This is a genomic window from Lacrimispora xylanisolvens, from assembly GCF_002934545.1.
In the GTDB taxonomy this organism is placed as follows: domain Bacteria; phylum Bacillota; class Clostridia; order Lachnospirales; family Lachnospiraceae; genus Lacrimispora; species Lacrimispora xylanisolvens.
Genome location: NZ_PTJA01000019.1, coordinates 1 through 57,671 on the forward strand (window position 1 = coordinate 1; position 57,671 = coordinate 57,671).

A 57,671-nucleotide genomic window follows, 5' to 3' on the forward strand; every position below is an offset into this window, starting at 1 on the left:
AGGTAGATAGGGCAGAGGTGGAAGCATGGTAACATGTGCAGCTGACTGTCACTAATAGGTCGAGGGCTTAACCAGGTTGGTTTAGGTAAGAGGAAGAACGGATGAAAGATATATAACAATGTGTGGTTTTGAGGGTATATGTATTAACCTTCAAAAAGGTTTGGCCTGGTGGCTCAGTTGGTTAGAGCGCCGCCCTGTCACGGCGGAGGTCGTGGGTTCGAGTCCCATCCGGGTCGTTTTACAACTGAATTTTGCTTATGGGATCTTAGCTCAGCTGGGAGAGCATCTGCCTTACAAGCAGAGGGTCATAGGTTCGAGCCCTATAGGTCCCATTCTGTATGCACAAGCCATACATGAGTAGATTTGTGCCGATGTGGCTCAATTGGCAGAGCAGCTGATTTGTAATCAGCAGGTTATCGGTTCGAGTCCGATCATCGGCTTGCATCAAAATTAAATATGGATGGGTTCCCGAGTGGCCAAAGGGGGCAGACTGTAAATCTGTTATCGACGATTTCGATGGTTCGAATCCATCTCCATCCATTTAGTGATTAAAATTCTAATCACTGCATATAATATAATTGAATAACGCGGGGTGGAGCAGTCTGGAAGCTCGTCGGGCTCATAACCCGAAGGTCGCAGGTTCAAATCCTGCCCCCGCAATTTTTGTTGGTATTTTTTATGAATTATGTGTTTTTTACACATGAGCCCAGATAGCTCAGTTGGTAGAGCAGAGGACTGAAAATCCTCGTGTCGCTGGTTCGATTCCGGCTTTGGGCATATGGGATACTAGCTCAGGTGGTAGAGCACTTGACTTTTAATCAAGTTGTCCGGGGTTCGAATCCCCGGTGTCTCAGGACAAGCCTTGGAACAGAAATGTTTCAGGGCTTTTTTTATACAAAAAAATATTCGATGAAAGTATTACTATTCATCGAATTCTACGATTACATAATATCCCCTGTCATTGTGTTTGATTTCTTTTACAATTCCATGGTCAGATTTAATACGGTCACGGCCCATATAGCATCCGGACATGGCTACCGCAGGGTCGATAATATAGCTATAGCTGCTGGTTCCTTCTCTTTCGATGATCTGAACCTGGTCACCGGCCGCTACAAGTCCGGGGCGTTCCATTTTAAATTCTATCAGTCTCATAATCGGTGTTCTCCTTCTTATTTCCAGGTTATTATAACCCTGTGAGAAAAAATTGTAAAGATAAGATAAGAATGATATACTAAAAGGGCAATTTCAAGTGCTAATAAGAGAGGCGGTTGGCAAAGTGAGTGATAATAGGAATCTATTAGAACGATTAAAGGGGTATGGAAGATCAGATTTTTATCCCTTTCATATGCCTGGGCATAAAAGACAATGGGAAGAATCATTTTGTGAGAAATTTACCAACCCATTTTCTGTTGATATTACGGAAATTGATGGATTTGATAATCTGCATCATCCCCAGGGGATATTAAAGGAGTCTATGGACTGGGCGGCGGACGTATATAAAAGTGACAGGACTTATTATCTGGTGAATGGAAGCAGCTGCGGGATATTAAGTGCCATCAGCGGTACGGTGTCAAGAGGCGGAACTATTTTGATGAGTAGAAATTGTCACAAGTCAGCATTCCATGGAGTTTTCCTCAATAATTTAAGAGCAGAATATATTTATCCACAATTGATTGAGGAATTTGGCCTTCAAGGTGGAATACTTCCTGAAGATATGGAATGGATGTTGAAAAACCATCCGGATGTGGAAGCTGTTCTTGTGGTATCTCCTACTTATGACGGTATTGTTTCGGATGTGAGTAAGCTTGCGGATATTGTTCATAAATATGGTTTACCTTTGATTGTTGATGAGGCACATGGCGCTCATTTTTCTTTTGGAAAGGGACAGGGGTTTCCTGTTTCTGCCATTGAACTGGGAGCGGATGTGGTGATTCAGAGTCTTCATAAGACACTTCCATCCCTTACACAGACTGCTGTTATGCATGTGAAAGACGGGTACGTGGATATGGACAGGCTGGACCGGTATGTGCATATGTATCAGACCAGCAGCCCGTCTTATGTTCTGCTTGCTTCCATAGACAACTGTATCAGATATATGGATGAAAATGGGTCAAAATGCATGAATGAGTTCTATGAGAGGATAATAGAGTTAAGAGCTGGGCTCAAAGATCTTACCTGCCTGAAGATACTTGATGAACAGGTGAAAGGACAGTCAGGAGCGTATGAGGTTGATTTATCAAAGCTTATTATATCTACAAGGGAGTCTAAATACTCGGGAGCTGAACTGGATCATCTATTAAGAGAAGATTATCATTTGGAAATGGAAATGTGCGGAACGGACTATGTAACGGCTATTTTAACCATGGCTGACACAGGAGAAGGATTTAAAAGGCTTTCCCAGGCATTGCTGGAGATTGATTCAACGGCAGGAAAAGGCTCTGAGATATCTTCCGGCGGGAAATATTTAGCAGCGGAATACGACAATTTTAAAGTCAGACCGGAATGCAGGACGACTATTGGGAAGTCCATGGACTCACGTAGAAGAAAAGTTTTTTTAAATGAAGCCACGGATCTTGTCTCAGCGGAATTTGTTTACATTTATCCCCCGGGTATTCCCATTATTGCGCCTGGCGAAGTGCTGAAAAAGGAACTGATTGAATTGATTGCAGCATATAAAGATATGAAACTTCCGGTACAGGGACTGGAAGATGAAAAAATAGAACATATTTATGTTATGGATGAATTAGCTGAATAAATAAATCTGGAGTGGGAAACGATGAGCAGGATATTTTATATTATGGGTAAAAGTGCAACCGGGAAGGATACTATTTATAAGAAACTTCTGGAGAGAATTCCTGGTTTAAAAACCATTACCCCATATACCACAAGACCGATTCGGGATGGGGAAGTTAACGGAGTGGAATATTTTTTCACAACCAGAGAAGAGCTGGAACAATTCCGCAGAGACAAGAAATTAATTGAGGAACGTACTTACGATACAATATATGGGCCATGGACTTATTTTACTGTAGACGATGGGCAGTTTGACCGGTCAGGAGGGGAAGGATATCTTATGATCGGGACCTTGGAATCTTACGAAAAAACCAGATATCATTTTGGAAGTGAGTATTTGATTCCAATTTATGTGGAGGTGGATGACAGAGAGCGCTTACTTCGTTCTATTGAGAGAGAAAGATGTCAGGAAGTTCCTAAATATAAGGAAGTATGCAGAAGGTTTCTTGCGGATGAAGAAGATTTTAAAGAGGAGAATCTGCTTCGATGCGGGATAGATACGCGTTTTCAAAATGATAATTTTGATTACTGCCTGGATGAAATTACAGAGCAGATTAAAAAGAATTTGTAGAATAAAATGCTCTCTGAAACTGGTATATTACCAAATTGTTCAGAGAGCATTTTTATTTTATTTTATTTATTTTATTTTGCTGCCAGTCTTCTGGCTTTTGCTTCCATACGGGATCTTGTTACATCGATGAATACGGCTGCGATGATAACCATACCAATTACGATATATTGAACAGAACTTGAGGTGTTAAGGAGTGTCAGTCCGTTACGAATGGTAGAGATCATCAGTGCACCGATTAACGTTCCCCAGATGGTTCCCTTGCCTCCCATGAAAGAGGCACCTCCTATAATACAGGCTGCAATGGCATCTGTATCATAAGGTGATATGGCTGCAGATGGGTTTGCTACTGCAGAACGCCCTACGATTACCAGGCCAGCTATTGCACACATGAAGCCGGATAAGCTGTAGACAAAGATCAGGACGTTGTCGGAATTGATGCCTGATAGTCGGGCAGCTTCCGGATTTCCGCCTACACAGTAAATCATTCTGCCCAGTGCGGTTTTATTTAAAAAGAAATGATACACACCATATATCAGTAAAAGAACTACAAAGCATAGAGGAATTCCGGAGAATCCGTCCAGTGACTTAAACAGGTTGCTGGAGCCTAAAAATGTAACGCCTGCTGGGAAGTCGGAAATCGTTTTGGTTGATACCACTAAAAGAGCAAGACCGCAAAGTACGTTCTTCATACCCAGAGTTGATACAAAGGGATGAGGGAGATGCATTTTCGTCAACAGAAGTCCATTTAAAAATCCGACACAAAGTCCTGTGATAATGCAGGCCAGTATGAGGATAAATGGATTGGTAATTCCCAGTGAATTCTTGAGCATACCCATTACACAGGCGCATAATATGGCATTTGCGCCTACAGAAAGGTCAATGCCTGCGGTAATCAGTACAACCAGCATTGCTGCGGATATAAGGCCATTAACGGCTGTCTGGCGCAGGATATTCATCATGTTATTCATTGTAAGAAATTTGTCTGTTGCTACTGACAGAATCATAAACAACAGGATCAGAGCCAACAGCGGAGCTGCCTTACTGACTATGTCTTTCATTTTTTTTGTTTTCATTGTATAGCACCTCCCCAGGCAGCTTTCATAATTGTCTCCTGATTTAGTAAGTTACTGTCTCGTGAAAGCTCACCCATGATTTTTCCTTCTCTCATTATAATGACTCTGTCACTCATTCCGATAATTTCTGGCAGCTCAGAGGAAATCATGATTACACATTTTCCTGCTTTAATTAAGTTGTTCATGATGTTATAAACTTCAACTTTTGCGCCTACATCAATGCCTCTGGTGGGTTCATCAAAGATATAGATATCTGCATTGGTGTTAATCCATTTGCCGATTACTACTTTCTGCTGATTTCCTCCAGACAGCTGCCCCACTGCCTCTTTCGAATCTGATATTTTAATTTTTAAACCTTCAACATTATCTCCGGTTAGCTGGTCAATGTGTTTCTCATCCAGAAAGAGTCCTTTTTTGCATTTTTTCATGGAACTGAGAATGAGATTGGTACGTACAGACTGGGTCAGAACAAGGCCCTGGCCTTTCCGGTCCTCTGTTAAAAATGCGATGCCTTGTCGGATTGCATCCTTTGGAGTTTTAATTGTGGCAGGTTTTTCATTGATATAAATAGTTCCAGAATCGTGGCCGTCAGCACCGAATATGGCGCGGAACGTTTCTGTACGACCAGCGCCTACCAGGCCGGCAAAACCAAGTATTTCTCCGTAATTGGCATGAAAACTCACATCTTTTAAAAGTCCGGTTGAATTCAGATGCTCGACTCTTAAGGCCTCTTTCCCTCTGGTGGTTTCTATCTTTGGATACTGGTTATCCAGAGTTCTTCCTACCATGGCAGAGATCAGAGAGTCATTGTCCATCTCAGAAATGTCTTTTGTCAGAATATGTTCTCCATCTCTCATAACCGTTACACGATCGCATAATTCGAAGAGTTCTTCCAGTTTGTGGGATACAAACAGGATGGAGATTCCTTTTTCCTTTAGAGAACGGACTGTTTTCATTAATTGGGCAACCTCTTTTTCTCCAAGACTGGAAGTCGGCTCATCCATAATGATCAGCTTCGCATCAATTAAAACGGCTTTTGCTATCTCAACCATCTGCTGTATTCCCATGCCATAGGTACCACATTCTTTCTTTACATCAATATCCTGTCCCAGTGACAGCATTACCTCATGGGCCATCTCATGCATTTTCTCATATTCCAGGAGCGGGCTGTTCTTCTTTTTCAGCGCTTTATTAATAAATATATTATCTGTGACTGACAGAAGGCGTACAATATTAAGTTCCTGGTAAACACAGGCGATTCCATGAGCGGCAGCCTCCCTGGGGTTTTTAAAGGAGACCTCTTTCCCCTCCATGATGAGAGTACCTTCTTCCGGGGTATACACCCCGGTCAGTACTTTAATCAGCGTGGATTTACCGGCACCGTTTTCACCGATCAGTCCATGAATTTCGCCTGGTTTTATTTCCAGTGACATATTGCGCAGAGCCACAACTCCTGGGAAGCGTTTCGTCACATCTTTCAGTTCCATTAAGCTCATAGCAGTTCAACCCTTTCTGTTTCTTACAAGCAGGTTATTTTAAATAGCCTTTCAGTTTTTCTAAGTAGTCTTTTGCATTTTCAGAAGAAATAACTTCACAGCCTGTATCCACAAAGGATTTCACTGTCTCGCCCTTTACAGCTTTCACTGCAGTTTCTACTGATTTATATCCCATGGTGTAAGCTGACTGGGCGCAGGTTGCGGAAATTGTTCCGTCAATAATATTCTGAACACCACTCTGATTTCCATCAAATCCTACGATGACTACATCTTTTAATCCGCTTTGTTTGCAGGCGGTTGCAGCTCCTGCAGCAGTATCATCGTTATGGCATAAGACGATCTGAATGTTACCGCTTTGAGCAGTAATCATGTTTTCCATAACATTGGCAGCCGTGTCAGGATTTGACTGGGCATACTGTACGGAAACCACGTCTATTCCATTTTCTTTCATGGCTCTTTCGTAACCGGCCTGTCTGGCATCGCTGGTCGCGTTTCCTTCAACACCACCTATAATAACTGCTTTTGCTCCCTTGCCTGCTTTTTCTGCAGCATATAATCCGCCCTGATAGGCTGCTTTGTCATTACCAGTACCAACAAAGGCTATTTTACCGGGTATTTCAGCGTCGGTATCTACGGTTATGATTGGTATTTTTACATCACCGATTACGCTGGCAACTGATTCCGACTGGAGAGGGGAGATAACAAATGCATCAATGCCTCCTGACAGCATGGTTTCAATCATATTGTTCTGTTCGTCATAAGCTGTTTCTGAAGCAGGACCCTGAAGGTCAACTTTTACACCTAAATCCTTTGCTGCAGCATTGACTCCGGCAGCTACATAGCTCCAGTATTCGCTGGAAAGCGTTTTTAAGATTACACCGACTTTGATATCTCCCGTAGTGGAAGCAGCGGTGGAAGCGGGAGCAGCAGCGGCAGTGGAAGCTTCACTGCTTGCTGGCGTTGCATCCGCTTTTTTTCCTGCACAACCGGTAGCTGATACCAGTAAGGCAGAAATTAACATCATGGATAAGATTCTTTTTTTCATGTTTAATCTCCTTTCACAACACGTATTATACAAGTTGCATAAAATGATTCAATGTAATTACTATTTTATAGACAAAAACACAATAAGACAATGGTATAATTTGCGCTGTAAGGGGGTGGATGTTTCGATATCTTATTTTATATCGGATGAAAAAAAGCCCGGCAGAGATAGGCTTTTTTCAAAGAGAGGCGGTGGAAAATGGGTGCAGTTAATCGGTAAACAAACAGCCATTTTCCACGGTCAGATGTTTTCCTTTCATGGTATATGCTTCTATTATATGGTTTGTAATGAGTATGACTGCTATTCCGGATTTTAAAGCTTCATCAAGCAGGTTGATGGTCAGAAAACGCAGCTGGAAATCAATGGATGAGAATGGTTTGATACAAACCAGTATTTTCGGACGGAGAAAAATCCATCTGTAATAGATCAGCTTCAGCTTGCACTCATCACTTACTTTATCCGCTTTCTCTTCCAATTCCTTCTCTGTAAAAATCCCTTCCGTTAAGTTTTTAACCAGTTTTCGATAAGACTTTTTAAACTGAATGCCAGATTTTTTTTGCATCAGCATAAAAATAAAGTTATCCATAATCGTCATATCGGTAAATATCATCTCATCTAATGACCTGGCCTCAATGAAAACAATTTCATTTAAAACTGAGCGGAAAATCGTATCTGACCGGTTGGATATAATCGCTTTTCCAGTTATGGAGCGGCAGCCTTCCAGCATTGAGATGGCGTGACTGCATTCTGCGGAATTTGTGTCCAGAATGTTTAACAGTTCTCCTCCCTTTACATAGCGGGTTAAGGAGATTATTGGATTTAGTTTTAAATCCTGAATATCCTGAGTATCAGTAGTGTTTTGCTCATTGACTGACTGAATAAAGTGATGGGGTGTGAAACGGCTTATTGATCTTCCGTTTTTTATAATGGTAATTTCATCAGTATGTTTCCATAAATCAGAATCGCTTCCTGAAACATAGAGAAAGGTCATCCCTTTGCTTTTTAATTTAGCGGATAGTTCAAAAAAACCGTTCATTTCATCCTCTGATAAGAACATCTCCAGATCTGTAATAACTGCCAGCTTCCGGCCGGATACGTAGGCACGGAGAAGTTCGATCTGCTTTTGTCTTCCGTAATCCAGTGTATGGGCTTTGGATGACATGGGGAGTGACAGATCCAGCTCTTTTATAAGATCCGGTGCCATCCGGCAAAGAGAAGCAGCCCGGTTCCACCAGAATACTTTACTGTTAGCTACAAATATATTCTCTTCCACACTTAGCTGGGAAAAAATTCCACGGGTTTTGCCTATGAAAACGGTTTGTTTCTGAATCTGATCCTGGGAACGGTGGGAATTTATTTTTTCTCCATTCCAGTAGATCCAGCCGGAATCTGGTTTTAATGTGCCGTTTAGAAGCCTCAGCAAATTCTGCTTTTCAATTAAATTAGGGATAATGGCGCAGCAAATCTGCCCCTGAAAGGCTCGCAGGCATACACCTTTTAGTAAAGTCTGATTTCCCTCAGAACAGTAGATATTTTCATATCGCAATACTTCCTGTTTCATTGTTCCAGCCTCTCTGCTTCATCAAGTATGTAGGGAATTGTAAGAGACACCTCAGTTCCGGCTCCCGGGGAACTGAACAAATGAATGCCGTATTCCTCTCCCATAAGAAGACGTATTCTGGAGTTCACATTATTCAGTGCGATTCCACCTTTCTTGTCTTCTCTCACGGAACCAGTGCCGCCTGCCATATGAAGAAGTGTATCGTTTAAATGTTCGACTGTTGATTCGTCTATGCCAATACCGTCATCTGAGACGGAAATATAAAGGATGGTATCGCTGTGATCAATGTCTATAATCACCTTTCCTCCTTCCACTTTTGGCTCTAAACCATGCTTAATGGCATTTTCAACGATTGGCTGGAGCGTAAGCTTTGGAATTCTGGCTTTTAAAAGATTTTCTTCCTCTGGCAGCAGGATATCCAGATATAACTTTTCCTCAAACCGGTATTTCTGAATTAAAAAATAGTTTTTTACATTGGAAAGCTCCTCTTCCAGGGTTGTAAGACTTTCCATATTAGAAGTAGTGTAACGGAAAAAGACCGCCAGTGCTTCTGCAATTTTCCCAATCTCAGGAACTCCCGCCATAATGGCATCTGAGCGGATGGACTCCAGTACATTATAGAGAAAATGAGGATTGATCTGATTTTGTAAGGCCAGATAGCGGGCTTGCTGTTTTGCATTTTCGATCATTTTATCCTTATCCAGACTGGTATGGAGTCCTGATAACAATTCATCGAAGCTGGGAGATATGCCTTCCAGACTTTTAAAGAGCTCCGTGAAAATAATGCCGTTGTTAAAGAGCTCTGCCTGCTTTTCCATAAAACGCAGTGGTTCCCATATTTTCGCTTTTCCCCAAAGGAGAATTGAAAATAATCCAAGACCCATAAATAGAATCAGGAGCACTGCAAAGTAGGATTCCTGACTGTGATCCGCCATCAGAATCAGGAAAAGCATAAGGAGTATAAGAATGCTCCAGGATATCAAAGTACCGATCCATATGACAAACCGGTTTTTTAACCATTGCTTTTTCAATTAGATTCCTCCCAGCTATCGGTTGGTAAACAATTTCCTATATTCATTGGGCGAAACGCCAAGGGTCTTTTTAAACTGTCTGGTGAAAAACTTGATGTCATTATATCCGGCCAGTTCAGCAACCTCACTGATACTTCTCTCTTTTTCGGTCAGCAATTTTTTGGCAGTGTCAATCCGCACCATTTGTATATACTCGGTTAAGGTCTTTCCGGTTTCTTTTTTAAAGAGAGAGGAAAAATAGGTGTAGCTGAACCCTGTATTTTTAGCCAGTTCTTCCAGCTTAATGTTAATTCCCTTATTTTCTTCTATAAAATGCTTGGCATAGATGACAGGCTTTATTTCTCTGTTTTTCAAATGATCCAGCACATTCATAAGTGTTTCACAAAGAGTGTCTTCCAATAACCGGAACGTCTGCTCCAGGCTTGTACAGTGTTCGTACATTTCAGAAAACCAGGATACTTTTTCGTGTTCGTCCAAAGAGGAATCCAGCTGTTTAAATCCATTCAGATAATAGTTAAGAAGCAGCAGGAGATTTTTCTTTACCTGTAAACAGGAAGTTATATCTTCTGCCTTCATAATATGTTTTGCAGCTTCCACACATTTCTTAATCTCATCCATATCAAAGGCTTCCGGCCTGTCTTCCAGCAGCTTTAAGATTCTGGCGTCCATGGCGGAGGAGAGACCCGCGTTTATAAACGTTGGTTTTATCTCTGAGACCGTGTTTAAGCCAGTGAGAAAACGGTTACCGATGGCAATACGGCTTTCCTTAATCCGTTTAATCAGCTGGATGCAGCTATCTGCCTGTTCACTGACCACAGCATTAAAATAGAGCCTGGGGAACAAATCCTGAAGACTGAGAACACGCTCCTTTATGTGGTTTATGGATTCCAGCAGCTCTTTCCTGTCAAGAGCATCAGAAAAGAGAAGAAAGAATATTCCTTCTTCTGTTACTTCAGAGATCCAGATCCAGTTGTGGGAGGAAAATTCCACTTCAGCTATTTCAAGGGTTTTTTCTGTCAGCAGCTGGTAGCTTTCTTCCGTAAATTCCCTGTAACTGATATTGGATTTTACTGCAATACATCTTGCTGAATTCTTCATGATATCAGCTGCATTTATTTTTTCAACTTCCTGCAGAATATTCTCTTCCAGTTCGTTCAGCTGCTTTTGTAAAACAGTTTTTAAAAACAGGTGCTTAAATGTTCCGGTATAATTCTTTATGGTTTCCTCAAGATGCAGGCGTGAGGATTGTATGGATATCTGCTCCTGGGTTTCCTTAACCAGTTTTTTTAATGTACGGGTTAAATCTTCCTGGTTGATGGGTTTTAGCAGATAATCTCTTACCCCAAACCGCATTCCCTGCTGGGCATACTGAAAGTCTTTATAACCGCTGATGATGATGCATTTGAGAATTTCATTCTGCATTTTTGCTTCTTCAATCAGACGAAGACCATCCATTCCAGGCATTCGGATATCTGTAAGAAGAATATCCGGTTTTTTTTCATTAATCAGCTGCAGAGCAGTTAAACCGTCGTATGCGGTTCCAAGCAGCCGGATGCCAATTTCATCCCAATTAACTAAATATTCGATGAGCTTACAGATCTTTTTTTCATCGTCTGCAATTACCATTCCTAAAATTGCAATCATCTCCCGTTTTGTCATTTTTAACAGTATTGCCTTTCAGGTTAAGTATACTTCACTGGTGAGAGATTCTCAACATAAATAGTGTTGAAAATTGTTGGAAATTGTAAAAAACACCATAATATTTTTAAAAATGATGAAAATATTAAGTAATAATGCTTTCGAATACCAGTTAATTTGTTAAATTTATATCAAAAGTGCATAAAAGCAATTCAAATCATAGGCAGTAACTATGAGTACAGATGAATTTTCTTGCTATCAATGAGTGGGTTTGGTATATTATTAATAAGATTTTGTACCGTAAGAAAACATAGGGAATGTAAGAGGTATAATAAGGTGATTAAAATATGAATGCGATGGAAGCCCGTAAGAGCAGATTCTTTAAAAATATGTTTTTGTCCTACTGTCTGATCATTATATTAAGCTTTCTCATTTACTCGGTTACAGTCATTTATGAGGCTGCAAAGGTGAAAGAAAATCAGGCAGTTAAATATTATGAAACAAAGGCACAGGCATTTGCCAATGGGATGGATCAGCAGATTTACAGCGCCCAGAATATAATAACAAATCTTAATAATTCCTCGTTGATTAATAAATTGTATATGACTGTTCAGATGCAAAGTCCGGTTGATTCCTATCTTTTGTATCAGGTGTTAAATGACATCCGCTATCAGAAAACAGCTGGAGATGATTTTAATATCACAGATGTTGTCCTGATGATGAATAATTACAATAAGGTATATACCAGTGATGAAGTGGTTCATTTATCCGATCGCATTGATTTATCAGAATGGAAAACCGACCGTCTGGCAATTACAGATTTGAATACCAGTTTAAATATGAATAACAGCCAGCTGACATTTTTTAAAAAATATCTTATATACAGTGGTGCCTATCAATATGGATCTGGTTCACAGAGAGGTATTATCTGCGTTCTGTTTGAAAATCAGAAGATAGGAGAGATGCTTAAGGCTGCATCTGGTGAGGCCCGGGGATATGCAGTTTACTATAATGGAAAACCGGTTATAAAAGAGGGGATTGAAGATGGAAGAAGTTTTAAACAGACCTCACAGGTAAGCAGTGCCATCTCTTATGAGATTATAGCGGATTATAGTAAGTTTGGCTTTGAGTTCTCTGACTTAGGATCTTTTGCATTGATATTTGGATTTTTGATTTGTATGGGGTATTTAATACTGGCTTATTTTTTTACAAACCGGTATTCGTCCCCATTTGAGAAAATCAGGCTTTTAGTGGGGAAAGACAGGAAAGAGGGAAAAAACGAAGCAGAAAAAATTGTGTCCGGTGTGGTTGATCTTCTTGGAGAGCGTAATGGGTATATGCAGCAGGTTCATAACATGTCACCCTATGCCAGCCAGGGAATCCTTCACAGTCTTATTCTTGGGAGTGACGGGGAATCCGTTAATAAAGAATTTCTGACTGATTTTGTTCAGTTAAAACGAGTATTTTTTCTGGCTGCCATGGTTGATTTATACTATGGAGAAAAATGGAGTAAGGATGAGGCAAAGAAAGGGGTAAAAGCAATTTCCCTGCTGGCGGAACAGGAATCAGATGAAGAATTTAAGATCCTGTCTTATAAAAAGGATTCTACCCATGTCTATCTTATTTTTAACAGTAATAACGGAGAGCGTCTTGAAGATAAACTTTACGAGTTTTTTGATAAAATGAAAAAGACCCTGGATTTCAATTGTATGGTGACCGTTGGAGCAGATGAGGTTAAGGAAGAACTGGAAGAGATATCTGTTTCCTGTGACAATGCAATGCTTGCTTTGGAAAAAATTTTATGGGAGGGAAGAGGGGCAATCTATTTCCATGATCCACAGTCAGACTGTTCTATGAATTATTATTTTCCAAAGGATGGGGTAAAACAGCTGACCAAGGGGATGAAGGACAGAGACAGGGAGTCTATCCGCCATTTCTTTGAGGAGATTGAGAAGAAAAACCAGATGGAGTTTGATAATTCTGTTTATGCTGGAAAGCTGCTGTTAAGTGAGCTTTATGTTACTGTCGCAAAAGCGATGCAGGCAGTATGGGATCAGTGTGGCATTCCTTTAAGAAGAGTGGATGTCTGCCCCTCTTACCGTACCATGGATGAGGTCATTGAATATTACAGTAATCTGATCGAAGGGCTTTTTATTGAAGTGGACCAATCTGAGGAATTAAGAGAGGAATATTTCCAGAATGAGTCGGAATTAATTGAGTATATCAATAAAAATGACAAAAACCCGGATCTATCCCTCACCCAGATAGCGGACCATTTTTCGGTAAGCAGTAAATATGTGACTGCTTTGGTGAAAAAACGGTTTGGCATGACCTATTTAAAATATGTGCAGGAACGAAGAATTTCTTATGCCATTGATCTTTTAAAGAATTCGTCTCTTCCTCTTGAGAAAATAGCGGAGGAATGTGGCTACACCAATATGCTGACATTCAGAAGAAATTTTAAAGCGATTATGGCATGTAACCCAAGTGACTTCCGGGGAGAGAAAACAGCGGAAGAAGAGTCGTGATAAATTAACAAATAAAAGGACTATAAAATCAGGAATGAATCAAAAAAGGATAGTAAATACTGCTTCCTTTTTTGATTCATTCATTTTTTGTGGTCAAAATGCCCTTGGAAAAAGTGAAACTAGCAAAAAAGTAGGGCAAATTATACAATTTACTCATAACTCATCAAATGGAAGGGGACAAAAGAAATGAATGTGCTTGCCAGCAAAAAAGCAAAGCCAGAGATAAAAAAACTCTCGAAAGAAGAAAAAAAACTGCTGTTTCGAAAAAATGTGAAGAGAGATAAATATCTGCTTCTAATGTTTGCACCAGTTTTGATCTATTATCTGATATTCGCCTATTTACCTATGACAGGTCTTGTGATGGCGTTTACACAATTTAAGGCGGGCAGCGGAATGATGGGCCTTTATACAGGTACCTTTGTGGGGCTGAAATGGTTTATTCAGTTTTTTAACTCACCGTATGCGTTCCGATTGATTCGAAATACCTTTTTGCTATCATTTTATTCGTTAATATTTGGGTTTCCGATTCCTATTATTTTTGCACTGTGTATTACCCAGATAAAAAACAAGTATTTACAGAAAGGAACTCAGATCATTACATATCTGCCTTATTTTATCTCTACGGTAGTCATTTGCGGAATGATAACAAACTTTTTATCACCGTCCAGCGGAATTATTAACCAGCTGATCGTTAAGGCAGGGGGGACCGCAATAAACTTTCTGGGTGAGCCTAAATGGTTCCGGGCGATTTATGTAATTTCCGGTTCCTGGCAGAGCTTTGGATTTAATTCCATTATCTTTGTAGCTGCAATTATGGGCGTTGCGCCGGAACTTTATGAAGCAATGAAGGTGGATGGTGCCAGCAAGGTTCAGACCATACGTTATCTGGTGTTGCCAAGTATTAAGCCAACCATCGTGCTTTTACTTATTATGTCACTGGGCAATCTCTTAAATGTGGGATTTGAAAAGGTTTATCTTCTTTATAATTCCGGAATCTATGATACGGCAGATGTAATTTCCACTTATGTTTACAGGCAGGGTATTGGCAGTCAGAATTACAGCTATGCAACAGCAGTGGGACTGTTTAATTCACTGATTGCTTTTGTCATCGTGTTTACGGCAAACAGGCTCAGCAGAAAATTGACAGAAACATCGGTATGGTAAGGAGGAAGAGATGAATCAGAAAAGCACATGGATAGAGTTTAAAAATGAATGTATCACAGATAAGTTGTTTGATATCTGCATCTGGGTACTAATTGCGGCGGCAGTCTGTATTACCCTGTATCCCTTTATATATGTTGTAAGCATTTCCTTAAGCTCTGGTGAAGCGGTGAATAAGGGATTAATTACCCTGTTACCGGTGGATGTGAATCTGGATACTTATCGGATGGTTATGTCTTATAAGGATCTATGGATTTCTTATGGAAATACATTTTATTATACCGTTATGGGAACCTTTTTAAATATCGTATTTACCTGTCTGGCAGCTTATCCGCTTTCCAGAAAACGGTTTTTCTTAAGAAAGAAAATGAATTTCCTCCTGGCATTTACCATGTATTTTTCCGGCGGACTCATACCAAGTTATCTGGTTGTAACGGGGCTTGGTTTGTATAACAGCAGACTGGCCATGATACTTCCGGTTCTGGTCAGCGCTTATAACGTTATGATCTGCCGTTCTGCGTTTGAAGGAATTTCTGAGGAATTATTTGAAAATGCTTATCTTGAGGGAGCCAATGACCTTCAGGTTTTGGTAAAAATAGCAATCCCATTGATAAAACCGACGTTAGCTGTTTTAACCCTGTATTATGCAGTGGCACGGTATAATGATTTCTTTAGTGCGCTGCTTTATATCGGAAAGCAGAATCTTCAGCCGTTGCAGTTGTTTCTTCGAAGAATTCTTCTGATGGCCTCTGCAGAGATCATGCAGTCTTCCGGTAATGCAACGGCCGCCAGTGCAGCAGCTCAGTCTACCATTCAGATCAGATACGTCTGCATTGTTTTATCTATGGTGCCGATCGTATGTCTTACTCCCTTTATACAGAAGTATCTGGTGAAAGGTACCATGCTGGGAGCAGTAAAAGGATAATCATGTTTTGATTATATATAATAAAAATGAGGAGGATGTTACAATGAAAAAGAAGGAATATTGGAAAGCAGCAGTCATATCTGCAATGATAGCTGCAGCGGCGTTATCTGGCTGTTCAGGGAAGAGCACCCAGGCGGAATCAAAAGAGGAAAAAAGCAATGAGGCTGAATTTAATTACACCGGGGCAGCACCGGTAACCAACACCCCTGATGCAAAGGTAAGCATTCTTGCGCAGAATTCCTGGTACTCTACCGTAGACTATGCCAATGCGGATATTATTAAGAAAATTGCTTCCAATGCAGGTGTGACAATTGACTGGACCCTTGTCTCACCTACCAATTATAAGGACAGCGTAAGCCCTATGCTGGCATCTGGTTCGGATCTTCCCAATATTGTGGAACTTCCTGATCTGGATGATAATATGACTTATATTACCGGAGGACTTTTCTATCCTCTTGATGAGTATATGAATTATATGCCAAATTACAAGAAGTTTCTGGATAGCAACCCGGCTATAAAAGCCAGTCTGACAGCTGAGGATGGCCATATTTATTATGTGCCTCAGACGGTTGTAACAGATAATTATCAGCCCTGTACCATGATTAATATGCAGTGGCTGGATCAGCTGGGTCTTCCGGTACCTACCACACTTGATGAGTTTGTAGAGGATCTGCGTGCGTTCCGGGATAATGATATGAATGGAAATGGAGACAAAACAGATGAGATTCCATTAAGCGTAACTGCTAAGAATCTTCCTCTTATGTTTGGTCCGGCGTTTGGTCTTAACCTGGTGGATGGTTTTTATGCGGATGAAAGTGGAAAGGTACACTATTCAGCTGCAGAATCTGAGAATTACAAGAAATATCTTACGTTTTTAAATGGTCTTTATAAAGAAGGTCTTTTGGAGGTAGAATATACATCTCTTACCCGGGATCAGATTACAGAGCGCTGTGCCCGTAATATAACTGGTGCAACATTTGATTACAGCTGGCAGATGTCACAGCTTTACAGCAAACAATATCCGGAGTATACTGGTGAAAAAGGAATTATGGTTGGAATTCCACCTCTTTCCGGAGAATCAAAAGGCTTTTATCTTGGAAGAAACCCAATTGCCAATATTTTCGGTATCAGCAAGTCAGACAAGGACCCGCTTCTTGCCATTAAATTTTTAGATTATGCCATGAGTGAGGAAGCACAGAATTATTATGTCTGGGGACTGGAAGGAGAAAGCTATACGGTATCAGCAGACGGGAAAAAGGCTTATACAGAAAAGGCTTCTGATAACAACTGGCTTCAGCAGCTTGGTATCAATGCAGGATGTCTTCCTTCCCAGCAGTCGGTAGAGGCTACAGATGTACTTCTTCCAAAATGGCATGTTGAAAAGGATAAGGAGCTTCAGGCATTTTCAAAGGCACCTTGGCCATTCATCTACTCTACAAAGGATGAGCAGAATATTATCTCCCAATATCTGGTTGATATTACTACTTATGTGGATGAAATGAATGTGGCATTTATTACAGGAACGACAGATCTTAGTACATTTGATTCCTATTTATCTACCCTTGACAATATGGGATTAAAGGATCTGCTGAAGGTAAAACAGCAGCAGTATGACCGGTTCGTTTCATCGACTAAATAATGAGTTTAAGACCGGCACAGAGGATGGATTCTGTGCCGGTTTTTTACTTTAAATATGTATAATTGAAAGGATCAGATATGGAAAATAAGAAAAGAACAATACCAATCTCCAGGTTTTATACCTGCGAAGATAAGCTGATAAAGAAAATGAAAGAGAAAGGCAGAAAAAACAGATTTTGTGCGGAAACAAAAACAGATTATGAAAATTGGAAGAAGGAAACAAGAGAGCTGTTAAAAAACCTGATCGGACTTCAGAACATGGAAGTTTGTCCGTTAAATCCCCAGTGTCTGGAACGGGTGGTAATTGAAGACGGCATTGTACGGGAAAAGATTCTTCTTCAGGTGGAGCCGGAAGTGTATATGCCGGTCTATGTTCTGATTCCGCCCAAAAAGGGGGAAGAAAAGCTAAAATGCTTTCTGGCACCTCCCGGCCATCAGGGAGCAGGAAAATATTCGGTTGCCGGAGTGCGGGAAATTCCGGCAGTTGCAGATAAAATTGAGCTGTTTCATTATGATTATGGTCTGATGATGGCAAAGCTTGGCTATGCAGTTCTCTGCCCTGACTGCCGCGGCTTTGGGGAGAGAAGGGAGGCTGCACTCCAGGGAGAAGAGGAAAATGAATTTTTAAATTCTACCTGTTTTCATCTTGCTCATATGGCAGAACCCCTTGGTATGACCGTAATTGGCATGTGTACCTGGGACTTAATGAGACTGGTTGATTATGTCTGGGAGCGGGGAGAATGGGATGTGGAATCTGTGGGGTGCGTGGGATTTTCCGGCGGGGGGATGCAGACACTCTGGCTATCTGCTTTGGATGACAGGATTAAAACTGTGATAATCAGCGGATACTTATATGGATATTCGGATTCTCTTTTAAGGCTGAATGGCAATTGCAGCTGCAATTATGTGCCTCATCTTTGGGAACATGTGGATATGGGAGACATTGGGGCTCTCCTGGCGCCAAGACCTCTGATGGTACAGTCCGCACGTTCTGATCATCTGAATGGATACAGGGGGCTGGAGAACGTTTTAGAGCAGCTGGACGTGATCAAAAAGGCATATGGTTTGTATGGGAAAGAGGAAGTAATATATCATGATATATGGGATGGTGGTCACTGTTTCCACGGAGAAAATTTAGAGAAATTCTTAAATGGAATCAAGGAAATGAAAGAATGAAATTTTAATTGGATACGATAACATTTGCCAATACTTATTTCTTGTGGTGAAAAACGTTCTATGCTATAATGATACTGGCTGGTTTTTATGAAAACGGGTCATACAACAGCGATAGGGAGGTGTCTCTATGCCAGGTTTCCACGATATTATCGGTCATGAGAGAATCAAAGAACATTTGCAGAAGGCGATTGAATCAAATCATGTATCCCATGCGTATATTCTCACTGGAGAAGCGGGAATGGGAAGAAAATCTCTGGCTAACGCATTTGCCATGACTTTGCTGTGTGAAAAAGGTATGAGCGAACCGTGTATGCAGTGTCATGCCTGCAAACAGGTTATGAGCGGGAATCACCCGGATCTTATTTTTGTCACACATGAAAAAACAGCAGGTATCGGTGTAGATGACATCCGAGGTCAGATACAGGATACGATTATGATACGGCCTTACAGCAGTTACTACAAAATATATATCGTTGATGAGGCGGAAAAGATGACGGTTCAGGCGCAGAATGCTCTTTTAAAGACCATTGAGGAACCTCCGTCTTATGCAGTTATTATGCTTCTTACTACCAACCAGGAAGCATTTTTGCCCACAATCCTCTCCAGGTGCGTGCAGTTAAAATTAAAGCCGTTAAAGGATTCTGTTGTTACTTCTTATCTGACAGGATCTATGGGGATTAGTGAGAGCAGGGCGGAAGTTTACGGAGCATTTGCCAGGGGTAATTTGGGACGTGCCATTCATCTTGCTGCGTCAGAAGAATTTCAGGCGCTGTATATGGAATTAATCCATATGCTGAAGCATTTAAAAGAGATGGATATTATGGAACTTTTAAATTACATCAGGAAGCTGAAGGAACAGGATCCGGATTTATCTGACTGCCTGGATTTTATGCAGCTGTGGTACCGGGATGTTTTAATGTTTAAAGTAACACAGGATATCAATCTTCTTGTTTTTAAAGAAGAATTTAATACAATGAAGGAAATGAGCGCTGCCAGCTCTTATGAGGGAATCGAGCTGATCCTACAGGCCATAGATAAGGCAAGGATTCGTTTAAATGCCAATGTAAATATGGAACTGGCGATGGAGCTTATGCTGCTTGTTATGAAGGAGAATTGATTGATGATAAAAGTTATTGGCGTCAGATTCCGGAATGCAGGAAAAATCTATTACTTTGATCCTGTAAATCTGGAGGTAAAGGCTGGGGATCATGTAATAGTAGAGACAGCAAGAGGTATTGAGTATGGTTACGTTGTACTTGGAGCCCGTGAAGTGGAAGATGAGAAGGTGGTTCAGCCTTTAAAATCAGTGATCCGTATGGCTACCAAGGCAGATGATGAAGTAGAGAAGAAGAATCATGAGAAGGAAAAGGAAGCATTTAAGATCTGCAAGGAGAAGATTAAAAAGCACGGTCTTTTAATGAAGCTGATTGATGCGGAATATACCTTTGATAACAATAAGGTGCTGTTTTATTTTACGGCAGATGGAAGAATTGATTTCAGGGAGCTGGTTAAGGATCTGGCTTCTGTTTTTAAAACAAGGATTGAACTGCGCCAGGTAGGCGTCAGGGATGAGACTAAGATTGTGGGCGGGGTTGGTATCTGCGGCAGAACGCTGTGCTGTCATTCTTATCTTTCTGAGTTTATACCAGTTTCGATTAAGATGGCCAAGGAGCAGAACCTTTCACTCAATCCAACCAAGATTTCCGGTGTGTGCGGAAGGCTTATGTGCTGCCTGAAGAATGAAGAAGAAACCTACGAAGAGCTTAACAGCAAGCTTCCTAATGTGGGGGATTTTGTGACCACAGATGACAATTTAAAGGGAGAGGTTCACTCAGTCAGTGTTTTAAGGCAGTTAGTTAAGGTCGTGGTTACCATTAAGGATGAAAAGGAAATCAGAGAATACAAGGTGGAACAGTTAAGGTTTAAGCCCAGACGCCGCAGGGAAAAGACCCAGGTGACGGATGAGGAGTTAAAGGCTTTGGAAGCTCTGGAAAGGAAAGAGGGTAAATCCAAGTTAGATGACAATTAAACTGAAAGACAATGAACGGATTGATGACCTGCAGCGTAATGGTTATCAGATCATACAAAACCGGGACGGCTTCTGTTTTGGAATGGATGCCGTTCTGCTTTCCGGATTTGCAAAGGTAAAGCCAGAGGAAAAGGCAATTGATCTTGGAACCGGAACGGGTATTATCCCCCTTCTTTTGGAAGCGAAGAATCAGGGAATGCATTATACAGGGCTTGAGATCCAGGAGGAAGTGGCTGATATGGCTGCCAGAAGCGTGGCGCTGAATCATCTTGAGGATAAAATAACCATTGTCAGAGGAGATATAAAGGAAGCCAGCCGTTTGTTTGGTGCGGCTTCTTTTGATGTGGTGACATCCAATCCTCCTTATATGAATGATGCCCATGGTCTTAAGAATCCGGATCTGCCGAAGGCAATATCCCGTCACGAGGTATTGTGTACCTTAGAGGATGTGGCAAGGGAAGCGGCCAGGCTTCTTCGTCCAGGCGGACGGTTTTATCTGGTTCACAGACCCCACAGACTGATTGAAATTATAACAGCATTAAAGAGTGTGGGTATGGAACCCAAACGAATGAAGATGGTACACCCCTTTGCTGATAAGGAGGCAAATATGGTTCTTATCGAAGCAGTCAGGGGCGGAAGATCCATGATTAAGGTGGAGGCACCGGTGATTGTGTATAAGGAACCAGGTGTGTATACGGATGAAATCTATACCATTTACGGGTACTGATTTTAATCTGGAATGAAAGAATAGGAATTTTAGCGGGAGAAGGAAAATGAATGAGAAAAAAGGTAAATTGTATTTGTGCGCCACTCCCATCGGTAATCTGGATGACATTACCCTGCGGGTCTTAAATACGCTGAAAGAAGCGGATTTAATCGCGGCAGAGGATACCCGTCACAGCATTAAGCTTCTGAATCATTTTGATATCAAGACGCCTATGACCAGCTACCACGAGTACAATAAGGTAGAAAAGGCAGTTTATCTGGTGGAGCAGATGAAGCAGGGAGTTATGGTTGCTCTGATTACAGATGCGGGAACACCGGGAATCTCCGATCCTGGTGAGGAACTGGTGAAGCAGTGTTATGAAGCAGGCGTAGAGGTGACTTCACTACCGGGACCTGCCGCCTGTATCACAGCGCTGACCCTTTCCGGTCTGGGAACAAGGAGATTTTGTTTTGAAGCGTTTCTTCCTTCCGATAAAAAGGAAAAGCAGTGGATTTTAAATGAGTTAAAGAATGAGACAAGAACCATAATACTCTATGAGGCGCCCCACCGTCTTGTCAAGACTCTGGAAGAACTTTATGAAGCATTAGGCGAGCGTAGAATTACCATCTGCCGGGAACTGACAAAACGATATGAGACTGCTTTTCGTACAACATTTACCCAGGCACTCAGCACTTACCGCAATGAGGATCCGAAGGGAGAATGCGTCATCGTGGTGGAAGGTAAGAGCTTTGAGGAAATCCGTATGGAACAGACAAAAGCGTTTGAGGAGCTTTCCATGGAAGATCACATGGAGCGCTATGAAAGCCAGGGAATGGATAAAAAAGAAGCCATGCGTATGGTTGCGAAAGACCGTGGAATCAGCAAAAGAGAGGTTTATCAGTATCTGCTAAACCGGGAAATATAAAAAATATCTTGACAACAGGCGTTTATTCTAATAATATTATTTTGAGATTCAAACTATTTGAAATATAAAACAATCCAACGAGGCATGATTTCATTTCAATCCGGGAATTACCAGAATGGAACAGAAACATGAATGGGGGAAATATATGACAACAAAAATAATTGGAACAGGGTCTGCAGTTCCGGACCGGGTGGTGACCAATGACGATCTGGCTAAGATTGTGGATACCAGTGATGAATGGATCCAGTCAAGGACTGGTATCAGAGAACGGCGGATTGCTGATGCCCAGTCTGGAACCACGGATCTGGCTATAAAGGCAGCTGTGGCGGCTCTGAAGGATTCGGGTGTATCTGCGGATGAACTGGACATTATTGTTTTGGCTACTTCGTCTCCTGACCGCTGTTTTCCAAGCGGAGCCTGTGAAGTACAGGCGGCAATCGGAGCTCACAGGGCAATTGCTTTTGATTTAAGCGCTGCATGCTCTGGTTTTGTCTATGGCTTCCATACAGTCTCCGCATTTTTTCAGGCAGGTATCTATAAAACAGGTCTGATTATCGGAGCCGATACGTTAAGCAAGTTAATTGACTGGAAAGACAGAGGAACCTGCGTACTTTTTGGAGATGGTGCGGGAGCAGCGGTAGTCCGGTCCCAGGATAAAGGAACGCTTTACATGACCATGGGTGCTGATGGCACAAGAGGAAGTGCACTGGACTGTGTATCACGGACCACTGGTAATTTTCTCACTGGTCAGGAACCGGAAACAGGCTATATGACCATGGATGGCCAGGAGGTATTCCGGTTTGCAGTTAAAACCGTTCCGGAAGCAATCTCAGAGGTGCTTTCAGAGAGCGGAACGGATTTAAATGAAATTAAGTATTTTATCCTGCATCAGGCCAATTACCGGATCTTTGAATCGATTGCAAAGAGACTGAAAGTGCCCATGGAGAAGTTTCCAACCAATTTAGAACGGTATGGAAATACATCGGGAGCATCGATTCCTATCTTGTTAGATGAATTAAACAAAGCCGGGAAGCTGCAGCAGGGAGATAAGATTGTACTTGCCGGATTTGGGGCAGGTCTTACCTGGGGCGCCACTCTTATGGAGTGGTAAAAATTAGATCTAATACTTTGATAATCAAAGTACTAGCATATAAAAATGATTAAGAGGAAGCAAAAGGAGATTAGAAGATGTTAGAGAAAATGCAGGAAATTATAGCAGAGCAGTTAAATGTGGATGCAGCAATCGTAAAACCGGAATCCTCTTTTAAAGAGGACTTAGGGGCAGACTCCCTTGATTTATTTGAACTGGTTATGGCTCTTGAAGATGAGTACTCAGTTGAGATTCCATCAGAAGATTTAGAGAAATTAACAACCGTTTCACAGGTTATGGACTATTTAAAAGCAAAGGGCGTGGAAGCGTAATGAATACCAGAATCCCCCAACTTTTGGGAATTGAATATCCCATCATACAGGGCGGCATGGCATGGGTTGCGGAACATCATCTTGCAGCAGCCGTGTCGGAAGCTGGTGGCCTTGGACTGATTGGCGGAGCCAATGCACCTGGTGAAGTGGTGCGTGAGGAAATCCGCAAAGCAAAAAAGCTGACCAACAAGCCAATCGGTGTCAATGTCATGCTTTTAAGCCCTCATGCTGATGATGTGGCAAAGGTAATCGTTGAGGAAGGCATTAAGGTGGTAACCACCGGAGCCGGTAATCCTGAGAAATATATGGAGATGTGGAAAGCAGCAGGAATTAAGGTAATTCCGGTTGTTGCTTCCGTAGCACTTGCAAAGAGAATGGAGCGCTATGGTGCGGATGCAGTCGTAGCGGAAGGGTGCGAGTCCGGCGGACATATTGGAGAGCAGACCACCATGACGTTGGTTCCCCAGGTGGCAGATGCAGTTTCCATACCTGTGATAGCAGCAGGGGGAATTGGTGACGGCAGAGGAATCGCAGCAGCATTTATGCTTGGTGCAGAGGCTGTCCAGATTGGAACCAGATTTGTGGTATCCAAAGAATCCATTGTACATGACAATTACAAACAGAGAATTATAAAAGCAAAGGATATTGATTCTGCAGTAACAGGACGCACACACGGCCATCCGGTAAGATCGTTAAGAAACCAGATGACCAGAGAGTATGTGAGACTGGAAGAGGAAGGAAAATCCTTTGAAGAATTGGAATATTTAACCCTTGGAACCCTTCGCAAGGCGGTTTTAGAGGGAGATGTTATCAACGGCACGGTTATGGCCGGACAGATTGCAGGTATGATCAGTAAGGAACAGACCTGCAAGGAAATGATTGAAGAAATGATGGAGCAGGCCGGGAAACTTCTTGGCCGTTAAAGAGGAGTTTATGACTATGAGCAAGATCGCATTTATTTTCCCAGGCCAGGGCGCACAGTACTGCGGTATGGGCCAGGATTTTTATGAGCAGACAGCAACTGGAAAAGAAATTTTTGATATGGCTTCCGGACTTTTAGATTTTTCACTGCCGGAACTCTGCTTTGAGAAGAATGACCGTCTGGATATTACAGAATATACACAGGCAGCCATGGTGACCACAGGGATCGCCATGATGAGGGTTCTGGAAGAAAAAACAGGAATCAGACCGGATGTGACGGCTGGTTTAAGCCTGGGAGAATATTGCGCACTTGCAGCAGCAGGAGTCATGAGCGACAGGGATGCAATCTTAACTGTCAGACAGAGAGGAATTCTTATGCAGGAAGCAGTTCCTGCCGGTCTGGGAGCAATGGCAGCAGTTCTTTCTTTGGATGCGGCTAAAATTGAAGAGGTTTTAAGCCAGATCGACGGAGTTCAGATTGCAAATTATAACTGCCCCGGGCAGATTGTTATATCAGGTAAGAAAGAAGCTGTTGAGGAAGCCGGAGAGAAGCTTCTGGCAGCAGGAGCAAAGAGAGTCATTGGCTTAAATGTAAGCGGACCGTTCCACTCAGCCATGCTGACGCAGGCAGGTGAAAAACTTGGTGCCGTGCTTGAGAACATAGAGATTCATAAACCTGTGATTCCCTATGTAGCAAATGTAACAGCCCAGTATGTGACAGAGGCAGATGAAGTTAAGCCTTTACTGATCCGACAGGTATCTTCTTCCGTGCGTTTCCAGCAAAGTGTGGAAGCCATGTTAAAAGATGGAGTGGATACATTTGTAGAAATAGGACCAGGAAAAACACTGGCTGGATTTATTAAGAAGATAACGAGAGATGCGAAAGTCTTTAATATAGAAAAACTGGAAGATATAGATAAGTTAAAGGAAATTTAAGGGGAGGTGACAGGATATGTTAGATGGTAAAATAGCGGTGGTCACTGGTGCCAGCAGAGGAATCGGAAGAGCAATTGCGTTCAGGCTGGGACTGGAACGAGCTACTGTAATAGTCAATTATAATGGATCAGAAGAAAAAGCACTTCAGGTAGTAAAAGAGATTGAAGAAAAAGGCGGTAAAGCAGAAGCGATTGCCTGTAATGTATCGGATTATGAAGCTTGTGGAGCTTTCCTTGAAGGAGTCATTAAGAAATATGGGAAGCTGGATATTCTCATTAATAATGCAGGTATTACAAGAGATAATCTTCTTATGAAAATGTCGGAAGAAGAGTTTGATGCAGTCATCAATACCAACTTAAAAGGGGTATTTAACTGTATGAAGCATGTTTCCCGTCAGATGATCAAACAAAGAGGCGGCAGAATCATCAACATTTCATCTGTATCCGGAATTCTTGGAAATGCAGGTCAGGCAAATTACTGTGCGGCAAAAGCAGGAGTCATCGGAATGACAAAATCATTTGCCAGAGAATCTGCCAGCAGAGGTATTACTGTAAATGCCATAGCACCAGGATACATTCAGACAGATATGACAGATGTGCTGTCTGATTCTGTAAAAGAGGCAACTCTTAATCAGATTCCCATGAAACGTTTTGGAACGCCGGAAGATATTGCGGCAGCGGCCGTATTTCTTGCATCAGACCCGGCTGGTTATATCACAGGTCAGGTCATCAGTGTAGATGGCGGAATGGCTATGTAAAAAGGAGAAAAACGGTATGAATAGAAGAGTGGTAGTAACCGGAATGGGAGCAATAACTCCTATTGGCAAGGATGTAGAAAGTTTCTGGAACGGACTGAAGGAAAAAAAGGTGGGAATCGCGCCTATTACTCAGTTTGACACAACAGAATATAAAGCCACACTGGCCGCAGAAGTTAAGGATTTTGATCCGAAGGAGTATATGGATCCAAAGGCAGCCAAACGAATGGAACGTTTTGCACAGTTTGCAGTTGCAGCTACAAAGGAAGCTCTTGAAATGTCAGGTATTGATATGGAAAAGGAAGATCCTTATCGCGTGGGCGTTAGTGTAGGTTCCGGGATTGGAAGCTTACAGGCCTTAGAGCGGGAACATAAAAAGTTATTAGAGAAAGGTCCGGGCAGAGTCAATCCTCTTTTGGTACCCATGATGATATCCAATATGGCAGCAGGAAATGTGGGGATTCAGTTCGGATTAAAGGGTAAGTGCATCAATGTGGTTACGGCCTGTGCTACGGGAACCCATTCCATCGGAGAGGCGTTCCGATCCATCCAGTATGGGGAAGTGGATGTGATGGTGGCAGGAGGTGCGGAAGCCAGCATTTCACCAATCGGTGTGGCCGGATTTACGGCTCTTACTGCACTTACTACTTCAGATGATCCGCTCCGTGCTTCCATCCCATTTGATAAGGACAGAAGCGGCTTTGTTATGGGTGAGGGTGCTGGCGTTGTGATATTGGAAGAACTGGAACACGCGCTTTCCAGAAATGCCGTTATCTACGGAGAAGTAGTTGGTTACGGGTCTACCTGTGATGCATACCATATTACCTCTCCAGCAGAGGACGGAAGCGGTGCTGCGAGAGCCATGACTGAGGCGATGAAAGATGCCGGCATTAAAGCGGAAGATCTTGATTATGTCAATGCTCATGGAACCAGCACTCATCACAACGACTTATTTGAAACTATGGCAATTAAAGCTGCTTTAGGCGATCATGCAAAAAATGTAAGAATCAGTTCTACAAAATCCATGATTGGCCATCTTCTTGGCGCGGCAGGCGGTGTGGAGTTCATTGCCTGTGTGAAATCCATTCAGGATGGATTTATTCATGCCACTGCCGGTCTGGAAGAAGAAGGCGAAGGTTGTGATCTAAACTATACAAAGGGTGAGGGCGTTTCCTGTGACGTGACTTATGCTATCAGCAATTCCCTGGGCTTTGGTGGTCATAATGCCAGCATTCTTGTAAAGAAGTATGAACAGTAGGAGGCAGTCATAATGGAAATCAATGATGTGATCAGACTGATGGAGGCCGTTTCACAGCAGGGTCTCACCAGTTTTAAGCTGGAAGAGGGTGACTTTAAGTTATCCATGAAGAAAGAAAAACAGATGGTGATTGCGGCAGAAGGCGATTATGTCCAGAGAAGTATGGAGATTCCTTCTTATGCCGTTTCCAATACGAAGGCTACAGCTCTGGAGAGCGGAATGGATCAGGCTAAGACGGAAGCGCTTGCTACTGATAATGTAGTATCCTCTCCCTTAGTAGGAACCTTTTACAACGCTTCTTCACCGGACAGCGCACCGTTTGTAAAGGCGGGAGATACGGTTAAGAAAGGCCAGACTCTTGGTATCATCGAAGCCATGAAACTGATGAATGAGATTGAATGTGAATACGATGGTGTGGTAGAAGCCGTTCTGGTTGGAAATGAAGATGTGGTGGAATACGGTCAGCCTCTGTTCCGTATCCGGTAGACGATTGTAAAATCTAAGAGAGGTCCAGGGTCGGACCTCTCTTTTGAACATAAGGAGATAGTATGATGTTAGGTATAAAAGAGATTCAGGAGATTATTCCACACAGACATCCGTTTTTATTGGTAGACTGCATTGAAGAACTGGTACCGGGAGAAAAAGCTGTCGGATATAAATGTGTCACTTATGATGAGTCCTTTTTCCGGGGACATTTTCCGGAGGAACCGGTTATGCCAGGTGTTTTAATCATTGAAGCGCTGGCTCAGGTTGGAGCGGTTGCTATATTAAGCATGGAAGAGAATAAGGGAAAAATCGCTTATTTCGGGGCAATTGACAAGGCTAAATTTAAACAGAAAGTATATCCTGGAAGTAAGATTAAACTGGACTGTGAAATTATTAGAAAAAAGGGTCCGGTAGGAGTTGGGAAAGCGGTTGCCACTGTAGACGGTAAAATCGCTGCCAGCGCTGAACTGACATTTATGATTGGGTAGGTGGAGACCGATGTTTGATAAGATTTTAATTGCCAACCGCGGTGAGATTGCGGTAAGAATCATAAGAGCATGCAGGGAGATGGGAATTAAAACGGTTGCTGTGTACTCGGAAGCGGATCGGGAAAGCCTTCATACCCTTCTGGCAGATGAAGCCATCTGCATCGGACCGGCACCGTCCACACAGAGCTATTTAAATATGGAACGGATTCTCACTGCTACCGTAGCCATGAAGGCAGACGCTATTCACCCGGGATTTGGATTTCTTTCTGAGAACGCAAGGTTTGCAGAACTCTGTCAGAAATGCAACATTACCTTTATCGGACCAGATGCCGGAATTATCAATAAAATGGGAAATAAATCGGAAGCCAGAAAAACCATGATGGAAGCAGGTGTTCCGGTAGTGCCAGGCGGAAAGGAAGCCGTTCATCACGTAGAAGAAGCCAGACAAATGGCAGAGCGGATCGGTTTTCCGGTTATGATCAAGGCATCATCAGGCGGCGGCGGAAAAGGGATGCGTATTTCAAGGAGCATGGAAGACTTTGAAGCCAATTTTAAAAATGCACAGATGGAATCGATAAAAGGATTTTCCGATGATACCATGTACATTGAGAAATATATTGAAAAGCCGAGACATATTGAATTTCAGATACTTGCAGACCAGATGGGTCATGTGATTCATCTGGGAGAACGGGATTGTTCGATTCAAAGGCGTCACCAGAAGGTTCTGGAGGAATCCCCTTCAGCTGCAATTTCTGAGGAGCTTCGCCAGCAGATGGGCGAGGTTGCAGTACGTGCAGCAAAGGCAGTAGGCTATGTAAATGCAGGTACCATTGAGTTTTTGCTGGATAAGGATAAGAATTTTTACTTTATGGAGATGAATACAAGAATTCAGGTGGAGCATCCGGTAACAGAAATGGTAACCGGACTGGATCTCATAAAAGAACAGATCCGCATTGCAGCCGGTGAACCCCTTAGTGTTTCACAGCCTGATATTAGAATTTCCGGTCATGCCATTGAATGCAGAATTAATGCAGAAAATCCATCAAAAAACTTTATGCCATGTCCTGGACTGATTAAAAATGTTCACGTACCGGGAGGCAATGGTGTGCGGATTGATACCCACATTTACAATGATTATAAGGTTCCTGCAAATTATGATTCCATGCTGATGAAGCTGATCGTCCATGGGAAAGACCGTACGGAAGCCATTGCCAAGATGAGAAGCGCCCTTGGGGAGCTTATTATTGAAGGAATTGAAACAAATATAGATTTTCAGTTTGACATATTAAGTCATGATGCATATCGGGATGGTGATGTGGATACAGACTTTATTCCCAAATTCTTCCCGGATTATGTCCGGTAAACAGGGAGAGGAGCAGATCTTATGTTAAAAGAAATGTTTAAGAAAACTTATACCCTGATTGACAGCAAATACAGGACGGTGGAGAAGACCGGAGAACCAAATATTCCGGAGGGGCTTTGGAAAAAGTGCAATAAATGCTGTCAGCCAATCTATGCGGAGGATGTTAGAAACAATCATTACGTCTGCCCAAAGTGTAAGGGATACTTCAGAGTTCACGCTTTTCAGAGAATTGAGATGACAGCAGATCCAGGGACCTTTGAAGAATGGGATAAAGAGATGGAATTTGAAAATCCTCTTGATTTTCCGGGATATGAAAAGAAGATTGCTGCAGCAAGAGAAAAGACAGGACTGTCAGAAGCCATTGTAACCGGTGTTTGTGAAATTAACGGACTAAAAGCTGTGATTGGTGTCTGTGATGCAGGGTTTATTATGAGCAGCATGGGGCATGCAGTAGGAGAAAAGATCGCCAGAGCTGTTGAGCGTGCAACTGCTGAGAAACTTCCTGTAATTTTATTCGCCTGTTCTGGTGGAGCCAGAATGCAGGAGGGAATCGTGTCCTTAATGCAGATGGCGAAAACTTCTGCAGCATTAAAACGCCATCATAAGGCAGGGCAGCTTTATATCAGTGTTCTTACTGATCCTACAACCGGAGGTGTCACCGCTAGTTTTGCTATGCTTGGAGATATTATTCTGGCTGAACCAGGGGCTTTAATCGGTTTTGCAGGCCCCCGGGTTATTGAACAGACAATTGGCCAGAAACTGCCGGAAGGCTTTCAGCGGGCTGAATTTTTACTGGAACATGGATTTGTTGATAAGATCGTTCCAAGAGAAGAGATGAAGGAGATATTAACTTCTATCTTAAAGCTCCACAATCCCCACAACAAGGAATGTTTTTGTGTGGATAACCAGGAAACAAATGAAAACGCCTGTGGAAAAAAGAGTGGGTTCTGGCCAAAGAAAACTAAACGGAGCCCATGGGATACGGTGCAGCTGTCAAGAAGTGCGGACCGCCCGGTAGCTTCGGATTATATTCATCAGCTCTTTGATGATTTTATGGAGTTTGCAGGAGACCGTTATTTTAAAGATGACGGGGCAATTGTAGGCGGAATTGCCTCCTTTCATGGAATGCCTGTCACTGTGATCGGGCAGGAAAAAGGTAAGAATACAAAAGATAACATCAGGCGTAATTTTGGTATGCCTTCACCAGAGGGTTACAGAAAAGCCTTAAGGCTGATGAAACAGGCAGAAAGCTTTAATCGCCCCATTATCTGTTTTGTGGATACACCGGGAGCGTTCTGCGGTCTTGAAGCAGAGGAGCGGGGGCAGGGAGAAGCCATTGCCAGAAACTTATTTGAAATGGCAGATTTAACAGTACCGGTACTTTCCATTGTAATTGGAGAGGGCGGAAGCGGAGGTGCTCTTGCCATGGCAGTTGGAAATGAAGTCTGGATGATGGAGAACTCCATTTATTCCATTCTGTCACCGGAAGGCTTCGCCTCTATATTGTATAAAGATAGTAAAAAAGCAAATGATGCAGCCAGAGTCATGAAGATTACGGCTAAGGATCTGATGGATCTTGGTCTTATTGAACGGGTAATACCGGAGGAAGAGCCTGCCTGTGCAGAAAATATTTCGGAGATTGCCAGGGAGATGGACCGGGCAATGATAGAGTTTTTTGCCGGATACCTTACTATGACGAAAGAAGAATTGACAAATCAAAGATATGATAGATTTAGGAGAATGTGATGGGAACATTAAAACCATTGGTAATAGGAGATCTGGTGGCAAAATATCCGGTAATTCAGGGTGGAATGGGAGTTGGAATCAGCCTTTCCTCTCTTGCAGGAGCTGTGGCTAAGGCAGGAGGAGTTGGTATCATTTCAACGGCTCAGATTGGTTTTAAACAGCCCGATTTCCTTAAGAATCCCCTGGAAGCCAATTTACGTGCGATTGGTGAGGAAATGAAGAAAGCCAGGGAGATTGCTCCAGAGGGAATTATAGGCTTTAATATTATGGTTGCCACCAAGAATTATGCAAGCTATGTGAAAAAAGCGGTGATAGCGGGTGCTGATATTATTATTTCAGGGGCCGGTCTTCCTGTAAGTCTTCCAGAGTATGTGGCGGAAGCTGCAGAAGAAGCTGGAATTAAACTGAAAACAAAAATTGCCCCCATTGTTTCTACTGTAAAGTCTGCTATGGTTATCTGTAAGATGTGGGACCGTAAATTTAACCAGGCTCCGGATCTGGTTGTTGTGGAAGGCCCACTGGCAGGCGGCCATCTGGGATTCTCCAGAGAAGACTTATCAGAACTGGGTGTTGATACAGAAGACGTGGAACACACCTTTCAACAGGCGAAATATGATGAAGAGGTAAGGGGTATCATACGCCTTGTAAGAGAGTATGGGGAAAAGTATAATAAAGTAATACCGGTAGTAACCGCAGGCGGAATCTATACCCATGAGGATGTCATGCATCAGATTGATCTGGGTGCTGACGGTGTCCAGGTTGCAACCCGGTTTGTCACAACCCGGGAATGCGATGCTCCGGAGGAATTTAAGGAAGCTTATATAAAGTCATCCAAAGAGGATATTGTCATTACAAAAAGTCCCGTTGGAATGCCAGGAAGAGCCATAAAAAATCCGTTTTTGGATCATGTGGCCAATACCCCCTTTAAACTGGAACACTGCTACGATTGTCTGGAGAAGTGTGACAGAAAAACCATACCCTACTGCATTACAAAAGCCTTAATTTCATCGGCGGAAGGAAGAACCGAGGATGGACTGGTATTTTGCGGCAGCAATGCTTACCGGGCAGAGAAGATGGAAACGGTTGATGAAGTAATGAAAGATCTTGTTTTTGGAGAATAACATTTCATAAACTCTTCTTTTTAGGAATAGGATAAAAAGAAAACATGGAAATGTGGAGTGATGGATGTTAAATTATCTCTGGGCATTTATGCTATTGATAGGAGTTATCTGGGGAGCACTTCATGGTAATTTAAGTGCTGTAACAGACGGAGCTTTAACTTCTGCAAAGGAAGCGGTGATGCTGTGCATTACCATGCTTGGAATTATGTCTTTCTGGACCGGACTGATGGAGATCGGAAGGAAATCAGGGCTGATTGAACGGTTATCTGCCAAAATGGGGCCAGTGCTTCATTTCTTGTTTCCAAAGATACCTGAAAAGCATCCTTCCCTGGAGTATATTTCTACCAATATTATTGCAAACATTCTGGGCCTGGGATGGGCAGCCACACCTGCTGGTCTGAAGGCAATGGAATCATTAAAGGATTTAGAGGAGACCAGAAGAAAAGAGTATTCTCAGGGGAAAAAAATCCCCAAACCGGTTTCCGATGGTACTGCCAATAATGAAATGTGCACATTTATGATTATTAACATATCGTCGCTCCAGTTAATCCCTGTCAATATGATTGCTTACAGAAGCCAGTATGGCAGTCTTGATCCAACAGCAATTGTAGGGCCAGCCATTGCAGCAACCTTGTTTTCAACGGTAATCGGTGTTGCTTTGTGTAAGCTGCTTGACCGGTGATATCTTATCAGACTTAAAAAACCGCCGGTTCTCCAGACGATTGGAGGACCGGCGGTTTGTATTTATTTGGTGTTAAAAGAGCAGTTTACGACTGTAGCGCCCACAATCACATCTTTACTTGCACCGCCGCTGGAGATGCAGTCTGAAAACTTATGAGTTCCTGAGGAAGGAGTTTTTGGGAAGTAGAAATTAACGTTGTTATTCTTTGCCGTACAATTTTTGAGAGTGATATAACCAGTATTGTTATTCTGGTCATATCCTCTTTTTTTATTGCCAATGGCAACGCAGCCTTCCAGATAATGGTTGTCGCTGGTATAGTTTCCGCCTACTTTAAAGCCCTGTCCGTTTCCATCGCCTTTTCCGTTGTAAGAGGCTTCGCAGTTATATAATTTAACGGCATTGCCTGCGGAATAGAAATCAAAGCCGTCATCAGAATTGTTAAGAGCATTACAGTTTCTAAATACATTGCCGCTTCCGATGCTTAACTTGGCTGCAAAACCATCTGCATTCTCTCCATTGGTCTTGGAGTCGTAGTTATAAGTAGAGGTAACACGGGTGATTTCATTATTGTATGCCCCGTTGCTCATCTGAAGGCCGGTGTCTCCACATTTAGTAATGAAGCAGTCTGTAATCTTATTGTTGCCTCCGATGATATGAATTCCGTTATCTCCCGCGTTCTGAATGGTAAGTCCAGATATAACCCAATAGTTTCCTGTAATCTGAAAGCCTCTTGAGCTGTCAGCATATGGCTGGCTGGAGAAATCAACGACTGGCTTGTGACCGCTGTAATTCATAATCCGGATTGGTGAACCGGAAGTGCCGCTTTTACTTAGTTTGTAGGTAGCAGATGATTTGTAAGTTCCATTCATTAAATAGATGGTAGTACCTGCGGACGCGTTGCCTAATGCCTTATCAATGGTCTTATAAGGCTTGTCCTTAGACTGTCCGTTATTGGAGTCGCTGCCGCTTGCAGAAACATAGTACTCCTTTGAAGCACCATGCGCTGGTGTGGGACTCATGACACATAAACTGGTGACCATAAAGCAGGTAGTGATAATACTGATGATTCTTTTTCCATTTCTCATTTTTTATCCCCTTTCATTCTATCTAGATTCCGTGCCAGTTATTTGACCCGGTATTTCCAGCTGAATAAACTATAATTAGATACTAAAATAGTAAAAAACAATTGTCAATAAAAAAGAAAGGGATATTTAAACTATTCCAAAATGTCATAAAGAATACTATAATTATCAAGCGAATCAGATATAAAAAATAAAAAAGCATATAGAAATGACCGTGTATTCTGGTCATCTCTATATGCTTTTTTTCATGTATGAAAAATTACTGATTGCTTTCCTTATACTCTTTTAATGCTTTGGACAGCTGATCCGGGCAGGAAGTAGGACGAAAGCCGCATTTGATTCCTTCCAGACGACGAATGGCATCATCAACATCCATGCCTTCAACCAGTCTTGATACGCCCTGTGTATTTCCTGAACAACCGCCTACAAACTGTACATGACCAACCTTACTTCCTTCTATTTCGAAATTAATTTCCTGGGAACAAACTCCGTGTGTTTTATATTTCATCATTCATACCTCCGTATAATTGTAACGCTTGCCTCAACTGGAACTTTAAAGAATTATAACGAATTCCATGGCAAGTGTCAATAGATCATAAAAGGAAGAAATAAGAAGCATCACGCAGCTAAGATTCTGGCATAAGTTCTTTTTGTTCTTTTAAATATTCATACAACATATTGGACTTGTCGACTAGTTGGGGATTGATACAGTTAGAGGATAATTTGGCAAAACCAATATTTGTTTTAACCGAATCCCTGATCCTGTAATAGGTAAGGTTTGGAAACATCTGAAGATTAGCCAGCTGCCTGGGTAAAATGGCACAGCCGCCTTTTTGAGACAAAAAAGATAGAAGCATCATATGTCGGGGGAATGTCCCAGCAATACTGCCTGTGTATCCAATATCATAAAGTTGTTTTTTTGTCAGCCGGTAAATATCCGACTCCTTGGCAATGGTGTAGATATTATCAAATTTAAAGCCATTTAAATCAATCTCACTGCCTTGTTCAAACGGAAATACATTCTTACTGCAAATCATCACCATCTCATCTGAGACCAGAGAAACCGTATCATATTCTGAGTCATTCATTAAATCTGTGCGGCAGATAGCAGCATCAATCTCCTGCTGGGAAAGCATCTTAATCAGATTTGACTGGTCATCCTCCACAATTTGAATCGAATAATTACCAAATTTCTCCTGAAAGTTAAGAAGCAGCTGCATAATCCCGCTTTCCGCCAGGCAGGGAATGGTTCCTACGGTCAACTCTGTAACATAGCAGGAAGTACCAAACTTCTCCAGTTTCGTTCTTAAGTCCTGGGTACACTTGCGGATGTTTAGTGCATATTCCAGGTAGACATTACCTGCTTCTGTCAGTTCTGCCTTAGTATTACTTCTGATAAACAGTACAATTCCCAGCTCATTTTCAATTGCCTTAATATGTTTTGATAAAGCTGACTGGGAAATATAAATGCTTTCGGCAGCGGTAGAAAAATTTTTGTACTTTGCCAATGCTAAGAAATCATCAATCCATTTTGTCATAATCAAATAGCCCCCTTAAGTTACTGATAAATCGTAAAAATCTAAACTCAGATGTACGTTTTGTCATTAACATTATTATAATACAGAATGATGAGAAGGAAAATATGTTTATACTATTTTGTCATGACATTTTAGAATACTTTTAAATATTAAAAAAACATAAAGTTAACTATCATTTTAATGGTAAAGTGCAATAAAATGCGTATTTATAAAAGTTTATTTTGGGTTCACCATTTGCTATGAATCATAATTGAAAAATTTAAAGATTTTTTGATTCCAATATGGAATAGTTGCGCGAATTTAATCGAATTGCCACGAAAATTGTAATTGATTATAATTTAACTATGTTGGAAAAATAATCCAGCTGGGAACCGTAACAGCACCATATGAAGAAAATCAGGAGGAAAATTTATGGCAAAAGTTTATCAGGATTTGCGCAGTTTCCTTTCCACTCTGGAAGAAAACGGTCAGTTAGTACGAATTAAGGAGGAGGTTAATCCAGAACCGGATATTGCGGCGGCAGGCAGAGCAGCGGCAAACATAGAGAGTGGTCCGGCGGTTTTATTTGAAAAGGTAAAAGGATATCCTTACAGCGTAGTTACCAATGTGCATGGTTCGTGGGCCAATCATGCTCTGATGCTTGGCATGGATAAAACGGCATCAACCAAAGAGCAGTTCCATGAGATCAACCGCAGATGGGACCGATTCCCGGTTAAGCCTGAAATCCTCAAACGGGAAGAAGCACCCTGTAAAGAAAATACCATTGATAAAGCGGAGGATATCAACCTGTTTGAACTCCTTCCATTATACAGAATCAATGATCAGGATGGCGGTTTCTTCCTTTCCAAAGCGTCCATTATTACGGCTGATCCCAATGAGCCGGACAATTTTGACAAGTTAAATGTTGGAACATACCGCATTCAGGTTAAGGGAAAAAATCGTGTAGGAATTCAGGCACTGGCATTTCATGACATTGCAATCCAATTGGAAGCTGCTGAGAGAAAGAATGAAAAGGTTCCAATCTGTATTACAGTTGGAAACAGCCCTCTTGTAACCTATATGGCATCTACGCCTGTTATGTATACTCAAAATGAGTATGAATTTGTAGGTGCGCTTCAGGATGGTGTTCCCACTCAGATTGTTCAGTCCGATCTTTACAAAAACCTGTATGTTCCAGCCGGTTCAGAGGTTGTTTTAGAAGGTTATATTGAGCCAAGAGTGCGTGAGGTAGAAGGTCCGTTCGGAGAATTTCCAGGCTCCTACTCAGGCTCCAGACGCCAGTGTGTGATTACAATTACTCATGTAACCCACAGAACAAATCCTATTTTTGAGAACCTTTATCTGGGTATTCCGTGGACTGAAATTGATTATCTTATGGCTTTAAATACATCAGTTCCTCTTTACCAGCAGATCAAACGGGATTTCCCTGAGGTACAGGCGGTTAATGCCATGTATACTCATGGAATCGGCTGTATTATTTCTACAAAGGTACGTTTCGGCGGTTTTGGTAAAGAAGTGGCATTCCGCCTTCTTTCCACTCCTCATGGCGGTTCGTACAGTAAGATTATTATTATTGTGGATGAATTTGTTGATCCATTTAACCTCCCTCAGGTTATGTGGGCACTGACTACCCGTGTGAGACCGGATAAGGACGTTGTGGTGATTCCAAACTGTCCGGGTATGCCTCTTGATCCATCCTCATATCCGGCTGGAATGCATTCCAAACTGATTATAGATGCCACAACACCAAAGGATCCGGAACCTAATCCAAGAGAAGTTGAACTTTTAGAGCCGCCGGCTGGTTATGAAAAGTATGAAGCTTTGATTCGTAAACTGATGTCTGAGATGTAAGCTCTATAACGAAAGGAGATTGAAACTATGAAATGTCCACGCTGCGACGGAAATAAAATTGAAGTGATTGCAACCTCTCCTGTTGGAAATGTCTGGGAAGTTTATGAATGTATGGATTGCTTTTATTCCTGGAGGTCGACTGAGACGCCGCATATTCATGATAAATTTAAACTGAAAAAAGAACAGATTGATACGTTACAGGTAATACCCCCCATTCCGCCCCTCGATAAATAATATACATAGCTCCTGACTCTTAAGGCTTTCCCCCAAGCCTTAAGAGATCCTAAAAAAGATTAGCTTAATGATTCTAATCATGAAAGGAGAAGCTTCAGTGACATTCACTAAACAGAAATCAGGCTTTTTAATTGGTATTATTATTTTTGTTCTTGTCCTACTTCTTCCCCTTGACGGATTGTCCAGAGAAGGACAGATCTGTCTTGGATTAACACTAATGACCGTAGTCTGGTGGGCTGCACAGGTTGCCCAGTCAGGTTACGTGGGGGGATTCTATCTGGTCTCCGTATGTCTTTTAAAGCTTGCTGATACGAAAGTGGTATTTGCAGGCTGGACAACTTCAACCCTGTGGCTGGTTATCGGTGCTTACATGATTGCGGCAGCAGTTAAAAAGTCAGGATTAGGAGAACGGATCTCTTATGCCTATATCCTGAAATTTGTAAGATCATGGAAGAGCATTATCATCGGCATTTTTGTATTGACTTTTATTTTATCCTTATTTATTCCTCACCCCTGGCCCCGGGCATTCTTAATCATGTCGGTTATGTCCGTAGTGATTAAGGCTGCAAATATGCCAAAGGAGGATGCGGTTAAGGTAGGATTTACGGTGTTTGCAGCGTCGGTTCCGGTTTCACTTATTTTTCTGACTGGAGATTCTGTTATTAACCCGCTGGTAGTGACTTACTGTACAACAGAAAGCATTAATTTTGTACGCTGGTTTCAGATTATGGGACCTCCGGCTCTGTTTTTAAGCATTACTACCCTGATCTTAATTCTGATTTTGTTTAAACCATCGAAAGCAGTTGAAGTTAATTTCGATGAGGTCCGTACCGCTCAGTCTGCTCTTGGTAAAATGACCGAAAAAGAAAAGAGAACTTTAATCTGGATCCTGATAGCAATTGGTCTCTGGCTTACCAACGGTATTACCGGTCTTGATGTAGGCTGGGTTACACTGGCGGTGGCCATGTGCATGGCTCTGCCTGTAATCGGTAATGTTTTAACGGTAAAAGAATGGAGTGATGTTCCGGTTCATGTTCTGGTATTTTTAACTTCTGCCATTGCAATTGGCAAGGTTGGTGCAGTAACCGGTATGAATGAATGGCTCGCAGCCACTCTGCTTCCCAAAACCATGCCGGGAAACATACTGGTACTGGCCATTATGATTGCAGCAATTGCGATTCTGATTCATATGTTTATGGGGTCTGTGATTGCAGTTATGGGAGTTGCCATTCCGGCGATTTTAGTCTGTACCAATGCACTGGGAATTAATGAGCTGGCAGTAATTTTTGTTATTTATCTGGCTATTTCAGGCCATTATATTCTTCCGTTCCATCACCTGAATATCCTGGTGGGTCAGGGAGAGGAAAACGGAATGTATACACAGAAGGAAACCATTAAGATGGGAGTTCCGCTGCTGATTCCGATTTTCCTGACAGTTGGTTTTGCCGTAGCGTGGTTTGCAGTTCTTGGCATTGTATAACTGTTTATAAGAGAGGTGTTTAAATGAGAATTATTGTAGGAGTATCAGGAGCAACCGGCGTGGTCATGAGTCTTTACCTTCTGAAGGCGCTGAAGAGTTTTAAGGACTGTGAGGTTCATCTGGTGGTATCGGATTGTGCCAGAAAAACCTGGGAGTTAGAAACCAATTATCCCTTTGAGAAGCTGGTTGAACAGGCAGATTATTATTATGATGTTCATAACCTGGCTGCAGCAATCTCAAGCGGCTCTTATCAGACAGACGGAATGATTATACTGCCCTGCAGTATGAAGACTCTGTCAGGAGTTGTAAATGGTTTTACCGATAATCTCCTGATTCGTGCAGCCGACGTCTGCATGAAAGAAAACCGGAAGGTAATTCTGTGTACAAGAGAAATGCCTCTTGGTAAGGTTCATCTTCGTAATATGATGGCAGCAGCAGATTTAGGCTGTACCATAATTCCTCCAATGCTTACTTTTTATAATGGTCCCAATACTCTGGATGATCAGATCAACCATGTGGTAGGAAAGATACTGATGCAGTTTGGACTGGATTATAAAAATTTCGTCCCATGGCACGGTGCAGATTAACCGCGAAAAAGGAATTGTAAAAGGGAGAGATAGTATGATAAACAAAATTTACGGAGTTGGAAAGTATGCGGTAAGTATGAGCGTCCATATAACAACAGGGAACGGACTTGCAGTTTTTATAAGCGGCGGTGAAAGACCACATCTTGGAGGAGTGGCATTGGCATCCCCCAGTGCAGAGATTGATGGACAGCAACTTTCCAGCTGCGATCTGTGGACCCTGACAGTACCGGGACATAAGGACGCACAGCTGGCACAAAAAATCGCAAAGAAGCTTTGCACTGCGCTGGGAGAGCCGGTATCTGTAAGTCTTGGGGTTCATATTGAACATGCCACGATGGATGAGATTAAACTTCTGTGTAATAATGTGGAAGCTGCAGCAGATTTATTTTTGAAAGAGTATCTTAAAAAGGACTGATTGGAGTAATTATGGATCATTTGATTTGTGTTGACATACTGGATCGGGAAATAGGGAAAGCGACCAAAGAAGAGTGTCATCAAAAAGGATTGCTTCACAGGGCTTTTTCAGTATTTTTGTATCATGAGGGGAAATTATTGCTTCAGCGGCGTGCATTGGAAAAATACCATTCCGGAGGTTTGTGGACCAATGCATGCTGCTCGCACCCCCGATATCAGGAATCTTTAGAGGAAGCAGTTAAAAGGCGTCTTTATCAGGAGCTTGGAGTTGTCTTAAACTGTGAAGAAGCAGGTTCTTTTATTTATTATCATAAGTTTCATAATGAAATGTTTGAGTATGAATATGACCACGTGTTTATAGGTCAGTATGATGGAGAAATCAGTCCGGATCCGGAAGAGATTATGGATCTGAAATGGATGGAAATAGCTGATTTGTCTGAAAGCATGCTGCAAAATCCGGAACAGTATACGGTGTGGTTTTTAACTGCAGCACCTATGGTTATTAAAAAACTGATGAGCGGAAAAGTACCAGGGTAATGACCTGGATTTTTCGCTGTTCAGAGATAGATTGGCTTTAAAATAAATACATAATGGGAGGTACACTTATGAGTGACAAGAAAGGGTTTAAGGTTTGGATTACAAATTTAACGGTTAAATGGAAATTATCAATTGGGTTTGGTATATTATTTTTAATATTATTAATTTCGCTGGGTACTTCAGCAAGCAGTATATCCAAAATCGGAAACCAGGTAGAATTATATTCAAAATTCACCTACCCTCTTACCTCTAACAACCTGGAAGCCCAGAGGGATGCTGTGTCAGTTCAGAGATTTTTACTAATGGCGCTTCTTGAAAAAGAATCAGGGAAAGATTATCAGGCTTCTCTTGACATGTCCAGTAAAAGCGCACAAAATTTTATGGAGGTTTTTGATAAATTTGCTAAAAACCAGAGAAGTGCAGCCAATGATAAAAACATAGCAGATGTGAATCAGCATGTACAGGAGGCGGAAGTAGCCCGTAATAAAATTCTTGACCTGTTAAACGACCCATCCAAAAAAGATGCATCAGCAGCCTATACCATTTTCCAGGAAGAATTTTTACCACCCTTTAATCAGATCACAGATATCATGGAACAGATGAATGTGGTTGGTGCACAAAAAGCAGATGTACAGAAACAGACAGCTAAAAGCGTTATTGCAGAGTCATGGGTAATACTTCTGGTGGTACTTGTGGCATCTGTTTTAGCTACTCTTTCTATTATAATTGTACTGACACGGGCGATTCTAAAACCTGTTAAAGAAATAGAAGAAGTGTACAAGGACATGGCGGAAGGAAATCTTCGTTCAGAAATTCACTATGAGAGCCGCGATGAACTGGGGCGTATGGCGGAAAGCATTCGTTCCACCAATGCAAGACTTATTACTTATATTGAAGATATTATTTCAAAACTCACCATGCTTTCTCAGGGTAACATGAGTTTTACGGTTGATCTGGATTATGTTGGTGATTACTCTGCAATCAAACAGTCTTTACTCAGCACAATTGCCTCATTAAATGCAACGATGCAGGTGATCCATACAGCAGCTGAGCAGGTAAACTCCGGAGCAGGACAGGTCTCTGATGCTTCTCAGGCATTAGCATCAGGAGCAACCGAGCAGGCGGCAACCATTGAAGAGCTGACTGCTTCCATTCACAGCGTAACGGAAAAAGCGGAAAAAAATACAGTATCTGTACGTAATGCGACAGAGTCGGTATTCCAGGCTGGTCAGGGAGTAGGAGAAAGTAATAACCGGATGAAACTCCTGAATGAAGCAATGAAAGAAATCAGCCATTCTTCAGAAGAAATATCCAAGGTAACAAAGATAGTGGAAGACATCGCGTTCCAGACAAACATACTGGCATTAAATGCAGCAGTAGAAGCAGCAAGAGCCGGTGAGGCAGGCAAGGGCTTCGCTGTAGTTGCGGATGAGGTGAGAAATCTGGCCGCAAAATCAGCGGAAGCAGCCAAACAGACAGCAGATCTGGTACAGAAATCTACGGATAAAGTAGCAGAAGGCGAGCGTATGGCAAACGAAAGCTTAAGGCTTTTAGACGATGTAGCTGAGAAGTCTTCAATGGTGGAAAAAGCAATTAAACAGATCGAGTCCGATACCCAGGATCAGGCAAATTCCATTGTCGAGATTAACCAGGGGCTTTCCCAGGTTTCCGCTGTTGTACAGACCAACGCTGCAACTGCAGAAGAAAGCTCTGCTTCCAGTGAGGAACTGGCTGCACAGGCACAGATACTTCGGGAACAGATTTCAAAATTTAAGCTATCTGCTTTATCTGGTACCGCAGGCATAGAGTCTTTCTCTGTAAAAAGTGTAAAACCGGAATTGAGCCAGCCTGAAGTTTTTGATCCTGCGTCCGGAAAATATTGAAATTAATTACACAATTGCTCCATTTTCCGTTATAATAATACGGTAGCCGGTGAAATAATGGATAAAAACATAAAGGAGGACTGCTATGTTAGGGATTATCGGAGCAATGGATGTGGAAGTTGCAGAAATAAAAGAATCCATGAAGGATGTTACGGTTGAAACCATAGCGGCAATGGATTTTTATAAAGGAACATTAAAAGGACTGGAAGCAGTTGTAGTCCGGTGCGGGATAGGAAAGGTCAATGCAGCTATCTGCACACAGATTCTGGCGGATCATTACCATGTGACTGCAGTCATTAATACAGGAATTGCCGGTTCTTTAAAGAATGAGATCAATATTGGAGATGTGGTGCTTTCCACCGATGTAGTACATCATGATATGGATGCAACAGGCTTTGGTTATCCGGCAGGACAGATCCCACAGATGAAGGAATTTTCATTTCATGCAGATGAAAAACTCCGCAATCTGGCTGAGAATTGCTGCAAAGAGGTGAATCCTGAAGTTGGAATTTTTAAAGGAAGGGTGGTTTCAGGGGATCAGTTCGTCTCTGACAGGGTTAAAAAGACCTGGATTTCTGATACATTTCAGGGATTTTGTACAGAGATGGAGGGGGCTGCCATTGCACAGACGGCTCACTTAAACCACATACCATTTCTCATTATCAGAGCCATCTCAGATAAGGCGGATGACAGCGCAAATATGGACTATAGCGAGTTTGAACAAAAGGCTGTGAAAGCTTCTGTGAACCTTATTTTAGCTATGGCAGAAAAATATTCAGATTAACTTAATAATCGAATTCTGGCAGGATTTGACGAACGATTCTAGGCTCTCTCATCTTCCCAAAGGCAGTCCGGGTGTTTATAATAAACCTATCACCCGGAGATGCCGGGAAGAAAGGGGAGCTATTATTATGCTGGAATTTTTACAGACAGGCAAAGCGTTATACGTGATGGCAGTTTTCTGCGGCATTGGCATTATTACCAGATGGCTGACACGTAACCTCTACAAAAGACTGATTAAAGAATCAGACAATCTGACACTTACTAAAAACAGGAACCTTCGTGCTTTTAAACAGAAGACCGAATCAACGTATCAAATGAACCAGGGGATTCCCAGGGTCAAGCCTTATTTAGAAAGACAGATGTATGATTTTAAACATATGGGTATTACACTCCATGGCTGGAACATGTTATCCAATCAAATGACACTCTGGTGTTTCTTAGCGGGTGGTGCAGCCGCGTTTGGTTCTTACTGGTACCGTACAGATCCTTATTACATAGTGTTGTATGGTTCGGTAGGAATTATGGCAGGTTTGTTTACCATATTGGTGGATCATGGTGCGGGAGTCACAGAAAAACGCCAGCAGCTGTTTGCAGCACTGGACAATTATCTGGAGAATACGCTGATCTACCGACTGGATCAGGAGCGGGAGGAATCAGCTTCCATGTCGGGGCCGCGGCTGGAGCCTCGTGAAAATATCCGTTCTATCTATGCAGCTCAGTCGAGAGTTGCAGCAGAACCGGAAGTGGAGCCGGATCGAAAGGCCGACAGAAGGAGCACCAGACAGAGGGTGCGCAACCGTCCTCAAAAGCAGGCGGAGGAATATTCTGATGAAATGGAGCGTTTGCCAATGAGAGGAGAATCCATGGATGCATCGGAAGTAAAAGGTTCCGTCCGTGATGTGGACTATTTAAAAAAGAGTCTGGAACAGATCGCAGCAAGCAGGGAAAAGGAGCGGGGAAACAGGCAGGGAGAGGATTGGCTTAAGGATTTAAATCCGGAAGAATTAAAGCTGATTGGCGAAATTCTCCAGGAATATTTAACATGAACGTTCGGAGGGCAGAAGAAAATAAAGTCGCATTTCGATGAGTTCTATGATATAATTTTCCTAAACAGGCAGACAGGAACCTGACATAATAGGAAAAGGAGAATATTAGCAATGGGAAATATAGTTTTTGATGATTCCAGAGCAGCAGGATTTGTATCAGCAGAAGAGATGGATAACATGAAAGCCACAGTACTGTGTGCGAAGGATGTGCTGATGAACAAAACTGGTGCGGGTAACGATTTCTTGGGGTGGATTGATCTACCAGTCAATTATGATAAAAAAGAATTCCAGGAAATAAAGGCGGCAGCAGAGAAAATTCAGAGTGATTCTGATGTACTGCTTGTTGTCGGGATCGGCGGCTCTTATCTTGGTGCAAGAGCAGCGATCGAATTTTTATCCCACAGCTTTTATAACGTATTACCAAAAGGAAAGCGTAAAACTCCGGAGATTTATTTCGTCGGCAACAGCATCAGCAGCAAGTATATTCAGGATTTAAAGGACGTGCTGGAAGGAAAAGATTTCTCCGTTAATATTATATCCAAATCCGGTACAACCACAGAGCCTGCAATTGCATTCCGTGTATTTAAGGATCTGCTGATCGAAAAGTATGGACGTGAAGAGGCAAATAAAAGGATTTATGCCACTACGGATAAGGCGAAGGGTGCGTTAAAAAATTTAGCGGACCAGGAAGGTTATCAAACGTTTGTTGTTCCGGATGATGTGGGAGGACGTTTCTCAGTGCTTACGGCAGTCGGCCTTCTTCCGATTGCAGTATCCGGTGCTGATATTGATAAATTGATGGAAGGCGCGGCAGCAGCCAGAGAGGAGGCAGTAAACGCACCTTATGAATCAAACGGTGCACTCCGGTATGCAGCGATCCGCAACATACTCCTTAGAAAGGGAAAGTCGGTTGAGATCGTGGCAAATTATGAGCCAAGCCTTCATTATGTTTCCGAGTGGTGGAAACAGCTGTTTGGAGAAAGCGAAGGAAAGGATCAGAGAGGTATTTTTCCGGCAGCAGTGGATTTAACCACAGACTTGCACTCTATGGGACAGTTTATTCAGGATGGGTCCCGAATTATGTTTGAAACTGTATTAAATGTAGAAGAATCTCCGGCAGAGATCCTCTTAAAGGAAGAAGAGGTTGATACAGACGGAATGAACTATCTGGCGGGAAAGAGCGTGGACTTCGTGAACAAGAGCGCGATGAATGGAACCATTCTGGCGCACAGTGACGGAGATGTCCCGAATCTGATGGTGAACATTCCGGATCAGGATGAATTCAGCTTAGGACAGCTGTTTTACTTCTTTGAATATGCCTGTGGTGTAAGCGGCTATATTCTGGGAGTGAATCCATTCAACCAGCCGGGTGTGGAAAGCTATAAAAAGAATATGTTTGCTCTCCTTGGAAAGCCTGGATTTGAGAAGGAAAGAGAAGAGCTTTTAAAGAGATTATAATCTGGTCTGAATATAAAAAAGTCATGTGAATTTATAAATTCTATGGCTTTTTTTATTGACTCAGGCTTTGCCGCAGTAGACATGGTATAGAACTGTATCCTATAAAAAAGCGAAAACTGTCCCTTATCAAGAGGACGGTATTGCTGTATAATTTTATATCAGAAATAGAATGAAACGGAGTCGCAATAGGAATGATTGAAAAAGAAAAAACTCAATTAAAAAGCAGATCCAAAATCGTGAAATTTATTTATCTCACCACAGGGCTGGTCTTTTTGGGGCTGGGACTGCTGGGAATTGTGCTGCCGGTTCTCCCTACAACGCCATTTCTTCTGATTACTGCTTACTGCTTTGCAAAAGGGTCTTCCCGATTTCACCAATGGTTTTGCCATACCCATATTTATCAGAAGTATATAGAAAACTATATAAAGGAAAGGGCCATGACACTTAAAACCAAGCTGTCAATTTTAATATTTGCGTCTACGGTTATGATGATTGCATTTGCAACAATCCATGTTTTGCCTGCAAGGTGCTTTCTCATTGCAGTCATGCTCTTTCATTGGTGGTATTTCTTTTTCCGTATTAAAACAAAATAATTTATTACAGGAGGATAAATAAAGTGCAATATAGAATGAAAACACATCCGCTATCAGAAGAAAAGTTGAATGATTTATTGTCCAGAGTGCAAACGGGCAGCCTGGCAACCCTTAATGAAGACGGCACCCCATACAATACGCCGGTTCACTATGTCTATGTTAATGAGTGTATTTATGTGCATGGATTGCCCAAAGGACAAAAGATTGACAATATTATCCGAGACAGCAAAGTAGGATTTACCGTGTATGAGATGCAGGCGCTTTTGCTTGATGCAAATGGGAAACCCTGTGATACCAATACAAAATATGAGAGTGCAATTGTAACGGGAAGAGCTGCTTTGGTTGGTGATTTGGAAGAAAAGAGGATGGCTCTGCAGAAAGTAGTGGAAAAATACACTCCCCAGCTGGCTCATGTCCCGCTTCCAGAAAACATGGTTCGGGGAACTGCAGTAATACGAATCAGCATAGTTGAGCTGACAGGCAAGTACTATGAATAAAGATTAAAAAATAGTTGTAAAAAGGCAGACAGCAAATTTGGCTGTCTGCCTTAATAAATATTAGTTATGCCAGGATTGTTATTCTTCTATAATCTGTATCTCCAGAAAATCAAAATCAATGGGTTCCATAAAATTATCCTGAGTAAATCGTGTTTTTGAATGAACTTTAAAATCCTTTACAGTAGAATCAAGCCATATGGGCTTTCCAAGATCAAACTGATAGCAGATCTCTTCCAGAGACTGAAACACCATGGAAGTTCTGGACAGACTGTAATCGGAGATACAGATGACGGTATCTTTTACGATCCGGGTATTGGTTATTAATTTTGCCCACATACGAAACATAATAATTTTCCCTTCTATCTGACAAATTTCGGTGACCGCCAGTCATTTGATGAAACGATTATAGCATTATGTGTACGAATATGGCAAGGAAGAAATTCAGGACATTGTAAAACAAATCAACCTATGATAAAATTGTGAGAGGAAAAACCGAAGGAGGAAGACAAAAGATGGCACAGCCTATAGAAGATCAGGTTGGATTTCTTGGAGAGGCATGCAGAGCCGTTCAGGAACTATCGGTAAGCAAGAGTTTGCTTGAAAAATACCGTCTGGAAGAAAAGAGTCTTTTTAGAGAACTGGAAGCAGAGAGAAAGGCTGTGACCGATGCCATCAGCCTTACGGTGAAAAAAAGGGTACAGGAAATTAACGATACCTATGACAGAGAAATCGCGAGAGAACAGGACAATTTAAAGCGTTTAAGAAACAAACGGGAAAAAGCCAAAACCCAGGGAATTAAGGAACGGATTGAAGAGGAGACTCAGGAGCTTAAGGATAAAAACAAAGAATTGTTAACTGAGTTAAAATCTGTTTTTAAACGGGATCATGTCCCGTCTTATTGCAGGAGCACCTGGTATTATGCTTTGTTTTTCACCAGAGGGTTTTCTGAAACCATTATCCTGCTTTTTACCGCACTTATTTTTTTCCTTGCAATACCCTGCGGAATCTATTTTCTTATACCCCAAAGAAAATCATTTTACCTGGCAGGAATTTATTTTGTCTCAATTCTGCTTTTTGGTGGAATTTATATTCTGATTAACAATCGGACAAGAGTCAGACACCCAGAGGCTTTAAAAAAGGGAAGGGCGATTAAAAATTCTATAAAATCCAATCGGAGAAAGCTTCGTGCCATTATCCGCTCTATAAAAAAGGATCGTAACGAAAAGGTCTATAATCTGGAGAAATTCGATGATGAGATTGCAAGAACAGAACAGGATCTTGCTGATATTGCGGACAAGAAACAGGAGGCACTAAATACATTTGATAAGGTAACCAGTACGATTATTTCCGATGAAATCGCCAGCAGTAAGAGAGAAAAGATCGCACAGCTTGAGAAGGAGCACGAAGAGGCGGTTAATAACTGGAAGGAAGCTCAGATACGGGTTAAGGAGCAGACGCTGTTTATCAATGATAATTATGCCTCTTATATCGGATCTGAATATATGATACCGGAAAAGCTTGATGAACTGGCAGATATGATACGGATGGGGAAGGCACAGACCATTAGTGAAGCCAAGGAAATTTATAATAGCATAAAAGACTAAAATTAAGGTACAGGAACCAGCCGGCTTAGACGGCAGGCCTGTACCTTTTTTTGCATTTTTCCAGAGGAATGAGGTGAATAATTCTAAAGAACCCGGCTTATAATAGAACAGAGAAAAATAAGGACAGCAGGGCAGTATATTATGAAATTATGGGAAAGAATTGCAATCCGGGGAAATCGGGATGTTTTTTATTATGACACCAGGCAGACCTTTGAAGCAGAGGAGTTTGCCTCCAGACTTTACAGCATGATATGCTCGGAGCAGGAGAATGGAAAATCGGCAGGTGTGCTGTTTTTATGCATAGGCACCGACCGTTCCACGGGAGACAGCCTTGGGCCCTTAATTGGTTATAAGCTAAATGAAATGGGACTGGAGCATTTAGAGTTACTGGGCACGTTGGAGCGTCCGGTCCACGCCATGAATTTAGATACCTATCAGACTATTTTGAAGCTGCGATATCCCAATCATGTTGTGGTAGCTGTGGATGCCTCGGTTGGAAATATAGAGCACATTGGTTATGTCACTCTTGGAAAAGGGGCGTTAAAACCAGGCCTTGGAGTCAGCAAAGAGCTTCGGGCTGTAGGGGATATTTTTATTACAGGTATTGTGGGAAGCTGCGGAAATTATGATCCGCTTATGCTTCAGAGTATCCGGCTTTCTGTTGTCATGCGTATGGCAGACTGCATCAGCCGCAGTATTTGTCTTGTCGAAAAGTTATGGGAAAACTCGTACTTTCTTTGACACGTTTTTCAAAAGCCTTATGCTATGATTCATTGGATTAAATAGAATAGCGGGGTGATCCAATGGATGAATTATACAATCCGTTCCCGAAGCTGCCCAAAAACATCAGACAGATTGGGGAACGGGATGAAATCGTAAAATTATATGTAGAGGATTATGTTAACACATATTTAAAACGTCTTTTTCCTGTAAGTGGACAAAGACTGCGGGTCGGGCTTTTGCTTGGCAGCTTGGAGTTAAGTGAGGGGACGCCGTATATCTTTATCGACGGAGCATTGGAGATGGAAGATGTGACGGAAGAGGGCCTGAAGGTGTCCTTTACAGAACTGTCATGGAAAAGAGCTTCCCAAAACATGGACCAGCTTTTTCCAAAAAGATCCATACAGGGCTGGTTTATATGTGGAAGTCCCGGAGAAGATTTAAGTCCTTTAAATTACTGGAAGCAGCACATGCAGTATTTTGGAGGTCCCAACAAACTAATGTATCTAAGTTGTGGAACAGAGGGGGATGAAACAATTTATGTAACCTCGGAAGATGGTTTTTATAAACTTCAGGGGTACAGTATCTATTATGAACGCAATCAAATGATGCAGGATTATATGGTACTGCGCAAGGATGTAAAACGTATCGAAACCGATACAAATGATAAGGTAATTGAAGAATTCCGCAAGCGAATGGGCGAGAACAAAGAAGAAGCGGTGGACAGGCATCAGACTGTCGGACTTCTCCGGGGCATGTGCATGGCCATGTCAGTTGTCGTATTAGCTGGCGGAATTGTTATGTTTAACAACTATGAGCGTATGAAAAGCATGGAAAGTGTGGTAGTGTCTGCAATTCCAGCCAAGGCTGAAAAAATACTCCTGGGTGATAAGGCCCAGCAAAAGGGTGAAAAAAAGGAATCGGGAGTAGTGGTAGAGGAAGCAGATGGTGAAGTTTATCCAACCTCTGCAGTCAACAAGGAAACCATGTCTGAAACCATGCCCGGTACCGAACAGGCCCAGACAGCGGCACAGGCTGGGGAGACAGCGGGTGAGACAGTCAGTGAGACAGCTGCAGCCGCAGAGACAGAACCAGCAACACAAAAGGTAGTAGAAGAGAAGGTGACACAGGCAGCCAAACCTGAGACACAACCGGCAACCCAGGCAGCGGCGACGGATGGACAACGGATTCATACCGTGGTAGAAGGAGAAACGCTGTATGGGATTTGTATTGCTGAATATAAGAGTGTGAATAAATTAAAGGAAATTTGTGAATTGAATGGACTGGAAGATGAAAATAAGATAGTTGCGGGCCAGAAATTGCGTCTTCCGTAGAAAAACTTAATGCGTTTCTCTCTAATTTGATGTATACTACAATTACATATGGGCATTTTTAGGAGAAACTGCATGAGCGATATGAACTCTATGAACAGAGAGATAAAGAAAGACCAGCTGCGGCGTCAGATTGTCCCGGCTTCACCGCAAAAGGACGAGGACAGCAATGAAATCATAAAAAGAGCCCGCACAAAGGTTAAAAAGAAAAAGTTAAAGATTTTTCTGGTGGTGCTTTTTATCCTGTCTGCTGGTGCAGTCAGTCTGTATACATATTTGAATTATTATCAGTATACTGGATACAGCGTCGTCTGGGAAAAATCGCTCAATGAAGGAAGCTACGTTGGATATTTGGACTTTGGAACCAATGTGTTAAAGTACAGCAAGGATGGAGCTTCCTATATTGATAACCAGGGGAAAGAAGTATGGATACAGAGCTATGAGATGAAATCACCGGTTGCCAGTGTCAATGGCTCTTATGCGGTCATTGCGGATCAACAGGGTAATTCCATCTATGTCTTTGATAAGACTGGTAATACCGGAGTGGCAAACACGGTACTGCCTATTATAAAGGCGTCTGTATCAGCCCATGGAGTGGTGGCCGCGATCTTAGAAGATACTACTTCCAATTATGTGTATTTCTATAAACGGGATGGCAGTTCTCTGGATGTGAAGATCAAAGCTTTATTAGGAGGAGATTCCGGTTATCCGGTGGATATCAGCTTATCTCCTGATGGAACACAGCTGATTGGATCTTATGCATTTTTAAAAAATGGAACAATGAATGGAAGAGTTGCCTTTCATAATTTTGCAGAAATTGGCAAAAGTGTTCCGGACAGGCTTGTGGGGGGATTTGATGAACCTTATGAGTCCACATTTGTAGCGCAGGTAAGGTTTCTTGATGACACATACTCCTGTGCGTTTGCAGATAATGGTATATCGTTTTATTCCACAAAGAATGCACTTTCTCCGGAGCTGATTAAGCAGATTCCGGCTGAAGATGAGATAAAAAGTGTATTTTATTCGGACAAGTATGCAGGAATGATTACCGATAACCCTGAGGGGGAAAATCCTTATAAGCTTTCTGTATATAAATCCAATGGGAACCTGATGTTTACCAACGGTTTCCAATATCAGTACACCCATGCCGATATTGACGGAAACCTGGTAATTTTGTATAATGAAGACTCTTGCAGAGTCTATAACATGTCAGGAAGGCTTAAATTTTCCGGTACATTTGATTTTCCCATAACAAAAATCCGAAACGGCAGATTTCCCAATACTCTGATCGTATCCGGACCCCAGAACATGAAAGAAATAAGATTACAAATAGGAGGACAATACCAATGAGCAACATCGATACTATGTCAATTAATGCAATCCGCATCCTTTCTGCCGATGCAATCCAGAAAGCCAACTCCGGACATCCGGGACTTCCTTTAGGCTGTGCATCTGCTGCGTATGAATTATGGGCAAATCACATGAATCATAATCCGGCAGATCCAACATGGGCCAACAGAGACCGTTTTATCCTGTCCGGAGGCCATGGATCCATGCTGTTGTACTCTTTGCTTCATCTGTTTGGATATGGTAATTTATCCAAAGAGGATGTGATGAATTTCCGCCAGCTTGGTTCTAAAACTCCCGGACATCCGGAGTATGGCCATACGGTGGGAGTTGAGGCAACCACAGGTCCTCTAGGAGCTGGTATGGGTATGGCAGTGGGTATGGCAATTGCCGAAAGTCATCTTGCTGCTGTATTTAATAAGGACAACTATCCGGTAGTTGATCATTACACCTTTGCTTTGGGTGGAGACGGCTGCATGATGGAAGGAATTTCCTCCGAAGTATTTTCTCTTGCAGGAACTCTTGGTCTGGGTAAATTAATTGTAATTTATGATTCCAATAAAATTTCCATTGAAGGAAGTACAGATATCGCATTTACAGAGAATGTACAAAAACGTATGGAAGCATTTGGTTTCCAGATTATTACAGTTGAAGATGGGAATGATTTAGAAGCCATCGGACGTGCAATCGAAGAGGCAAAGGCAGATACCGAGCATCCTTCCTTTATCACCATAAAGACACAGATCGGCTTTGGCTGTCCTGCAAAGCAGGGTAAGGCAAGTGCTCACGGGGAACCTCTGGGTGCGGATAACATCACTGCATTAAAGGAAAACTTAGGCTGGCCATCTATGGAACCATTCTACGTTCCGGAGGAAGTTTACAGCCATTACAGAAAGCTTGCTGAGGAAAAGGCTGAGACAGAGGCGGCATGGAATGTGATGTTTGCTGCGTACTGCCAGGAGTATCCAGACATGGAAGAACTGTGGAATGCTTACCATGACCCGGATGCAGGAGAGAAATCCATTGAGGCATGCGCTGATTTCTGGAAAAAGCCGGAGAAGGCAGATGCAACCAGAAATTTATCCGGACAGATTTTAAACAGAATTAAGACATATATGCCAAACTTAATCGGCGGCTCTGCGGATTTAGCACCTTCCAATAAGACAAATATGTCGGATATGGGAGATTACAGCAAGGAAAACCCGGCTGGCAGAAACATGCATTTTGGAGTTCGGGAACTTGGAATGACAGCCATAGGAAACGGTATGATGCTTCACGGCGGACTTCGTACCTATGTATCTACTTTCTTTGTTTTCAGTGATTACACAAAACCCATGGCACGTCTTTCCGCTTTAATGGGCGTACCGTTATCCTTCGTATTCACTCATGACAGTATTGGTGTTGGAGAAGATGGTCCGACTCATGAGCCAATCGAGCAGCTTGCCATGTTACGTGCACTGCCAAACTTCCATGTATTCCGTCCCTGTGATGAAACAGAGACAGAAGCAGCATGGTACTCTGCACTGACTTCCAAAAAGACACCAACCGCTCTGGTTCTTACCAGACAGAATCTGACACCTATGCCAGGAAGCAGCAAAGAGGCATTAAAGGGTGGCTATGTAATCGATGACTGTGAAGGAACACCAGATCTGATTCTGATTGCCAGCGGATCGGAAGTAGAACTGTCTGTAAAAGCAAAAGCGCTGATTCCTGATCAGAAAGTCCGTGTAGTTTCCATGCCATGTATGGATTTATTTGAGGAGCAGAGCCAGGAGTATAAGGAATCCGTACTTCCAAAAGCAGTTAGAAAACGTGTGGCAGTGGAAGCATTAAGTGATTTCGGCTGGGGCAAATATGTAGGCCTTGACGGCGCATATGTGACCATGACTGGATTCGGTGCAAGCGGTCCTGCTAATCTGTTATTTGACCACTTTGGATTTACGCCTGAGCATGTAGCAGAAGTGGCAAAATCCTTATAATAATCAGCATCTGTGTTACAAAAGCATAAAGGAGTGTATCTGGACATGGGAAAAAAGTGTGTTGGCATAGATGTGGGAGGAACATCTGTTAAGATCGGAATATTTGAAACAACAGGGGAACTTCTTCATAAGTGGGAGGTTGGTACCAGAACGGAAGAGAACGGAAGATACATTCTTGATGATGTATCTGCTTCCATTCTGGAAACACTTAAGAAGCTTTCTCTCTCTCTTGATGAGATCAAAGGCATAGGAATGGGAGTTCCTGGTCCGGTTATGCCGGATGGATATGTGGAGGTCTGCGTCAATTTAGGCTGGCGTGATTTATATCCGGGCAGAGAACTGAGCAGCAGGCTGGACGGAATTCCGGTGCTGTGCGGAAATGATGCCAATGTGGCTGCCCTGGGCGAGATGTGGCAGGGCGGCGGTAAAGGCTACGAAGATATCGTTATGGTCACTCTGGGCACAGGTGTGGGCGGCGGCGTAATCCTGGGAGAGAAGATTATTGCCGGTAAGCACGGACTGGCAGGTGAAATCGGTCATATCCATATCCGGGATGAAGAGACAGAACATTGCAACTGCGGCGGCGTAGGCTGTGTGGAGCAGATTGCAAGTGCTACTGGCATTGCGAGGGAAGCAAGACGCAAGATGGCTTCTACGGATATTCCTTCTGTATTACGGCAATTCGGAGATGATGTTACTGCGAAGGAAGTCTTGGATGGGGCAAAGGCTGGAGATGAACTGGCAAAGTCTGTGATCGATATCGTGGGTCATTATCTTGGCCTTACACTGGCTCAGATTACCATGGTCATTGACCCGGAAGTATTTGTTATAGGCGGAGGTGTATCAAAGGCAGGACAATATCTTATTGATGAGATATTCCGCCATTATGACAGGTTTACTCCTATCTCAAAAAGCAAGAGCAAAATCGTTCTTGCGACACTGGGGAATGATGCTGGGATCTATGGCGCAGCAAGACTGATTCTTGACTGATAATGAGCATGTAATAGATAAGGAAGGCAGAGAGAATAAACGCTCTCTCTGCTTTCCTTTTTACATTGAGAGGGAAATGTTCTCACTAAGAGTGGGATTGAAGCAGCCATCGCTTATTTACAATTTACTAAATTATGATATAATGGGAATACTTCACAAAGGATAAAACCTTGTAAAATGAGGAGACCCCGGCTGCCAGGCAGCCGGGGCAATTATGAAAAATCTATGTGCAATTTGACTATTTAAGCGTTTTTGTTTGTTTGATTTCTATACAATTAGTATAAAAAATACATGTGAACACAATATGAACGCTGTGTAAACAGATTATGAAATAAAGGAGGAACCCATGGAAGAGAACCGTAGAAACAGGAAAACAATTGTAATTGGACATAAAAACCCGGATACAGATTCCATTTGTTCAGCTGTCTGTTATGCCAATTTAAAAAGGCTGCTGACAAAGGAAGACTATCAGCCGGGAAGAGCTGGGCGGGTGAATGAAGAGACCCAGTTCGTACTTAATTATTTTGGAGTTGAGCCTCCGGAACTGATTGAGAATGTAAAGACCCAGGTGCTGGATATTGAGATAAGGGAGACCCGTGGGGTTAAGAAAAACCTGTCTTTGAAAAATGCCTGGAATTTGATGCAGGAGGCCAATGCTGTAACCATTCCTGCTGTGACTGACGATGGAATGCTGGAGGGGCTTATTACAGTAGGTGATATTGCAAAGTCCTATATGAATGTGTATGACAGCAGTATTTTATCAAAAGCCAATACTCAGTATGCCAACATTGTGGAAACTTTAGAAGGAAATATGGTGGTTGGTGATGTCAGCGATTATTTTAATAACGGAAAGGTTTTAATTGCTGCAGCCAATCCTGACATGATGGAATACTATATTGCCAAAGGTGATCTGGTTATTTTAGGAAACCGCTATGAATCCCAGCTGTGTGCCATTGAGATGGAAGCGGCCTGCATTATTGTCTGTGAAGGTGCTGCAGTTTCCATGACCATAAAGAAGCTTGCCCAGGAGCGTGGGTGTGCAGTTATGACAACTCCGTATGATACCTATACCGCCGCCCGTCTGGTAAATCAGAGTATTCCAATCAGTTATTTTATGAAAACAGACGGACTGATTACCTTCGAGGTAGAGGATTATATTGACGATATTAAGGATGTAATGGCCAGCAAACGCCATCGTGATTTCCCTGTTCTTGATAAGAATGGAAAATATAAAGGAATGATTTCCCGTAGAAACCTACTTGGTGCGAAAGGAAAACGTCTGATTCTGGTTGACCATAATGAGCGGTCACAGGCTGTTGAGGGAATGGAAAGTGCTGAGGTGCTGGAGATTATTGATCACCACAGACTTGGAACTGTGGAGACCATAGCCCCGGTATTCTTCCGCAACCAGCCGGTTGGATGTACCGCTACGATTATATACCAGATGTATCAGGAAAATCACATGGAGATAGAACCCAAGATAGCTGGTTTATTATGTAGTGCTATCATTTCTGACACGCTTCTGTTTCGTTCTCCTACCTGCACAGAGGCAGATAAGAGGGCGGCTCTTAATCTTGCAGACATTGCAGGGATTGAGGTGGAAAAATATGCTTCTTCCATGTTTGCAGCAGGAAGCAATTTAAAAGGGAAAACAGATGGAGAGATCTTCTATCAGGACTTTAAGAAATTTACATTTGGAAAGGTGAACTTTGGAGTAGGACAGATCAGCTCTTTAAACCCCAGGGAACTGGATGAATTAAAAGAGAGAATGCTTCCTTATATGAAAAAGGCCAGAGAGGAGCATGGGGTAGACATGATGTTCTTTATGCTGACCAATATTCTTACGGAATCCACGGAACTTCTTTGTGAGGGACAGGGTGCGAAACAACTGATTGCAACTGCATTCCGTGCAGAGGATTCCGCAGACAGCGGTGAAGATCATCTGGTAAGTCTTCCCGGTGTTGTATCCAGGAAAAAGCAGCTGATTCCTGGTATTATGCTTGCAGTGCAGGAATAGAGGGAGGCAGGAATCATGAAAGATAAGAATAACAGAGAGTCCGGGCAGGCAAAGCCATCGGGCAAGACAGACTGGAAGCCTGGAAATATGCTTTATCCAGTACCTGCAGTTATGGTGAGCTGTATGCGCCAGGGAGAAAAGCCTAATATCATTACGATAGCCTGGGCCGGGACAATCTGTTCTTCTCCTGCCATGCTGTCCATTTCCATCAGGCGGGAGCGCTATTC

Annotated in this window: 54 protein-coding genes and 7 tRNA genes (1 of these 61 running past the window's edge); 50 read left to right on the forward strand and 11 right to left on the reverse strand. The window is 42.3% G+C overall.

Annotation, left to right across the window (positions count from 1 at the left end; genetic code table 11):
* The first annotated feature begins 162 nt into the window (after nucleotides 1–162).
* From BXY41_RS24925 to BXY41_RS24955, 7 genes are all read left to right on the forward strand, one after another.
* Nucleotides 163–236, forward strand: a tRNA-Asp gene (locus tag BXY41_RS24925).
* A 23-nt stretch (nucleotides 237–259) separates the two neighbouring features.
* Nucleotides 260–332: transfer RNA gene (locus tag BXY41_RS24930), tRNA-Val, on the forward strand.
* Between the two features lie 35 nt (nucleotides 333–367).
* Nucleotides 368–440 (forward strand) — tRNA-Thr (locus tag BXY41_RS24935).
* An 18-nt stretch (nucleotides 441–458) separates the two neighbouring features.
* A tRNA-Tyr gene (locus BXY41_RS24940) sits at nucleotides 459–540 on the forward strand.
* Between the two features lie 46 nt (nucleotides 541–586).
* A tRNA-Met gene (locus tag BXY41_RS24945) sits at nucleotides 587–660 on the forward strand.
* Nucleotides 661–704: 44 nt separating this feature from the next.
* Nucleotides 705–777, forward strand: a tRNA-Phe gene (locus BXY41_RS24950).
* 3 nt (nucleotides 778–780) lie between these two features.
* Nucleotides 781–853: transfer RNA gene (locus tag BXY41_RS24955), tRNA-Lys, on the forward strand.
* 68 nt (nucleotides 854–921) lie between these two features.
* Here BXY41_RS24955 and BXY41_RS24960 read toward each other — a convergent pair.
* Nucleotides 922–1,152: a hypothetical protein gene (locus BXY41_RS24960; protein ID WP_104439590.1), complete on the reverse strand. Its 231-nt coding sequence runs from the start codon at nucleotides 1,150–1,152 to the stop codon at nucleotides 922–924.
* A gap of 124 nt (nucleotides 1,153–1,276) precedes the next feature.
* On the opposite strand from BXY41_RS24960, the gene BXY41_RS24965 reads away from it, so the two are divergent.
* Entirely contained in the window at nucleotides 1,277–2,755 is a 1,479-nt protein-coding gene (locus BXY41_RS24965; RefSeq protein ID WP_104439591.1) for an aminotransferase class I/II-fold pyridoxal phosphate-dependent enzyme, read from the forward strand.
* Between the two features lie 21 nt (nucleotides 2,756–2,776).
* Nucleotides 2,777–3,364, forward strand: coding sequence for a nucleoside/nucleotide kinase family protein (locus BXY41_RS24970; RefSeq protein ID WP_104439592.1), 588 nt, complete (start codon nucleotides 2,777–2,779; stop codon nucleotides 3,362–3,364).
* Between the two features lie 71 nt (nucleotides 3,365–3,435).
* Here the strand turns inward: BXY41_RS24970 and BXY41_RS24975 are convergent, their stop codons facing one another.
* The 6 genes from BXY41_RS24975 to BXY41_RS25000 form a co-directional block, all read right to left on the reverse strand.
* Nucleotides 3,436–4,437, reverse strand: coding sequence for an ABC transporter permease (locus tag BXY41_RS24975; protein ID WP_104439593.1), 1,002 nt, complete (start codon nucleotides 4,435–4,437; stop codon nucleotides 3,436–3,438).
* Nucleotides 4,434–5,933 (reverse strand): sugar ABC transporter ATP-binding protein, encoded by a 1,500-nt coding sequence (locus BXY41_RS24980; protein WP_104439594.1) that lies wholly within the window; start codon nucleotides 5,931–5,933, stop codon nucleotides 4,434–4,436. Before BXY41_RS24980 ends, BXY41_RS24975 begins: the two co-directional genes overlap by 4 nt.
* A 34-nt stretch (nucleotides 5,934–5,967) precedes the next feature.
* Entirely contained in the window at nucleotides 5,968–6,978 is a 1,011-nt protein-coding gene (locus BXY41_RS24985; RefSeq protein WP_104439595.1) for a sugar ABC transporter substrate-binding protein, read from the reverse strand.
* A 208-nt stretch (nucleotides 6,979–7,186) separates the two neighbouring features.
* Nucleotides 7,187–8,539, reverse strand: coding sequence for an ATP-binding cassette domain-containing protein (locus tag BXY41_RS24990; protein WP_104439596.1), 1,353 nt, complete (start codon nucleotides 8,537–8,539; stop codon nucleotides 7,187–7,189).
* Nucleotides 8,536–9,570: a sensor histidine kinase gene (locus BXY41_RS24995; RefSeq protein ID WP_104439597.1), complete on the reverse strand. Its 1,035-nt coding sequence runs from the start codon at nucleotides 9,568–9,570 to the stop codon at nucleotides 8,536–8,538. The genes BXY41_RS24990 and BXY41_RS24995 overlap by 4 nt, the downstream gene beginning before the upstream one ends.
* A 15-nt stretch (nucleotides 9,571–9,585) precedes the next feature.
* Complete coding sequence (locus BXY41_RS25000; RefSeq protein ID WP_104439598.1) at nucleotides 9,586–11,229, reverse strand: response regulator transcription factor; 1,644 nt, start codon at nucleotides 11,227–11,229, stop codon at nucleotides 9,586–9,588.
* 326 nt (nucleotides 11,230–11,555) lie between these two features.
* On the opposite strand from BXY41_RS25000, the gene BXY41_RS25005 reads away from it, so the two are divergent.
* The 21 genes from BXY41_RS25005 (at nucleotide 11,556) to BXY41_RS25105 (ending at nucleotide 33,473) form a co-directional block, all read left to right on the forward strand.
* A complete protein-coding gene (locus BXY41_RS25005) occupies nucleotides 11,556–13,736 on the forward strand; it encodes a helix-turn-helix domain-containing protein (RefSeq protein WP_104439599.1) in 2,181 nt (726 codons plus the stop codon).
* A 186-nt stretch (nucleotides 13,737–13,922) separates the two neighbouring features.
* Nucleotides 13,923–14,900, forward strand: a complete 978-nt coding sequence (locus tag BXY41_RS25010) for an ABC transporter permease (RefSeq protein WP_104439600.1) — start codon at nucleotides 13,923–13,925, stop codon at nucleotides 14,898–14,900.
* 10 nt (nucleotides 14,901–14,910) lie between these two features.
* Nucleotides 14,911–15,822 carry a carbohydrate ABC transporter permease gene (locus BXY41_RS25015; protein ID WP_104439601.1) on the forward strand — a complete coding sequence of 304 codons (912 nt, stop codon included), beginning with the start codon at nucleotides 14,911–14,913 and terminating at the stop codon, nucleotides 15,820–15,822.
* Nucleotides 15,823–15,865: 43 nt separating this feature from the next.
* Nucleotides 15,866–17,461, forward strand: coding sequence for an extracellular solute-binding protein (locus tag BXY41_RS25020; protein ID WP_104439602.1), 1,596 nt, complete (start codon nucleotides 15,866–15,868; stop codon nucleotides 17,459–17,461).
* A 77-nt stretch (nucleotides 17,462–17,538) separates the two neighbouring features.
* A complete protein-coding gene (locus BXY41_RS25025) occupies nucleotides 17,539–18,636 on the forward strand; it encodes an alpha/beta hydrolase family protein (protein ID WP_242980385.1) in 1,098 nt (365 codons plus the stop codon).
* A 127-nt stretch (nucleotides 18,637–18,763) separates the two neighbouring features.
* On the forward strand, nucleotides 18,764–19,753 hold the full coding sequence (holB, locus tag BXY41_RS25030) for a DNA polymerase III subunit delta' (protein WP_104439603.1): 990 nt from the start codon (nucleotides 18,764–18,766) through the stop codon (nucleotides 19,751–19,753).
* Nucleotides 19,754–19,756: 3 nt separating this feature from the next.
* Entirely contained in the window at nucleotides 19,757–20,665 is a 909-nt protein-coding gene (locus BXY41_RS25035; RefSeq protein ID WP_104439604.1) for a PSP1 domain-containing protein, read from the forward strand.
* Nucleotides 20,655–21,392: a tRNA1(Val) (adenine(37)-N6)-methyltransferase gene (locus BXY41_RS25040; RefSeq protein ID WP_104439605.1), complete on the forward strand. Its 738-nt coding sequence runs from the start codon at nucleotides 20,655–20,657 to the stop codon at nucleotides 21,390–21,392. Before BXY41_RS25035 ends, BXY41_RS25040 begins: the two co-directional genes overlap by 11 nt.
* Before the next feature lie 46 nt (nucleotides 21,393–21,438).
* Nucleotides 21,439–22,296, forward strand: a complete 858-nt coding sequence (gene rsmI, locus BXY41_RS25045) for a 16S rRNA (cytidine(1402)-2'-O)-methyltransferase (protein ID WP_104439606.1) — start codon at nucleotides 21,439–21,441, stop codon at nucleotides 22,294–22,296.
* 145 nt (nucleotides 22,297–22,441) lie between these two features.
* Nucleotides 22,442–23,407 (forward strand): beta-ketoacyl-ACP synthase III, encoded by a 966-nt coding sequence (locus BXY41_RS25050; protein WP_104439664.1) that lies wholly within the window; start codon nucleotides 22,442–22,444, stop codon nucleotides 23,405–23,407.
* A gap of 77 nt (nucleotides 23,408–23,484) precedes the next feature.
* Nucleotides 23,485–23,718, forward strand: a complete 234-nt coding sequence (acpP, locus tag BXY41_RS25055; protein WP_104439607.1) for an acyl carrier protein — start codon at nucleotides 23,485–23,487, stop codon at nucleotides 23,716–23,718.
* Nucleotides 23,718–24,641, forward strand: a complete 924-nt coding sequence (gene fabK, locus BXY41_RS25060; RefSeq protein ID WP_104439608.1) for an enoyl-[acyl-carrier-protein] reductase FabK — start codon at nucleotides 23,718–23,720, stop codon at nucleotides 24,639–24,641. Before acpP ends, fabK begins: the two co-directional genes overlap by 1 nt.
* 16 nt (nucleotides 24,642–24,657) lie before the next feature.
* On the forward strand, nucleotides 24,658–25,575 hold the full coding sequence (gene fabD, locus BXY41_RS25065; RefSeq protein ID WP_104439609.1) for an ACP S-malonyltransferase: 918 nt from the start codon (nucleotides 24,658–24,660) through the stop codon (nucleotides 25,573–25,575).
* A 16-nt stretch (nucleotides 25,576–25,591) separates the two neighbouring features.
* Complete coding sequence (fabG, locus tag BXY41_RS25070) at nucleotides 25,592–26,332, forward strand: 3-oxoacyl-[acyl-carrier-protein] reductase (protein WP_104439610.1); 741 nt, start codon at nucleotides 25,592–25,594, stop codon at nucleotides 26,330–26,332.
* Nucleotides 26,333–26,348: 16 nt separating this feature from the next.
* Nucleotides 26,349–27,587, forward strand: a complete 1,239-nt coding sequence (fabF, locus tag BXY41_RS25075; RefSeq protein WP_104439611.1) for a beta-ketoacyl-ACP synthase II — start codon at nucleotides 26,349–26,351, stop codon at nucleotides 27,585–27,587.
* A 12-nt stretch (nucleotides 27,588–27,599) separates the two neighbouring features.
* Nucleotides 27,600–28,073: an acetyl-CoA carboxylase biotin carboxyl carrier protein gene (gene accB, locus BXY41_RS25080; RefSeq protein WP_104439612.1), complete on the forward strand. Its 474-nt coding sequence runs from the start codon at nucleotides 27,600–27,602 to the stop codon at nucleotides 28,071–28,073.
* Nucleotides 28,074–28,135: 62 nt separating this feature from the next.
* Nucleotides 28,136–28,561 (forward strand): 3-hydroxyacyl-ACP dehydratase FabZ, encoded by a 426-nt coding sequence (gene fabZ / locus BXY41_RS25085; protein WP_185140397.1) that lies wholly within the window; start codon nucleotides 28,136–28,138, stop codon nucleotides 28,559–28,561.
* 10 nt (nucleotides 28,562–28,571) lie between these two features.
* Nucleotides 28,572–29,924 carry an acetyl-CoA carboxylase biotin carboxylase subunit gene (locus BXY41_RS25090; RefSeq protein ID WP_104439614.1) on the forward strand — a complete coding sequence of 451 codons (1,353 nt, stop codon included), beginning with the start codon at nucleotides 28,572–28,574 and terminating at the stop codon, nucleotides 29,922–29,924.
* Between the two features lie 21 nt (nucleotides 29,925–29,945).
* Nucleotides 29,946–31,670, forward strand: a complete 1,725-nt coding sequence (locus BXY41_RS25095; RefSeq protein WP_104439615.1) for an acetyl-CoA carboxylase carboxyltransferase subunit alpha — start codon at nucleotides 29,946–29,948, stop codon at nucleotides 31,668–31,670.
* A complete protein-coding gene (locus BXY41_RS25100; RefSeq protein ID WP_104439616.1) occupies nucleotides 31,670–32,791 on the forward strand; it encodes an NAD(P)H-dependent flavin oxidoreductase in 1,122 nt (373 codons plus the stop codon). Before BXY41_RS25095 ends, BXY41_RS25100 begins: the two co-directional genes overlap by 1 nt.
* A 64-nt stretch (nucleotides 32,792–32,855) precedes the next feature.
* Complete coding sequence (locus BXY41_RS25105) at nucleotides 32,856–33,473, forward strand: nucleoside recognition domain-containing protein (RefSeq protein WP_104439617.1); 618 nt, start codon at nucleotides 32,856–32,858, stop codon at nucleotides 33,471–33,473.
* Between the two features lie 62 nt (nucleotides 33,474–33,535).
* On the opposite strand, the gene BXY41_RS25110 is transcribed toward BXY41_RS25105, so the two are convergent.
* From BXY41_RS25110 to BXY41_RS25120, 3 genes are all read right to left on the reverse strand, one after another.
* Nucleotides 33,536–34,558, reverse strand: a complete 1,023-nt coding sequence (locus BXY41_RS25110; RefSeq protein WP_104439618.1) for a right-handed parallel beta-helix repeat-containing protein — start codon at nucleotides 34,556–34,558, stop codon at nucleotides 33,536–33,538.
* Between the two features lie 256 nt (nucleotides 34,559–34,814).
* Nucleotides 34,815–35,063: a TIGR03905 family TSCPD domain-containing protein gene (locus tag BXY41_RS25115; RefSeq protein WP_104439619.1), complete on the reverse strand. Its 249-nt coding sequence runs from the start codon at nucleotides 35,061–35,063 to the stop codon at nucleotides 34,815–34,817.
* Nucleotides 35,064–35,181: 118 nt separating this feature from the next.
* Entirely contained in the window at nucleotides 35,182–36,093 is a 912-nt protein-coding gene (locus tag BXY41_RS25120; protein WP_104439620.1) for a LysR family transcriptional regulator, read from the reverse strand.
* Between the two features lie 411 nt (nucleotides 36,094–36,504).
* Between BXY41_RS25120 and BXY41_RS25125 the strand changes: the two genes are divergently transcribed.
* The 12 genes from BXY41_RS25125 to BXY41_RS25180 all read left to right on the forward strand — a co-directional run bounded on the left by BXY41_RS25125 (nucleotide 36,505) and on the right by BXY41_RS25180 (nucleotide 47,456).
* The gene (locus BXY41_RS25125) at nucleotides 36,505–37,944 is read left to right on the forward strand and encodes a non-oxidative hydroxyarylic acid decarboxylases subunit C (RefSeq protein WP_104439621.1); all 1,440 of its coding nucleotides are present in this window, start codon (nucleotides 36,505–36,507) and stop codon (nucleotides 37,942–37,944) included.
* Between the two features lie 27 nt (nucleotides 37,945–37,971).
* Nucleotides 37,972–38,178, forward strand: a complete 207-nt coding sequence (locus BXY41_RS25130) for a non-oxidative hydroxyarylic acid decarboxylases subunit D (RefSeq protein WP_104439622.1) — start codon at nucleotides 37,972–37,974, stop codon at nucleotides 38,176–38,178.
* Between the two features lie 97 nt (nucleotides 38,179–38,275).
* Complete coding sequence (locus BXY41_RS25135) at nucleotides 38,276–39,658, forward strand: SLC13 family permease (protein WP_242980386.1); 1,383 nt, start codon at nucleotides 38,276–38,278, stop codon at nucleotides 39,656–39,658.
* 23 nt (nucleotides 39,659–39,681) lie between these two features.
* Nucleotides 39,682–40,245 (forward strand): UbiX family flavin prenyltransferase, encoded by a 564-nt coding sequence (locus tag BXY41_RS25140; protein ID WP_104439624.1) that lies wholly within the window; start codon nucleotides 39,682–39,684, stop codon nucleotides 40,243–40,245.
* Between the two features lie 34 nt (nucleotides 40,246–40,279).
* Nucleotides 40,280–40,660, forward strand: coding sequence for a proteasome assembly chaperone 4 family protein (locus BXY41_RS25145; RefSeq protein ID WP_104439625.1), 381 nt, complete (start codon nucleotides 40,280–40,282; stop codon nucleotides 40,658–40,660).
* Nucleotides 40,661–40,671: 11 nt separating this feature from the next.
* On the forward strand, nucleotides 40,672–41,196 hold the full coding sequence (idi, locus tag BXY41_RS25150; protein WP_242980389.1) for an isopentenyl-diphosphate Delta-isomerase: 525 nt from the start codon (nucleotides 40,672–40,674) through the stop codon (nucleotides 41,194–41,196).
* Nucleotides 41,197–41,264: 68 nt separating this feature from the next.
* The gene (locus BXY41_RS25155; RefSeq protein WP_170072592.1) at nucleotides 41,265–43,079 is read left to right on the forward strand and encodes a methyl-accepting chemotaxis protein; all 1,815 of its coding nucleotides are present in this window, start codon (nucleotides 41,265–41,267) and stop codon (nucleotides 43,077–43,079) included.
* 85 nt (nucleotides 43,080–43,164) lie between these two features.
* Nucleotides 43,165–43,863, forward strand: coding sequence for a 5'-methylthioadenosine/adenosylhomocysteine nucleosidase (locus BXY41_RS25160; RefSeq protein WP_104439628.1), 699 nt, complete (start codon nucleotides 43,165–43,167; stop codon nucleotides 43,861–43,863).
* Nucleotides 43,864–43,990: 127 nt separating this feature from the next.
* Entirely contained in the window at nucleotides 43,991–44,908 is a 918-nt protein-coding gene (locus BXY41_RS25165; protein ID WP_104439629.1) for a hypothetical protein, read from the forward strand.
* 111 nt (nucleotides 44,909–45,019) lie between these two features.
* Nucleotides 45,020–46,366, forward strand: coding sequence for a glucose-6-phosphate isomerase (locus tag BXY41_RS25170; protein WP_104439630.1), 1,347 nt, complete (start codon nucleotides 45,020–45,022; stop codon nucleotides 46,364–46,366).
* 191 nt (nucleotides 46,367–46,557) lie between these two features.
* Nucleotides 46,558–46,959, forward strand: coding sequence for a YbaN family protein (locus BXY41_RS25175; protein ID WP_104439631.1), 402 nt, complete (start codon nucleotides 46,558–46,560; stop codon nucleotides 46,957–46,959).
* Between the two features lie 23 nt (nucleotides 46,960–46,982).
* Nucleotides 46,983–47,456: a pyridoxamine 5'-phosphate oxidase family protein gene (locus BXY41_RS25180; RefSeq protein WP_104439632.1), complete on the forward strand. Its 474-nt coding sequence runs from the start codon at nucleotides 46,983–46,985 to the stop codon at nucleotides 47,454–47,456.
* A gap of 78 nt (nucleotides 47,457–47,534) precedes the next feature.
* Here BXY41_RS25180 and BXY41_RS25185 read toward each other — a convergent pair whose 3' ends face one another.
* Entirely contained in the window at nucleotides 47,535–47,801 is a 267-nt protein-coding gene (locus BXY41_RS25185; protein ID WP_104439633.1) for a hypothetical protein, read from the reverse strand.
* A gap of 167 nt (nucleotides 47,802–47,968) precedes the next feature.
* On the opposite strand from BXY41_RS25185, the gene BXY41_RS25190 reads away from it, so the two are divergent.
* The 8 genes from BXY41_RS25190 to BXY41_RS25225 all read left to right on the forward strand — a co-directional run.
* The gene (locus tag BXY41_RS25190; RefSeq protein WP_104439634.1) at nucleotides 47,969–49,060 is read left to right on the forward strand and encodes a regulatory protein RecX; all 1,092 of its coding nucleotides are present in this window, start codon (nucleotides 47,969–47,971) and stop codon (nucleotides 49,058–49,060) included.
* A 141-nt stretch (nucleotides 49,061–49,201) separates the two neighbouring features.
* A complete protein-coding gene (gene yyaC / locus BXY41_RS25195) occupies nucleotides 49,202–49,801 on the forward strand; it encodes a spore protease YyaC (protein WP_104439635.1) in 600 nt (199 codons plus the stop codon).
* A 62-nt stretch (nucleotides 49,802–49,863) separates the two neighbouring features.
* The gene (locus tag BXY41_RS25200; RefSeq protein WP_104439636.1) at nucleotides 49,864–51,114 is read left to right on the forward strand and encodes a LysM peptidoglycan-binding domain-containing protein; all 1,251 of its coding nucleotides are present in this window, start codon (nucleotides 49,864–49,866) and stop codon (nucleotides 51,112–51,114) included.
* Nucleotides 51,115–51,186: 72 nt separating this feature from the next.
* Nucleotides 51,187–52,461, forward strand: a complete 1,275-nt coding sequence (locus BXY41_RS25205) for a DUF5711 family protein (RefSeq protein WP_104439637.1) — start codon at nucleotides 51,187–51,189, stop codon at nucleotides 52,459–52,461.
* The gene (tkt, locus tag BXY41_RS25210) at nucleotides 52,458–54,437 is read left to right on the forward strand and encodes a transketolase (protein ID WP_104439638.1); all 1,980 of its coding nucleotides are present in this window, start codon (nucleotides 52,458–52,460) and stop codon (nucleotides 54,435–54,437) included. Before BXY41_RS25205 ends, tkt begins: the two co-directional genes overlap by 4 nt.
* Nucleotides 54,438–54,482: 45 nt before the next feature.
* Nucleotides 54,483–55,427, forward strand: coding sequence for an ROK family glucokinase (locus BXY41_RS25215; protein WP_104439639.1), 945 nt, complete (start codon nucleotides 54,483–54,485; stop codon nucleotides 55,425–55,427).
* A gap of 346 nt (nucleotides 55,428–55,773) precedes the next feature.
* A complete protein-coding gene (locus BXY41_RS25220) occupies nucleotides 55,774–57,444 on the forward strand; it encodes a putative manganese-dependent inorganic diphosphatase (protein ID WP_104439640.1) in 1,671 nt (556 codons plus the stop codon).
* Nucleotides 57,445–57,459: 15 nt separating this feature from the next.
* A protein-coding gene (locus tag BXY41_RS25225) for a flavin reductase family protein (RefSeq protein ID WP_104439641.1) crosses the window boundary here: on the forward strand, nucleotides 57,460–57,671 show its 5' end (the start). It continues 427 nt past the right edge of the window; the window shows 212 of its 639 coding nt (coding positions 1–212); it begins with the start codon at nucleotides 57,460–57,462; its stop codon lies beyond the right edge, outside the window.

What these genes read in the sequence shown, in the direction of transcription:
- BXY41_RS24960 (WP_104439590.1), bottom strand. Translation starts at nt 1,152, where the DNA reads ATGAGACTGATAGAATTTAAAATGGAACGCCCCGGACTTGTAGCGGCC.
- BXY41_RS24970 (WP_104439592.1), top strand. Translation starts at nt 2,777, where the DNA reads ATGAGCAGGATATTTTATATTATGGGTAAAAGTGCAACCGGGAAGGAT.
- BXY41_RS24975 (WP_104439593.1), bottom strand. Translation starts at nt 4,437, where the DNA reads ATGAAAACAAAAAAAATGAAAGACATAGTCAGTAAGGCAGCTCCGCTG.
- BXY41_RS24980 (WP_104439594.1), bottom strand. Translation starts at nt 5,933, where the DNA reads ATGAGCTTAATGGAACTGAAAGATGTGACGAAACGCTTCCCAGGAGTT.
- BXY41_RS24985 (WP_104439595.1), bottom strand. Translation starts at nt 6,978, where the DNA reads ATGAAAAAAAGAATCTTATCCATGATGTTAATTTCTGCCTTACTGGTA.
- BXY41_RS24990 (WP_104439596.1), bottom strand. Translation starts at nt 8,539, where the DNA reads ATGAAACAGGAAGTATTGCGATATGAAAATATCTACTGTTCTGAGGGA.
- BXY41_RS25000 (WP_104439598.1), bottom strand. Translation starts at nt 11,229, where the DNA reads ATGACAAAACGGGAGATGATTGCAATTTTAGGAATGGTAATTGCAGAC.
- BXY41_RS25005 (WP_104439599.1), top strand. Translation starts at nt 11,556, where the DNA reads ATGAATGCGATGGAAGCCCGTAAGAGCAGATTCTTTAAAAATATGTTT.
- BXY41_RS25010 (WP_104439600.1), top strand. Translation starts at nt 13,923, where the DNA reads ATGAATGTGCTTGCCAGCAAAAAAGCAAAGCCAGAGATAAAAAAACTC.
- BXY41_RS25015 (WP_104439601.1), top strand. Translation starts at nt 14,911, where the DNA reads ATGAATCAGAAAAGCACATGGATAGAGTTTAAAAATGAATGTATCACA.
- BXY41_RS25020 (WP_104439602.1), top strand. Translation starts at nt 15,866, where the DNA reads ATGAAAAAGAAGGAATATTGGAAAGCAGCAGTCATATCTGCAATGATA.
- BXY41_RS25025 (WP_242980385.1), top strand. Translation starts at nt 17,539, where the DNA reads ATGGAAAATAAGAAAAGAACAATACCAATCTCCAGGTTTTATACCTGC.
- holB (WP_104439603.1), top strand. Translation starts at nt 18,764, where the DNA reads ATGCCAGGTTTCCACGATATTATCGGTCATGAGAGAATCAAAGAACAT.
- BXY41_RS25035 (WP_104439604.1), top strand. Translation starts at nt 19,757, where the DNA reads ATGATAAAAGTTATTGGCGTCAGATTCCGGAATGCAGGAAAAATCTAT.
- BXY41_RS25040 (WP_104439605.1), top strand. Translation starts at nt 20,655, where the DNA reads ATGACAATTAAACTGAAAGACAATGAACGGATTGATGACCTGCAGCGT.
- rsmI (WP_104439606.1), top strand. Translation starts at nt 21,439, where the DNA reads ATGAATGAGAAAAAAGGTAAATTGTATTTGTGCGCCACTCCCATCGGT.
- BXY41_RS25050 (WP_104439664.1), top strand. Translation starts at nt 22,442, where the DNA reads ATGACAACAAAAATAATTGGAACAGGGTCTGCAGTTCCGGACCGGGTG.
- acpP (WP_104439607.1), top strand. Translation starts at nt 23,485, where the DNA reads ATGTTAGAGAAAATGCAGGAAATTATAGCAGAGCAGTTAAATGTGGAT.
- fabK (WP_104439608.1), top strand. Translation starts at nt 23,718, where the DNA reads ATGAATACCAGAATCCCCCAACTTTTGGGAATTGAATATCCCATCATA.
- fabD (WP_104439609.1), top strand. Translation starts at nt 24,658, where the DNA reads ATGAGCAAGATCGCATTTATTTTCCCAGGCCAGGGCGCACAGTACTGC.
- fabG (WP_104439610.1), top strand. Translation starts at nt 25,592, where the DNA reads ATGTTAGATGGTAAAATAGCGGTGGTCACTGGTGCCAGCAGAGGAATC.
- fabF (WP_104439611.1), top strand. Translation starts at nt 26,349, where the DNA reads ATGAATAGAAGAGTGGTAGTAACCGGAATGGGAGCAATAACTCCTATT.
- accB (WP_104439612.1), top strand. Translation starts at nt 27,600, where the DNA reads ATGGAAATCAATGATGTGATCAGACTGATGGAGGCCGTTTCACAGCAG.
- fabZ (WP_185140397.1), top strand. Translation starts at nt 28,136, where the DNA reads ATGATGTTAGGTATAAAAGAGATTCAGGAGATTATTCCACACAGACAT.
- BXY41_RS25090 (WP_104439614.1), top strand. Translation starts at nt 28,572, where the DNA reads ATGTTTGATAAGATTTTAATTGCCAACCGCGGTGAGATTGCGGTAAGA.
- BXY41_RS25095 (WP_104439615.1), top strand. Translation starts at nt 29,946, where the DNA reads ATGTTAAAAGAAATGTTTAAGAAAACTTATACCCTGATTGACAGCAAA.
- BXY41_RS25100 (WP_104439616.1), top strand. Translation starts at nt 31,670, where the DNA reads ATGGGAACATTAAAACCATTGGTAATAGGAGATCTGGTGGCAAAATAT.
- BXY41_RS25105 (WP_104439617.1), top strand. Translation starts at nt 32,856, where the DNA reads ATGTTAAATTATCTCTGGGCATTTATGCTATTGATAGGAGTTATCTGG.
- BXY41_RS25110 (WP_104439618.1), bottom strand. Translation starts at nt 34,558, where the DNA reads ATGAGAAATGGAAAAAGAATCATCAGTATTATCACTACCTGCTTTATG.
- BXY41_RS25115 (WP_104439619.1), bottom strand. Translation starts at nt 35,063, where the DNA reads ATGAAATATAAAACACACGGAGTTTGTTCCCAGGAAATTAATTTCGAA.
- BXY41_RS25120 (WP_104439620.1), bottom strand. Translation starts at nt 36,093, where the DNA reads ATGACAAAATGGATTGATGATTTCTTAGCATTGGCAAAGTACAAAAAT.
- BXY41_RS25125 (WP_104439621.1), top strand. Translation starts at nt 36,505, where the DNA reads ATGGCAAAAGTTTATCAGGATTTGCGCAGTTTCCTTTCCACTCTGGAA.
- BXY41_RS25130 (WP_104439622.1), top strand. Translation starts at nt 37,972, where the DNA reads ATGAAATGTCCACGCTGCGACGGAAATAAAATTGAAGTGATTGCAACC.
- BXY41_RS25140 (WP_104439624.1), top strand. Translation starts at nt 39,682, where the DNA reads ATGAGAATTATTGTAGGAGTATCAGGAGCAACCGGCGTGGTCATGAGT.
- BXY41_RS25145 (WP_104439625.1), top strand. Translation starts at nt 40,280, where the DNA reads ATGATAAACAAAATTTACGGAGTTGGAAAGTATGCGGTAAGTATGAGC.
- idi (WP_242980389.1), top strand. Translation starts at nt 40,672, where the DNA reads ATGGATCATTTGATTTGTGTTGACATACTGGATCGGGAAATAGGGAAA.
- BXY41_RS25155 (WP_170072592.1), top strand. Translation starts at nt 41,265, where the DNA reads ATGAGTGACAAGAAAGGGTTTAAGGTTTGGATTACAAATTTAACGGTT.
- BXY41_RS25160 (WP_104439628.1), top strand. Translation starts at nt 43,165, where the DNA reads ATGTTAGGGATTATCGGAGCAATGGATGTGGAAGTTGCAGAAATAAAA.
- BXY41_RS25165 (WP_104439629.1), top strand. Translation starts at nt 43,991, where the DNA reads ATGCTGGAATTTTTACAGACAGGCAAAGCGTTATACGTGATGGCAGTT.
- BXY41_RS25170 (WP_104439630.1), top strand. Translation starts at nt 45,020, where the DNA reads ATGGGAAATATAGTTTTTGATGATTCCAGAGCAGCAGGATTTGTATCA.
- BXY41_RS25175 (WP_104439631.1), top strand. Translation starts at nt 46,558, where the DNA reads ATGATTGAAAAAGAAAAAACTCAATTAAAAAGCAGATCCAAAATCGTG.
- BXY41_RS25185 (WP_104439633.1), bottom strand. Translation starts at nt 47,801, where the DNA reads ATGTTTCGTATGTGGGCAAAATTAATAACCAATACCCGGATCGTAAAA.
- BXY41_RS25190 (WP_104439634.1), top strand. Translation starts at nt 47,969, where the DNA reads ATGGCACAGCCTATAGAAGATCAGGTTGGATTTCTTGGAGAGGCATGC.
- yyaC (WP_104439635.1), top strand. Translation starts at nt 49,202, where the DNA reads ATGAAATTATGGGAAAGAATTGCAATCCGGGGAAATCGGGATGTTTTT.
- BXY41_RS25200 (WP_104439636.1), top strand. Translation starts at nt 49,864, where the DNA reads ATGGATGAATTATACAATCCGTTCCCGAAGCTGCCCAAAAACATCAGA.
- BXY41_RS25205 (WP_104439637.1), top strand. Translation starts at nt 51,187, where the DNA reads ATGAGCGATATGAACTCTATGAACAGAGAGATAAAGAAAGACCAGCTG.
- tkt (WP_104439638.1), top strand. Translation starts at nt 52,458, where the DNA reads ATGAGCAACATCGATACTATGTCAATTAATGCAATCCGCATCCTTTCT.
- BXY41_RS25215 (WP_104439639.1), top strand. Translation starts at nt 54,483, where the DNA reads ATGGGAAAAAAGTGTGTTGGCATAGATGTGGGAGGAACATCTGTTAAG.
- BXY41_RS25220 (WP_104439640.1), top strand. Translation starts at nt 55,774, where the DNA reads ATGGAAGAGAACCGTAGAAACAGGAAAACAATTGTAATTGGACATAAA.